This window comes from Amycolatopsis sp., from assembly GCF_035276945.1.
Lineage (GTDB): Bacteria > Actinomycetota > Actinomycetes > Mycobacteriales > Pseudonocardiaceae > Amycolatopsis_E.
This window is the reverse complement of the sequence record NZ_DATELF010000085.1, coordinates 1-54262: the sequence shown is the minus strand read 5'-3', so window position 1 is coordinate 54262 and position 54262 is coordinate 1. Positions and strand designations below refer to the sequence as shown.

Below are 54262 nucleotides of genomic sequence, written 5' to 3'. Positions count from 1 at the left end.
CGAAGCCGATCAACGGCTCTCGATGACCGGGTGCTGCTTGTCGTCCGGCACGACCTCGCTGTCCACCACGATCACCCGGCCCGCCCCGTGCGTCGCCATCCGGCGTTCGGCGCGGCGCAGCCAGGCGCGGCGGACGACCGCGCGCGTCGGGGGCAGCAGGAGGAGCAGCCCGGCAAGGTCGCTCAGGAATCCCGGCACCATGATCAGCAGACCGCCGAAGGCGATCAACATGCCGTCGGTGACCTCGTTGTGCGCCGGTCGCCCTGCCCGCACGGTGGCGAGGAACGCGCTCGCGGCGCGGGAACCCTCCCGCCGCGCGAGCCACGATCCGAGGAACGCCCCGGCCAGCAGGAGCGCCAGCGTGCCGAGCACGCCCACGACCGAGCTCACCGCCCAGACCGCGGCGGCCTCGGCGACCAGGTAGAGCAGAAGCACGACAGCCATACCCGGACAACGCGCGACCTGCTCGGTTTGCTCCCCGGGAAGCTACCGGAGATTTTCCAGAAATGCCTTGACCTCGCGCGGGTTCGACAGCCGCAGTTGCCGGGCGCAACGGCCGTGTTCGGCGACCTTCGCCAGTGCGCGTGGTCGCGAATCGCGGCGCCAACGCCAGATCCAGCGCAGGAATTCCAGATCCACGCGTTCGGGGCACCCCGTTGCCTGCCCGTCCTTGCCCCAGCCCTGGACCGTGCGTTTCGCCACCCGGTACAGGCAGTGCCAGCGGGGGAAGTCGAGCAGGACGATGGTGTCGGCGGCGGGCAGCCGGATGTGCAGGCTGCCGCTGTAGTTCCCGTCGATCACCCAGCGGTCCTTGGCGACCAGCGCCCGCTGGGCGGCGTGGAACTTCTCCTCGGGCGCCGCCACCCAGCCCGGTCGCCAGTAGTGCCGGTCGAGGTGGAAGACCGGCAGATCGAGCAGCTTCCCCAGGTGTCGCGAGAACGTCGTCTTGCCCGCGCCGGCGCATCCGAGCACGACCACGCGTTGCATGCCGAACAGCGTAAAGCCGCCTCGATGCGAAAGCCCGAATCGTCGAGTAGACCTACTCAGGACACCCGCTGTGCTCTCCATCACAGTGAAGGCATGACTGCGGGACGGCCTCCGGGCTTCCGCGTTTTCGGCCGGCACTCGGTGGACGTCGCCGGGTACGTCCCGAAGGTTCATCCTCATGGTGCCACTAAGGTGATCTCTCATTATGGCGCCACTTGAAAGAGTCGCGGTCCAGAAAGTGACATCGGGGAACAACCGGGGCGAAACAGCGTGTTGGATCGGGTTGTGACGGTTGAACGGCAAGCCCGCGTGCGCGCCCCGGAACTGTCGGGAGACGTGTGGCTCAACACTGGCGACAGACAGGTCAAGCTGGCCGAACTCCGCGGCAAGGTCGTGCTGCTGGACTTCTGGACCTCGGGCTGCATCAACTGCCTCCATGTGCTGGACGAGTTGCGCCCGCTGGAGGCCGAGTTCGCCGAGGTGCTGGTGACCGTCGGCGTGCACTCCCCGAAGTTCCTCCACGAGGGCGAGGCGTCGGCGATCGAGGCCGCGGTGCGGCGGCACGGCGTACACCATCCCGTGCTCAACGACCCCGATCTCGCGACCTGGCAGCAGTACGCGGTCAAGGCCTGGCCGACGCTGGTGCTCGTCGACCCCGAGGGTTACGTCGTGCATGTGGCCGCGGGTGAGGGGCACGCCGGGGCGCTGCGCCGGGTGATCGCCGAGCAGGTCGCGGTGCACGAGGCGAAGGGGACGCTGCGTCGCGGTGGTAGCCCGTATGTGCTGCCCATCGAGGATCAGCCGGCCACCCTGCGTTTTCCCAGCAAGGCGGTGCGTACCGTCGAAGGCCGCATTCTCGTGGCGGATACCGGCAACCACTCGATCGCCGAATTCGCCTCCGACGGTGAAACCGTCATCCGGCGGTTCGGCAGTGGTGAGCGCGGCTGGGCCGATGGCGCGTTCGACGTCGCGAGGTTCGCCGAGCCGAGCGGTTTGGCGCTGCTGCCCGCCGAGGTCGCCGAGCGGGCCGGATACCACCTGCTGGTCGCCGACACCGCGAGCCACCTGCTGCGCGGCCTCGACCTGCGCACCGGCGAAGTGTCCACAGTGGCCGGTACCGGACAGCAGTGGCGGGACGGCGGAACCGACGGCCCCGCCCGTGAAGTCGACCTGACCAGCCCCTGGGACGTGGCGTGGTGGGAGCCGATGGGCGGGTTTGTCGTGGCGATGGCCGGGAACCACACCCTCGGCCTTTTCGACCCGGTGCGCGGGACGATCTCCCGGTTCGCCGGTACCACGGTCGAAGGCCTGCGCGATGGCAAAGTCGACGAAGCGTTCTTCGCGCAGACTTCCGGGCTGGCGGTGCAGGGCGACCGGCTGTGGCTGGCCGACGCCGAAACGTCCGCCCTGCGGTGGATCGACGCCGACCAGGCGGTGTACACCGCGATCGGCACGGACCTGTTCTCGTTCGGGCACCGGGACGGCGACGCGGCCGACGCCCTGCTGCAACATCCGCTGGGCGTGGCCGTGCTGACCGACGGCACGATCGCGATCGCCGACACCTACAACGGCGCGATCCGGCGCTACGACCCGGAAAGCGGCAAGGTCACCACGATCGCCGACGGACTCGCGGAGCCGTCCGGGCTTCTGGTGACGGAGGAGGCGCTGTTCGTGGTCGAGTCGGCCGCGCACCGGTTGCGGTCGCTGCCCGGCTCGTCCGAAGCATCCCGGCAAGTCACCGGTGACGCCCACGCCGTGCGACGGCCGCCGAGCGTGTTGTCGCCGGGAACCGTCGAACTGTCCGTGGTCTTCACGCCGGCGCCCGGCGAAAAACTCGACGACCGGTACGGCCCGTCGACGCGGCTGGAGATCAGCGCCGCCCCGCCGGAGCTACTGGTGGAAGGCACCGGCACCGGCACCGAACTGAGCCGCACCATCAAGCTCGCCGGCGGCCATCCGGAAGGCGTGCTGCAGATCGTCGCGCAGGCGGCCAGTTGCGACATCGACGCCGAACATCCGGTGTGCCGGGTCACCCGGCAGGACTGGGGCGTCCCGATCCGCGTTTCCGACGACGGGCAGGCCAGGCTGCAACTCGTTCTCGCGGGGGTGTGAGGCCGCTTTCCAGCACGTCCATCGCCTGGTGCAGCAGCGCGACCAGGTCCGGCCCGCCGTCGGGCCGCCAGCACGTGATGGCAGCCCGATGGGCGGCGAAGGCCGTGGCGGCGACTGTGTGTACGTAGATGTCGCCCGTGGGCAGGCCGGTGGGGCGGCGACCGCGGCCTCCTCCATCGAGCGGTTCGTCCGCGCGAGCCGTGGCACGAGTTCGGGGCGTTCACGCAACAGTGTCCGCTCGCGCCAGGTTTCGCTGTCGATCAAGCGGGTATGCCGCGCCGACGGCACTGCCCGCGCACCCGCACCGGTTCGGCGAGCAGCTGCCCATGCTGACCGGCACCGTCCGCGACCCGGGGGCCGAGGTGTCCAGGGCGCGGCCGTGACGGTAACCGACGGGCGGGGCAGGCAGCTCGTGCGCGCGATCACCGGGGACGACGGCCGGTACGCGGTGGCCGGACCGCCCGAGCAGTTCGTCGACGCGGTCGTCTCCGCTCCCGGCATGGCGTCCACGGTGCGGCGGGTGCGGTGCACGAAGGTGCGGCCAAACGTGCGGATTTCGAGCTCACCAGCGGGCGTTCGACCGCCGGTGTGGGCACGTAGCATTGTTCGGGTGTCGGATGCGATGGAAATTCCGGTTCCCAAACTCGAGATACAGATGCTCCACGACCGGGTGCTGGTCCGGCTGTCTCCGGAGGAAGGCGAACGGCGGAGCAGCGGGGGCATCGTGATTCCCGCGACCGCTCAGGTGGCCCGCCGACTGGCGTGGGGTGACGTACTGGGTGTAGGCAGTAACGTGCGAAACGTGAAGGTCTTGGACCGCGTGCTGTTCAACCCGGAGGACCAGCTCGAGGTCGAGGTTCAGGGCGAGGCCTACCTGGTGATGCGGGAACGGGACATTCACGCGGTCGCCTCCGAGCGTACGGAGCACGGGACGGGGTTGTACTTGTAACGTTTGCGGGAGGGGCGAGTGCGGGACGACCAAGGCTGGCCGGACTCGGATGCGGACGAGCCCACGCAACCGATTCCTCGCGTCGACTTGCCGCCGCCGACGCGGTTTCTGGCGCCGCCGGAAGACGAGCTGGCCGAGGAGATCCTCGCCGTCGGTGACGTCGCGCGGCCGGAGCGGTCTCCCGCGAAACGTTTCCTCGGCCGGGCGCTGATGGTCGCCGGTGGGGTGATCGCGCTCGGTGTGGTGCTCTACACGATCGATCTGATGGCCAGCGCGGGGGACGTGCCGCGCGGAGTCGTGGTGGCGGGTGTCGAAGTCGGCGGGCTGAGCCCCGCCGACGCCGAGGCGAAACTGCGCCGGGAACTCGAGCCACGACTGATCCAGCCGGTTCCGGTACTCGCCGGCGATGTCCAGACCGCGCTCGACCCGGTCACCTCCGGGCTCGGCCTCGACTGGGCGTCGACGCTGGCGCAGGCCGGTCACCAGCCGCTCGACCCGTGGACCAGGATCACGTCCTTCTTCGTCAAGCGTTCGGTCGGCTTGGTCACCATGACCGACGACAAGGCGCTCACGGAAGCCATTTCCCAGCTCGCCACGGAGCGGATCAACCACCCACCGACCGAGGGCAGCGTCGGTTTCCAGCCGGTCGCGGGCACCGACGGTGATGTCACCCCCTACGCCGTCGAGCCTCGCGACGGGCAGACGCTCAACGACGTGAAGGGCGCCGCGAACCTGGTCAAGGCGCGTTGGCTGGAGAAGAGCGGGGTGCGGCTGGCCGTGGACCTGACGCCCGTGCTCGCGACTTCGGCGGGCGTCCACAAGACGCTCGATCAGGTGGTCAGGCCGGCGGTGGCGAACCCGGTCGCGCTGCACGGCGACGGCGTGGACGCCCTGCTGAAACCGGCCGCGATCGCCGCGGCGATGCGCTTCACGCCGCGCCCGACCGGGGCGCTGGACGCGACCCTGGACGCGGCGAAGCTCCGGGAAAACCTGCAACCCCAGCTGGTGAGCACCGAGAAAGCCGGCCAGAACGCGCAGCTCGTCTTCACCGACTCGGGACCTACCGTGCGGCCGTCCCAGGACGCTCGCAAGATCGACTGGATGGCCACCTTCACGCCGATGATGTCCGTGCTGACCAGAGCGGACGGCCGCGAGGTCTCGGTGCGATACCAGTCCTCCCGGCCCGAGGTGACCACCGAGGATCTCACCGGGCTCGGCATCAAAGAGGTCGTCGCGGAGTTCACCACGAGCGGGCTTTCCGGTGCGGCGGCCGCGAACGTGCGGACCATGGCGGCCAAGGTGACCGGCGCGGTCGTTCGTCCCGGCCAGACCTTCAGCCTGAACGACCGTAGCGGACCGTGGTCGCAGGCCCAGGGTTTCGTGCCCGCGCCGGCGAACGAGGACGGCACCGGACCGCAGGTGGCCGGCGGCGGGGTTTCCCAGTTCGCGACCACCCTGTACAACGCGGCGTACTACGCGGGGCTGACCGATGCCGGGCACCGCGAGCACGGCTATTACCTGGACCGGTACTCCCCGGGACGGGACGCGAGGTCCTTCTCCGACGACGGTTCCCCGGTCGATCTGCGGTTCACCAACAGCCTGACCGGCGGGGTGGCGATCCAGGCGGTGAGCACGGGACCGACCGTCACCGTGCGGATCTGGGGCACCAGGCAGTTCCGGGTCGAGAGCACCACCAGCGACTGGAGTGACTTCGCGGCCCCGCCGGTGCAGCAGGGCTCCGGCGGTGGCTGCCAGCAGTCCCTGGGCGGTCCGGGGTTCACTGTCACCGACATCCGCATCCGCTATGACCTGGCCACCGGAGCCGAGGTCGGTCGCGAGACCCGGGTGGTGCACTACGAGCCGAAGCCCGCGGTGTTCTGCACCTGATCTTCCGGACAGGGAACGGGCCGGGAAGCGTTGTCGGGTAAACGCTTCCCGGCCCTGGCTGGGTCAGCGCGTCAGTCGGTTACGGCCGTACATACCTGCCACGAGGGAGACACCGATGGCCGCGAGGACGACCTGGGTGATGAGCTCGAGCCAGTCGAACCCGGGCGTGTTGGCGTAGCCGACGCCACGGGCGATGGCCGTGCCGATGAACGCGGCGACGATGCCGACCAGCATGGTCAGCCAGATGGGGATCGCCTGCTTCCCGGGTACGACCAGGCGTCCCAGCGCGCCGATGATCAAACCGACGATGAGCGCCGTGATGATTCCCGTGATGGTCATCGAAATCTCCTTTGGTTGCTGGAGGTCATTGGAATACCGCTTGTCCGTCCGGCCAAAACGCGAAGCTTCTATATCTGTTGACGGGTATATAAGCGATGCGCGATATTTGCTGCGTGGACGCGTTCGAAGCGGTGGCCGAGCCGCATCGCAGGGCGCTGCTGGATCTGCTCGCCGACGGTGAGCGGCCTGCCGGCGAACTGGTCGCGAGCCTGCCCGGGCTCACCCAGCCCGAAGGCTCCCGGCATCCGCGAATCCTGCGGGAGGCCGGGCTGGTCGAGGTCCGGCCCGACGGGCAGCGCCGGATCTACGCCCTCCGTGCCGACGGCCTGGCCGAGATCGCCGGATGGCTCGGCCGGTACCGCGGGTACTGGGCGGCCTGAGCGCTGAACGCACCAAGGCCACCTCGGGGCGTTCACCCGCGAGGTGGCCTTGATTGGTTGCCCGATCAGAAGGCGGCTTCGGGGACCTCCATGAGGTCGTTGTCCGCGGAGGCAACGATCGCGCGGCGCGCCGTCAGCTCCGGGAGAACCGTCTTCGCGAAGAACGAGGCGACCGCGACCTTGCCCTCGTAGAAGGCCTTGTCCTTCGCCGGGACATCGCCGTCGAGCTTGCTCAGCGCGATCTCCGACTGGCGCAGCAGCTGCCAGCCGACCAGCAGGTCACCCGTTGACATCAGCAGCCGCACGGTGTGCTGGCCGACCTTGTACATGTTCTTCGGGTCATCCTGGGACGCGGTCAGGTAGCCGATCATCGTGCCCAGCATGCCCTGCACGTCCTCCAGGGCCTGCTTGAGCAGCTGACGCTCGTTCTTCAGCGCGCGAGAAGCCTCGGATGCCGTGTCTTCCACGAACTCGGTGATCTCCCCGGCCAGGTAGGCAAGCGCCTGGCCCTTGTCCCGGACGATCTTCCGGAAGAAGAAGTCCATGGACTGGATGGCCGTGGTGCCCTCGTACAGCGAGTCGATCTTCGAGTCGCGGATGTACTGCTCGACCGGGTAGTCCTGCAGGAAGCCGGAGCCGCCGAGGGTCTGCAGTGACTGCACGAGCTGCTCGGTCGCACGCTCGGAGCCGACGCCCTTGACGATCGGCAGCAGCATGTCGTTGACCCGCTCGGCCAGCTTCAGCGACTCCTCGTCGCCGTCCTGCGTCCACACCTGGTCCTGGAAGGACGCCGTGTAGAGGTACACCGCACGCAGCCCCTCGGCGTAGGCCTTCTGCAGCATGAGCGAGCGGCGGACGTCCGGGTGGTGGGTGATGGTGACCCGGGGCGCGGTCTTGTCCAGCATCTGGGTCAGGTCCGCACCCTGCACGCGCTCCTTGGCGTACTCCAGGGCGTTGAGGTAGCCGGTGGACAGCGTGGCGATCGCCTTGGTGCCGACCATCATCCGGGCGTACTCGATGACCTGGAACATCTGCGCGATGCCGTCGTGCACGTCGCCGAGCAGCCAGCCCTTGGCCGGCACGCCGTGCTGGCCGAAGGTCAGCTCGCAGGTGGTCGAGGCCTTCAGGCCCATCTTGTGCTCGACTCCGGTGACGAAGGCGCCGTTGCGCTCGCCGAGTTCACCGGTCTCGGTGTCGAAGTGGAACTTCGGGACCAGGAACAGCGACAGGCCCTTGGTGCCGGCCTTGGCTTCGATGCCGGGGCTCTCGGGGCGGGCCAGTACCAGGTGCATGATGTTCTCGGTCATGTCCTGGTCGCCGGAGGTGATGAAGCGTTTCACGCCCTCCAGGTGCCAGGATCCGTCTTCCTGCCGGACGGCCTTGGTGCGGCCGGCACCCACGTCCGAGCCGGCGTCCGGCTCGGTGAGCACCATGGTGGCGCCCCAGGCCCGCTCGATCATGATGTGTGCCCAGCGCTTCTGCTCCTCGTTGCCGTTGCGGTCGAGGATGCCGGCGAAGCTCGGGCCGGCCATGTACATGAACAGCGCGGGGTTTGCTCCGAGGATCAGCTCGGAGGCCGCCCAGCACACGGTCGGCGGGAGGCCGAAGCCGCCCAGCTCGTTGTTCAGACCGAGCCGCCACCATTCGCCGTCCCGCAGCGCTCGGTAGCTCTTCTTGAAGGACTCCGGCAGGGTCGCGGAGAAGGTCTTGGGGTCGTAGACCGGCGGGTTACGGTCCGCGTCGGCGAAGGACTCGGCGAGCGGTCCCACGGCAAGGGTGTTCAGCTCGGCGAGCACGCCGCGCACGGTCTCCTCGTCGGACTCCGCCAGCACCCCCTTGCCAAGGCGGTTCTGGACGCCGAGGACCTCGAAGAGGTTGAACTCCAGGTCCCGGACGTTGCTCCTGTAGTGGCCCATGTCGTCGCTCCGTTGTCGTCGGGTTTCCGGCTGGGCGCGTGTCGTCCCCCTACTGGCCGGTAACATGAGGATATTACCTGCCGGTAACCTGGGCAAGTGAAATTTGTTCGGCTGTGATGAAGGAGTGCCCGCACGGGCAGCCCGGAAGGGTCAGCGTGTCGGGTATTCGGTCAGTCCCGGTGGGGGTGCGTGTCCCGGCGCGCGCTCCGGGCTGTCGTCGGGCTGGGCGATGAGGATCCCCGCCCGAAACGCGATCGTTACCGCATGCGTGCGATCTCGCGCGGAAAGCTTGCGGAGGATGCTCTTCACGTGGGTACGGACGGTCTCCGTCGACAGGTAGAGGATCTTGGCGATCGCCGCGTTCTCCAGGCCCTCCGCGACCAACTGGAGGACCTGGTACTCCCGGCGCGACAACGGCATCCGCGGCCGTTTCCCGGGCAGGCCCGGCTCTCCCGAGCGCAGCCCGGACCGGCCGGGCGGCACCGCGAGTGGCGCCAGTGACGGGTCGACATACCGCCGGTCCAGATAAGCCCGCCGAATCGCTTCGATCAGCCTGCGCGGCTCGACGGACCGGGGCACGACGGCGTGCGCGCCCAGCGACAGCGCGCCGTTGAGGAAGCCGGGGGTGCGGTGGACCTCCCGGATCAGCACGATGACCAGCAGTGCCGGATCGCCGCTGACCAGCAACTTGGTCAGGTGACCGTGTGGGTCGAGGCCGGTGTCGATCAGTACGACGTCCGGACGAACCTGCTCGGCCAGTTGGAGGGCGGCATGCGGGTTCGCGGCGTACCCGGCCCAGTGCATGCCCGGGGTGCGCTGGACGAGTGCCGACAGGCCGTCGCGGAAGATCGGGACCGGGTCGATGGCCGCGACGCCGAGGCTTCGACCGGTCCCCGCGGCCTGGGGAGCCTTCCCTGGATCATTACTGTGCGTCATCACGGCTCCGTCCCGGCGCGGTCAAACCTGGCTGCGAGGCCAGCCGGGGCGGTTCCCTCCCTGGACGGCCCGCCCGGGCTCCTCCGGCGTCGCCAATCCGATCCTCCCTGCTAGGACCGGCCAGGTGTGACACCAAGTCCATTGTGTGACTAACCCGCGCGGGGTGCGTGACCAGGGTCCTTCAAAGTCGAAAAAAAGACTACTCAGAGTATGTATGCTGACGCAGGGCAGCGAACTCCTCGGCCAGTGTGGCCACGGTCCAGTGCGCGTTGAGGCCGCTGGGGTGTCAGATTGTTCCCATCACATCATACTTAAAGTGACAACGAAATTACACTTCGTAGTGTTGCAGGTCGGGCGCGCGATGCGCAGGAGAGCCCACAGGGAGGTGACATGTTGAACTGGAGAGAGGTGGGGGTCTCAGGAGCCCGAGTCTGACCCCCGCTGGTGGGACAACGTACCAACTGGGCTCGAAGACCCTGAGAAGCCATGGCGCGCATTATTACGGAACGCGTGAGGCAACCTCGGCCACCATCCCGACGAAGGATAAGCAGTTCCATGTGCGGATCGGCTCGAAAGACCGGACTTCGGGTGGTGAGGAAGCAGCCACCGTTACCAACATAGTGGTAAATCCCGGTTGGCACTGGGGAGCGGGAGCACCTAGCGCCGAGGTTGACGACATCGCGCTTCTTGAGCTTGACCACCTGGTGGACGCGCAAACCATTCAGATAGCCAGCACGGCGGCCCGACCTGGTGATGCGGTCAAGCTCTTGGGATGGGGCGACACTGAACCGGACTCGACGAGCGCGAACCTGCCTACCCAGTTACAGCAGATCGATACCAAGATCGTGAGTAAGGCCAAGTGCGCGGACGAGGCCATCTCCGCCAAGGAGATATGCACCGGTAACCCGAGCGGGACCGACGGCCCGTGCTACGGCGATTCGGCGGACCGGCCGTGACGCTCGTTGACGGCGTGGCACAACTCGTCGGCAGCACCAGCGGGGGGGCCAGTACTGCGGTGTCACCCCCGACATCTACACGGGTGAGCCCGACTTTCGGACCTGGATTTACGATACGGCGCGCGGCGCACCGGCCGCGTAAGGCTTAAGAAGAGAGTGGCAAATAGTCGCGTTGTGGGGGTGGTGAAGTTGCTTGACTTTATCACCCCTACAAGGTGTTCATGATCGAGATTTCCGGTGACACGCTCGGTAGAGGTCAACTACCCGAAAAGACCTGGCACGCCGGTCGTTTTTTGACTTACGGTTCATAAAGCCTTGAGGGAAAGGGGCCGTTGTGGGGAGCGAGCGAGGCTTATTCGTTACGTTGGATGGGCCAAGTGGGGTAGGGAAAACGACCGTGGCCGCGCTCCTGCACGAGCTGTTGACGGCCAGGGGCACTCCGGCTCGCCTCACGTCGACGCCGTCCAGCTCGGCGATCGGCAAACTGGCGCGCGGTCACACCTTTGAGCTTCATGGGCATGAGTTGACATGCCTGGTGGCTGCTGACCGCTATCACCACTACCGGACGACCATTCATCCCGCGCTTCACGAGGGTATGACCGTGGTCTGTGACCGGTTCATGCCCTCGTCATTGGTTTTTGATCAGCAAGACGAGGTAGAGCGTAGGTACGTCTGGTCACTCTATGAGTGCCTGCCATCTCCTGACATCGCGTTCATCTTGCAGGGTCCGCCCGAGCAGTGCGCTGAGCGCGCGGCGGCCCGTGGCACCTATAGCCGGTTTCACGACACGAGCGAGGAACACAGTCGGCAGGAGTGCGGAATGTTCCAAGATGCCGCGCATTTCCTGAAGCTTGTTGGCTATCCCGTATATGAGCACGAGATTGGTGCAAATTCTGCCGAAGCCGTAACCAACGATTTACTGAACGTAATTGCTGAACGAAACGAGGGGCGAGCATGAAGGTGGCTTTGTTATATCCCGAGGTTTACGACATGGCCCGATTCAAAGAGCAGCGCAAAGAGTTTCCACCGTTTGGCGTCCTGTATCTCGCGGCCGTAATCGAGCAGGCGGGGCACCTGGTTTCGATTGAGAAAGTCACGCCACGGCAAACCGAGCTGGACCTTCTCGAATACGACGCAGTGGGCTTTAGCCTGGCGTCTTCGGCGACCTACGGGTTCATGCGAGAAGCCCGGCTTCGGGCGGCGATTCGAGACGACGCCTTGGTGATGGTCGGCGGGGTGCATTGCAATTTCTATCCAGTCGAAAGCCTGCGGGACTTCCGGGCTCACGTTGCGACCGATGGCGAGTCCGAAGAGACCATCTTGGAAATTCTCGGCCGTGCTGAGGAGAAGCGCTTTAACGGGGTCAGTGGTGTGCTGTGGCTTCAGGACGGCGAAGTAATGTGTGAGCCAGCGCGCCCACTCATGCGCAATATCGATGACTTACCGCTACCGGCTCGGCATCTCCTTCCGGTCGAAGATTTCGTCATTCCAGATCGGTTGGCCGGTAGAGAAATGCGCATGGCTCACGTCATGTTCAGCCGCGGTTGTCCATTCCCGTGTAGCTTCTGCGCCGCCGGCCAAACTCGCATTCAATACCGGAGCGGTGCCAGTGCGCGGAAGGAGCTGCGTCACCTGGTTGATGCCTATGGCATTGAGGGATTCGCCATCGTTGACGATAACTTTATCGTCAACAAGAACAAGGTTGGCGACATATGCGAGCACATCGAGGACCTGGGGCTGCTGTGGTCGGCACTCTCTCGGGTGGACACCATCGATGAGGCGCTGCTTGGCAAGATGGCGCGCGCAGGCTGCATTGAGATCAAGTACGGCATGGAGTCCGGCAGCGAACCGCTTTTGAAGGCCATGCGCAAGAACACGAAGCAGGAGCAGATTAAGCGAGCTATCTATGCCACCGCTGAGGCAGGCATTGAGGCCAAGGTCTTCATCATCCACGGTTTCCCTGGCGAAAATATGGAGACAACCGAAGCAACCATGAACTTGCTCGGCGAACTCGGCTCGGCGCTGTCGCGCGTGTCGCTCTTCCGATTTGTCCCGCTGCCGGGTACCCAGGTCTATGACCAGCCCGACCTTTACCGCATCCGGGGAACCCACTCGCAGCCAGACTGGGACGGCGATTGGTCTAAATTCCACATTCACCACAATGACCGGCATTGGTGGGGGACGGACGAGCAACGGAAAGAGACCGAGGCCGCATACAAGCGGCTTCGAGATTTTGTCGAGGCCACCTGGAACCGGCAAGGCTAACCACGAGCCAACAGAAACCCATGTTAGCCTAACCGCATGGTTTGTGTACCTGCAGTCTCGGGGGTTTTCGAGCTTGATGATGCGCGGGCGCGTCAGCTGTGGAACTGGGTTCTTGGCCGACAGGGGTTGGCCGACCACCGGAAATTCAGTTCTGTTGCCGACATCGCCCAGGCGTCGCTCGGCCTTCACGCCGCCCGCTTACCCTCGCCATTTGCGACGGTGCTGGCGCGGAGTAAAACGCCGGATGTCGCGCTTAGTATCTTTAGCTCTGATTCGCGCGAACTGGTTACCACGATTCGGTGTATGCGAAAAACTCTGCATACCTTGCCATTACCGTTAGCGGCAGCCGCTCACGCCGCCACACTGCATTTTAGGGAGCGAGACGCACTCAGGGCTATCACAAACGCTGGGATAAGCCCTCGCTTGGTCCTGCGGGCTGTCGATGCCATTAGCGGGATACTCGTAGACGGGCCGCTCTTTCATCGCGAGATTGAGGAGCGGCTGACGGGACCACGGCGCCCTGTGGCGACGGTTAGACTTGCTCTAAAGCTGGCTTGGGAGCGCGGCAGCTTGAGCTACGTCAATGACTCCTTGGGCTGGAACCGTGAGTACCGCATGTTCGGGCTTACCAAGGCCCTGTATCCCGAGCTGGACATGACGGTGGACCGCGCCAAGGCGACGGGCGAGCTGGTGCGCGAGTACTTCGAGCGGTACGGGCCGGCCACCCTCAAAGACGTCATGTGGTGGTCGGCGCTATCGCGTACGGCCGTTGTGACAGCGTTGGCCGAGTCAGGTCGAGACTGGGTTGAGATGCGAACGGAGTGGTGTGACGCTCCGTTATATATGTACCGCGATCGACTGGCGGAGTTCGAGGCGTCCGAGCAGCAAGAGCGCGTGACCGGCCTGAACTTCTTGGCCCATGAAGACGTGGCTCTCAAGGCATACTTCGAGTCGCGGCGGCGCTATCTCGGTGCGTTGCCAGCGCAGCGCGCGTTCAACCAGATAGGTGAGGTCTTGCCGACGATCGTGCAGGACGGCCAAGTGGTCGGCACATGGAGTTGGGACGTTGCCAAGCGAAGGGTCACTACCTCGATCGCGAGGGGCTACGGCTCGGCCGAGTTGTCGCGAGAGGTCCCAAGACACAGGGAGCGCCTTACCGAGGCACTTCGGGCCGGTTGGGTTGAACCGCTCGCCGATGGCCCCTCCGCGATTCAACGATGATCAGCTCACCCTCAGCCTGTAGCCCTCACACGCACTCGGTGTAAGCCCGGGCGTCGCCCAAGGTGACAGAGTCGAGGTTATGCGGGTCAATGCCCGGCTCCTGGTGGGTGTAGTGCTAACGTCCTCGCATCCTGACGGAGTACCGGCCCTTTGCGAGAGGTTGCGACATGCTTCCTTTGAGGCAAGCTTCGGCACTTGAAGACATCCAGCGCTACGTAGCTGAGATGGAAGACGAGCGGGGCTTTAGCTCACGGGACGTACTCCACCAGTCGCTATTGCTCGGTGAAGAGGTTGGCGAGCTGTTCAAGGCCATCCGCAAGCATCAAAACATGCGGACCGGAACAACCTCGATCATCGGCAGTGTTGACGAAGAGCTGGCTGACGTACTGATCTACCTGTGCGCCATCGCCAACCGCCTCGGCATAAGCCTTGAGGACGCTCTGAGGAAGAAAGAAGCGGTCAACGAGACACGCTCCTGGGTCTAGCCGCCGACAGCAGTGCCGGCCCGACCGCCTTTGGCCTAAGCTCCGCCTCGCTCGTGCTTAAGGGCTATTGACCGACGCGATACCATCTGTCTTACCAGCGATAAAGTCAGCCAGCCACGGCTCAAAAACCTTCTCGGACAACCTCAGCCTTAAAGCCGAATTATCGTTGTCGACGTAATCTTCGGTGACTACCCCACCACTACGCTCAATGAACGGATGCACGATCCGAAACTGCCGGTCTATACCGGGCGCTCGTTCTTCGTCTGTATCACTGATGCGGGCATATGGAGATACCCGAGGTGTTTGAAGTTCTTCCCTTCTATAGTTATGGGTTGCTCTGTATAGTTATACTATGCATGCAGTCTTAGGGCACTCGAGGCCGCTCGGATTGGGCAGGACCCACACCTGCGCGCAGCCGATCGGCTCCGCCTGGCGGCCCACCCGAGCCGTGGGGCGCTCGAAAGCCGTGCGGTAGGCGGCGATCCCGACTACGGCGAGCCATCGCGGCCGGTACCGGGCGACCTTCCGTGCCAACGCCACGCCGCCTTCGCGTAGCTCCGCGCGGCTCAGCTCATCGGCCCGCGCGGTCGCCCTCGCCACGAGGTTGGTGATGCCGAGGCCGTAGTCGAGGAGTTGGGCCTGCTCGCTCGGGTGGAGACGCCTGGGCGTGAACCCCGAAGCATGCAACGCCGGCCAGAAGCGGTTTCCCGGCCGGGCGAAGTGGCAGCCAGTGGCGCCGGAGTAGAGGCTGGGGTTGATCCGCAGAACAGCACCCGCAAGCCCGGCGCGAGTACATCGGGGATGGTCGCGTCACGTGCGGCCGCGAGCTTGGAGGCGTCCATGAGTGGCCGGATCCCAGCCATCGCGATCGACTGCCGGGACGCCGATGCGCTGGCTTCGTTCTGGTGCGGCACTGGGGTACCGCCTGGTCAAGCGGTTCACCGACGCCAACGGCGTGGAGTACGTCGAGATCGGGGCAGACGGCGGCGGATTAGTGCTCCTTTTCCAACCTGTCCCGGAAGGCAAGGTAGCGAAGAACCGGCTGCACCTGGACCTGGCTCCGACCGGGGGAAGCCAGGCCGACGAGGTGTGCCGCCTCGTCGGCCTGGGCGCGAGGCAACTGGCGGACGATCCGGAATTCCCGTGGATCGTTCTCGCCGACCCCGAGGGAAACGAATTCTGCGTCCTCCCCGCCCGGTAACCCGGTGATTCGGGTGAAGGTGGCAAATTAACCGGAGAACGCGTACGCTTTGTGATCTGTCACACAAGCACGACGCCAAAGGAGGCGACGTGGAGATCGCGCTCGTCGTCGGGCTCGTCCTGCTGCTCTTCATCGCGGCCGCGGCAACGGTCGCGTGGGAGGATCGGCGAGCCGCACGACGGCAGGCGGCGCGGCGGGCGGCCAGGCTGGCGCGGCTGGGCGAGCAGGACGGTCTTCCGCCGAACCGCTTCCCCCTGGACCGGTGACGTGTAGCGCCAGGAACAAGGCGCCCGCCAGCCAGCCGAGCGTGGCGCCGCCCGTGTTGTTCAGCAGATCGTCCACGTCGAAGATCCGGTACTGAAACGGCGCGGTGCCCCAGTTCGCGGTCAGTTGGGTCGCTTCGACGAGCAGCGAACAGGCAAAGCCGAGCAGTGCCGTGCCCACGAACCCTCGTTTGAACAACACGCGCGCCAAGATTCCCAGCGGCACGAACAACAGCACGTTCAGCGTGGCGCCCTGGAACGCCGGTGTGGCGTAGGCGTGCACCCACGAAAGCCCTTGTGTTCGCAACTCTCTGTGCACGTCGTCGATCCATTGGACCGGCACGAGCTGAATGGTTTGCGTGGGCCGCGGCGTCGTCGGGCCGGGCAGCGGGAGGAACACGGCGGCCGCCACCAGGCAGCCGTACAGCAGTACCGCGCCGCTCGCGACCACCCTCCTGATCTGCGCTTTCGTCATGGTTCACCAAGGTATGGACCAGTGCGCGCCGCCGGATCGGTCGAAGGGCTACCCCATGTCGGCCACTTGGCCGGTCATCCGGCGTTTCCGCACAGGCCGCCTTTCGGACCTGGTGATCGCCTTCCTACGTTGGCAAGATCCTGCGACGTATGCGCCACATCGGAGGAAAAATGAAGTTTTCACCGCGACGCGTAGTAACGGTCGCCACCGTCGCGCTCGCTTCCTGCGCGGTCGCCGTCGGGCCCGCGTCCGCGCACGGGATCGACCCGACCACGGACGTCCGGCTGATCGCCATCAACGACTTCCACGGAAACCTCGAACCCCCGTCGGGCTCCTCGGGGCGGGTCACGCTGCCGGACGGAACCACGGTCGACGCCGGTGGCGCCGCCTACCTCGCGACGCACGTCAAGCAGCTGGAGGCGCAGGCGCGCAACTCACTGGTGGTCTCCGCGGGCGACAACATCGGGGCGTCTCCGCTGACCTCGGCGCTGTTCCACGACGAGCCGACCATCGACTTCCTCAACGATCTCGGCGTGGCGGCCTCCGTCGTCGGCAACCACGAGTTCGACGAGGGGTACCGGGAGCTGCGGCGCATGCAGTTCGGCGGCTGTCACCCGACCGACGGCTGCCAGTTCTCCAGCTCCTTCTCCGGCGCGAAATTCCCGTTCCTCGGCGCCAACGTCACCTTCGACAACGGGCTGCCCGCGCTGTTGCCGTTCACCGTCAAGTTCTCCGGCGGCGTCCCGATCGGCATCATCGGCGCGACGCTGAAGGATCTGCCCACCGTCGTCACCCCGTCGGCCATCGAGGGCCTGAAGTTCGGCGACGAGACCGAGGCGATCAACCGGACCTCGGGCTGGCTGGACCGGCTCGGGGTGCCCACCCAGATCGTGCTGATGCACCAGGGCGACAACACCGAGGGCGGTGGTCCGGACGACTGCCGGCTCAGGCCCGGCCCGGCCGCGGCGATCGCGGCGAAGGTGTCGCCGAGTGTCGACGCGATCTTCACCGGACACAGCCACCAGCAGTACGACTGCGTGATCAACGACCCGGCGGGCAACCCACGCACGGTGATCCAGGGGGCGTCGTTCGGGCGGTTGCTGTCGGTCATCGATCTGAAGATCGACCGGCGGACCCGGGACGTGGTCCGCTCGGCGACCACGGCGCACAACGAGGTCGTCACCCGGGACGTCACCCCTGATCCGGCGGTGGCCAAGCTGGTCGACGAGGCCAGGACGAAGGCCGCGCCGATCGCGAACAAGCAGGTCGGCACGATCACCGCGGACCTCAAGGCGGCGGGTGTGGCGTCCGGCGAGTCGCCACTCGGGGACGTGATCGCCGACGGGCAGTTGGCGGCGACCAAGACGAACGGCGCGCAGATCGCGATCACCAACCCGGGCGGTATCCGGGCCGATCTCACCTACGCGTCTTCACCGAACGGAGAGGGCGACGGTGTGGTGACCTACGGCGAGGCGTTCACCGTGCAGCCCTTCTCCAACATCATGCAGACCATCACGCTGACCGGAGCGAACCTGAAGAACGTGCTCGAGCAGCAGTGGACCGCCACCGGACCCAGGATCCTGCAGATCTCCTCGAGCCTGCACTACACGTATTCGGCCGCTGCTCCGATCGGGTCCAAGGTGCAGACCATTACGGTGAACGGCACACCGGTGGATCCGAATGTCACCTACCGTGTCTCGGTCAACAATTTCCTCGCCGCTGGCGGGGACGGCTTCACCGAGTTCACCAAGGGCACGGGGCTCACCGGCGGACCGGTCGACCTGGACGCCTTCGCCGCCTACCTGGGCGCTCATTCGCCCGTCGCGCCACCTCCCGCCGACCGCATCACCGTGGTCGCCTGAGGCGGACCCGTGGCCGGCTTCCCCGATTTCTTCCAGTTCTTTCGAGGGAAGCCGGCCGCTCAATTCACTGAGACCGGGCTGTGTCCGGACTCGGGTAAAGCTCTTCCGAATACTGGCGAGAGCCGACCGCCGGAACTTTTCGCCGAGCCCGTAGAACTGTCGGAAACGCGTGATCACGTGGCCCTCGACGCAGCGAACGCGACCGTTCTGCCAGGGTCACCACCGGCGATCGGACAAATCGTCCCAGCAGGTTCAGCGTGTTCTGCGACTTCGCGCCGAGGTCGAGGATTTCCGGCCAGTCCAGCCGGCAAGCGGGCGAAATGGGCGCCGAAAGGAAGAATATCCGGCTCGATTTCCTCGTCCTTCCGGGCACACAGAGCGAGCGTCTTGGTCCGGTTGAGCGAAGTTCACGTCATAGCCGTATTGATCGCTCAAGCCGAGCCTCTTATCAGACGACAAGACCTGGTGTGACGGAGGTGAATGGGGTGTCACTACCGTGGGGTGACGCCGGCCTGCTCCGGGTACACGAGTCGATCGCGGAAATGCTCGCGTCACGGGGGGACTGGCGGCGCGCCTACGAGCATCTGCGCATCGCGTTCGACCTGGCTTGTGCCGGGTCCGCCGCGATTCCCGAGCAGTTGCGGCGTGAGGTCGATCGCTTGCGCCGAGAGCAGGAGCAGGTGCGCGAGGAAAGTCTCCGCGACGCGCTCACCGCGGTGTACAACCGCCGGTATCTCGATCGACGGCTGGCGGACCTGCTCTCCGACGCGCGTACCCCGACCGCGGTCGCGCTGGCCGACATCGATCTGTTCAAAGCGGTTAACGACACGTTCGGTCACCTTGTCGGGGACCAGGTCCTGCGCCGGGTCGCCGCGCTGCTGCGGGAAGATCTCCCGGCGAACGGCTTCTGCGCGCGCTATGGTGGCGAGGAATTCATGCTCGTGCTGCCCGGCGTTTCCGCCAGTGCCGCGCTGTGCATCGCCGAGCGGGCTCGGACGCGCGTGGCCGAACATCCCTGGTCAGCGGTGTGCTCTGGCCTCGCGGTGACGATCAGTGTGGGGATCGCACTGGACCAGGGCGAGGGCCCGCGGCAGTTGGGTGAGGCGGATCGGCTGCTCTACGCCGCCAAGCACGGCGGGCGCAATCGGGTCGCCTATCGCGAGCGCGAGGCCGTCAGGCTCATCGAATACCGTCCGTAGTTATCGGCGCGGCCTTCTCCCTATTTGCCTGGTTTCAAGTTCACCCAGTTCGTCGCTTGGGCACCTTTCTCGCACGCTATGTAAAAAATCGTGGGAGGGTGTCGTCAGGAAGGGCAGGTATCCGTACCATAACGGTGCTCGCCACACTGGCGATCAATGTCGAGGCGGCCGATCCCGCCCGAAACGAGTGAGAGGAGACCGGGTGCCAGACGACCGTTCGGCCGGGCCCGGTCCCCGTGGAGACGCCGGACCACCGAGAGCTCGGCGCCGGCGTTCGGCCGACACTCCAGGTGGGATCAGCGTCGCGGACGTCATCGCCCAGCGCACGGGCGTGCGCCCGAAGTTCGATGTCAGGACGCCTTCTGGCAACGCACACGGCGTGGAGGAGTCGGACGCGCCCGAGAACAGGCCGCGTGACCCGCACCCGTCGATGCCGCCGGAGGTCCGCGGGCCGGTGCCGGCTGAGCCTCGCCGTCGTGAGCCCAGACCGCCCGAGCCTCCCGTCCAGCGCCGCCAGGGCACGCCACCGCCCTCGAACCGTTCGCCGCGTCAGGCACCGCCTCCGCAGCCGCCGCAGCGTCGGCCGCTGCCCGAGCCTCCGGCCGAAGGAACACCTCCGCCGGGCCCCTCCAGACGGATGGCGACAGAGCCGGCCACCCCGCCCAGGAAACCCGCGCCACCGGTCCCGCAGGCCCAGGCCACCCGGAGTGCCCCGGCCGGGCGTGACGTTCCGCCCCCGCGGCCCGCCGCTCCGCCCCAGCAGGCCGCTCCGCAGCGGCCGGCCGCCCCACCGCCACCCCGGCGCCGTCCGGTTTCGCTCGAAGACCGGCTCACCATGACCGACGAGCTGGAGCCGATCGACGACAGCACCAAGGTCCGCCGGAAGATCGACAACACGTTGGCCAGGTTCTCCGCGGCGCATGATGAGCTCGAAGCCGAAGAAGCCCGGCGCAAGCAGCGTTTCGAGCGCTTCGCCCGCCCCGCGCAGTTGCTCGAGCAGACCATGACCCGGCTGCAACGGGTCGTCACGCGCAACGGCGAAGTGGAAGAACCCGAGTCGGACGAGGCCGCGCCGCAGACCCGCCTGCAGGAGAAGAAGGCGCGCCGTATCGAGCGGTCGCTGAAGATCGGCCGGATCAGTGCCGTCGTACTCGCCGTGCTGATCTTCCTGGGCATCGGTACCGCCTGGGGTGCGAAGACCTGGTTCAACAGCAAGTTCACGCAGGTGGCCGCGCTCGACGAGAACTCGGCGGACATCCAGGACGCGCCGGCCCAGAACGGCGACGAGAACTTTCTGATCGCCGGGTCCGACACCCGCGCCGGCGCCACCGCCGAGGAGAACGTCGGCAACGCCGCCGAGGTCCAGGGTGCCCGCTCGGACACCGTCATGCTCGCCCACATTCCCGCCGACCGGCAGCGGGCCGTGGTCATCTCGTTCCCGCGCGACCTGGAGATCTCCCGGCCTGCCTGTAACCGCTTCGACTCCGCCAAGAACGACTACACAAGCGAGATCGTGCCTGCCGAGACCAAGGTCAAGCTGAACACCGCGTACGCGCTCGGCGGCCCGCGCTGCCTGACCAAGTGGATGCAGCAACTGACCGGCATGAGGATCAACCATTTCGTGGGGATCGACTTCGGCGGGTTCAAGGACATGGTGGACGCGGTGCAGGGGGTCACCGTGCACGTCGACAAGCCGATGAAGGACACCGTGCTCGGCATGGTGATCGCGCAGACGGGAGACGTGACGATCTCCGGCGACCAGGCGCTGAGCTTCGTCAGGGCTCGGCACGTGGTCGGCGACCTGACCTCCGACTACGGCCGCATCAAGCGACAGCAGGAGTTCATCAAGGCGCTGATGCAGAAGGTCATGTCGCGCGGGGTGATGACCAGTCCCGCCCAGCTGTCGGGTTTCGTGACGGCGTTCGCCAAGGCGACCTTCGGCGACAACATCGGCGTCGACCAGATGCTCACGCTGGCCCAGTCGATGAAGGGCCTCGACCCGAGCAAGGTCAACTTCATGACCGTGCCCACCACGGGAGAGTCGAACAGCCGGGGCAACGAAGTTCTCCTGGACAGCAAGGCGAAGGCGGTCTTCCAGGCGCTCATCGAGAACACCGTGCTGCCGGGAACCACCCAGACGCCGGCGAACTCGCCCAGCTCGCAGGCCGGTTCCAGCGGCAAGAAGACCACTCAGTCCGACCAGTAGATCGTTTGTCCCGGGTTCATATCCGGTTCACCGGCGGATGCGGCGAATGGCTGATCCGGGCCGTAGAGTACGGACATGCGCGAGGCATACCACGTCGAACTCGAAGAACTGGCCGGGAATCTGGCGAGCATGTCCGTCCAGGTGGCCACCGCCATGGAGCGGGCCACGAAGGCGCTCCTGGACGCCGACCTGGGACTGGCCGAACAGGTGATCGGGGACGACGCCAAGGTCGACGACGCGCGGGCCGCGTGTGAGGAGCAGGCGTACGCCCTGCTGGCGCTACAGGCGCCGGTGGCCACGGACCTGCGCACGGTACTCGCGGTGATCCACGCCGCGGAAAGCCTGGAGCGGATGGGTGATCTCGCCCTGCACGTGGCGAAGGCGGCGCGGCGGCGCCACCCGCACCACGTCGTGCCTGAGCCCGTTCGCCCGTTCTTCGCGGAGCTGGGTGAGGTGGACGTCACGCTCGCCCTGCGGGCGCAAGAGGTGATCAAGTCCAGGGACGTCGACGCGGCCCGCTCGATCGAGTCCGACGATGACCGCGTGGACGACATTCACCGCCACCTGTTCAGCGTGATCATGGACAAGGATTGGCGGTACGGGGTTCCGGCCGCGGTGGACGTGACCCTGCTTGGGAGGTTCTACGAGCGCTACGCCGACCACGCCGTCTCGGTGGCGCGGCGGATGGTGTTCGTGGCGACCGGCAAGATGCCGGGTTACGGCTCGGACGAGAACATCTGACCGCCTGCACGACCCGATGCGCTGGTGTAGCGCGTTCATCCCGGCATCCAGATCGGCTGCGGTTTCCGCGGCCGACCGCAGTTCGGCGGCGAAATCCTCCGGGGCGCCGCCGTATCTTGTAGAACAGCTTGTGCTCCATGGCGGCCCAGAAGTCCATCGCGATCGTGCGCATCTGGATCTCCACCTTGACCCGCTCCACCCGGTCGGACAGGAAGACCGGGATCCGCACGGTCAGGTGCAGGCTGCGGTAGCCGTCCAGTTCTGCACACGAACGGGGGTGTTTGTTGCTCCCGACCCACGTCGAACACAGCCCCCGGCGTTCGCCGCCGGGGTCCGCGTTCATGCAGTTGATGGGTTCCCCTCTGCGGCACCCCCCACCGGCCGGCTTGCCTTCCGCATCGTTCGTGGGCGGCGACGACCGATCGGAGAGACGTGATCCTGTCACTCACCAAAGCCCGAAGGCCGTGCGCTACCGCAGGACATCGAGCGGACGTGGACCGAACTCGGGCGGATACGCCCTGAACTGGGTCGATGACCTGTGCGGGCTCACAGCTGCTCGTACTCCACCACAACGTCGTAGATGGCCGGGTTTGGTGCGACCACACCCGGCACCGGCTGGTGATGTGCTCGATGGGATCGTGCTGGTGCGCGAAGTCGAACTCCTCGGAGGAGGATCTTGAGTTTCGTCATCAGCTCGTCGATCGCGAACTTGTGCACCATCAGGCCACGGGCGAGCACGAGCGTATCGACAGGGCTTGCCCCAGGAACCGTCACGCGCTCCAGCCCTACCCAGCGTTCTTGCTGGTCGAGCGGGTAGCTCCGACGACAGCGGCGCCACCGCGAGACCGGCCGGGAGCGGCTACGGCGAAAGTCGGCCGGTGCCGGTCCGCACGACCCAGGCATGGCGACCCGTCTGGGGGCAAGCTTCCAGACGGTGGTGGGCAGCCTTCCACCGGTGCCCTCCACGTGAACCGAAACCACGGCGCTGACGCCACGGGGAGGCCCTCCGGACCAGTGTCCCAGGTTCCAAAGGCTCAGCCGAAGCGACCGGAAATGTAGTCCTCGGTGGCCTTCTCGTTGGGGTTGGAGAAGATCTTTTCGGTCTCGTCGAGCTCGACGAGCCTGCCCGGCTGGCCGACGCCGGCGAGGTTGAAGAAGGCCGTCTGATCGGAGACCCGCGCTGCCTGCTGCATGTTGTGGGTCACGATGACGATGGTGTAGTCCTTCTTCAGCTCGCCGATCAAATCCTCGATGGCGAGCGTGGAGATCGGGTCCAGTGCCGAGCATGGCTCGTCCATCAGCAGCACGTCCGGTCGCACGGCGATCGCCCGCGCGATGCACAGCCGCTGCTGCTGACCACCGGACAGCCCGCCGCCCGGCTTGTTCAGCCGGTCCTTGACCTCGTTCCACAGGTTCGCGCCGCGCAGGGCCCGCTCGGCGATTTCGTCGAGCTGTTTCCGGTTCTTGCTGCCCGCCAGCCGCAGCCCGGCCACCACGTTGTCCCGGATGGACATCGTGGGGAACGGGTTGGGTCGCTGGAACACCATGCCGATGGTCCGCCGCACCTGCACCGGGTCGACGCCGGGCGAATAGATGTTCTCCCCGTCGAGCAGCACCTCGCCGTCGACCCTCGCCCCGGGGATGACCTCGTGCATCCGGTTCAGGGTGCGCAGCACGGTCGACTTGCCGCAGCCGGACGGACCGATGAACGCGGTCACGTTCCGTGGCGGCACCGACAGGGTCACGCTGTCCACCGCATGGAACTTGCCGTAGTAGATGTCGAGGTCCTTGACGTCGATTCGCTTAGCCATCGATCTCACTTCTTCTTCGGGGCGACGAGGCGGGACAGCCCTGTGGCGATGAGGTTGAGCAGGGCGATGATGATGACCAGGGTCAGCGCGGCGCCCCAGATCCGATAGAACCCGATGGTGCCGGGGTCCATCGTGTTGGTGGCTCGTTCGTTGTTCATCAGCAGCGGCAGTGCGGCCTGCTCGTGGTTGAACATGTTCCAGTTGACGTAGGCCGAGTAGCCGACGAGCACCAGCAGGGGCGCGGTCTCGCCCATCACGCGGGCGAGCGCCATCATGACGCCGGTGATGATGCCGGACAGCGCGGTGGGCAGGACGACCTTCATGATCGTCTTCCACTTCGGCACACCCAGCGCGTAGGACGCTTCGCGCAGGTCGTCCGGGACGATCCGCAGCATCTCCTCGGCCGAGCGGACGACCACCGGGATCATCAGCAGCACCAGGGCCAGTGATACCGCGAATCCGCTGCGCGGCAGGCCGAGCGTGGTGATCCACAGCGCGTAGATGAACAGCGCGGCCACGATGGAGGGCACCCCGGAAAGGATGTCCACCATGAACGTGGTGATCTTCGCCAGCCGCGTGCCCTGGCCGTATTCGACCAGGTAGATCGCCACCAGCAGGCCGAGCGGCACGGCGATGATCGCACACACCAGCCCCTGTTCGAGGGTGCCGACGATGGCGTGCAGCACGCCGCCGCCGACCTCGTCGGACAGCACCGAACCGAAGTCCTGAGTCCACCAGTTCGAGTACGGGAGCTTCTTGATGCCGTTGGCGATGACCGTGTACAGCACCCATACCAGCGGCACGACGGCGATGAGGAAGGACAGCCACACCAGCGCGGTGGCGATCGCGTTCTTGGCCTTCCGGCCGAAGCTGAGCTGCTGGAAGGCCGGTGCGGTGGCGGGACGTTCGAGCGTGCTCGTCATGCGCTCTGCCTTTCCCCGATGATGGCCCTGGCCGCGAAGTTCACGGCGAAGGTCAGTACGAACAGCACCAGGCCCGCGGCGATGTAGGCACCGGCCGAAGTCGGGTTGTTGAACTCGGCGGCGTTCGAGGCGATCTTCGAGGCGAAGGTGGCGCCACCGTCGAACACGCTCCAGTCGAAGTGACCGGCCTGCGGGATGAACAGGATCACGGCGAGCGCGATCGTCTCACCGAGCGCGCGGCCGAGACCGAGCATCGACGCCCCGATGTAGCCGGCCTTGCCGAACGGCAGCACGGTGGTACGGATGACTTCCCACCGGGTCGCGCCGAGCGCGAGCGCGCCTTCGACGTGCGGCGTGGGGGTGCGCTCGAAGACCTCGCGGCTCAGCGAGGTGATGATCGGCAACACCATCACGGCGAGCACCACACCGGCGGTGAAGATGGTGCCGGCGAAGTTCGGGAAGATGTTGCCCTTGCCGAAGATCGGGATGAAACCCAGCACGTCGTTGATCCACTGCGCGACGGGCGAGAGCACGGGCGCCAGCACGAGGATGCCCCACAGGCCGAAGATGATCGACGGCACGGCGGCCAGCAGATCGACGACGTAGGCGAAGGGGCGGGCAAGCTGCCGGGGCGCGTACTGGGTGAGGAACAGCGCGATACCCAGCGAGATCGGCATGGCGATGATCAGCGCGACCAGCGACGTGTAGATGGTGACCAGCGCGAGGTCGAGGATGCCGAACCGAAGGTTGGTCGGGTCGTTGGTCACCCAGGTCCGCGAGGTCAGGAAGTTGACCCCGTCCGCCTTCAGCGCGGGGATGGCCTGCACCACAAGGAAGATGCCGATCAGGCCGATCAGCGCGACGACGAGGACACCGGCGCCGGTGGTCAGATTCTGGAAGATGCGGTCGCCGGCCCGCACCTTGGTCTTATTGGCCGAAATGGGAGGCCTCCGGGAGGGGTAGAGACGACGACGGACGCCCACCGGGGTGACCGGTGGGCGTCCGCGTCGAGGTTGGCTCACTCATGGGGGATTCTCAGTCCAACCCAGGTTCGTTCCCTAGGAGATCGCGTTGACCGCGGTCAGCACCTTGTCCTGCAGGCTCTGCGGCAGCGGGACGAAGCCCTTGTTCGCGATGGGCTGCTGGGCGGTGGTGGCGGACACGGTCAGGAACGCCTTGACGGCCTTGGCCGTGTCGGCGTCGTAGCCCTTCGAGCAGACGAGCTCGTAGGTGGTCAGCAGCAGCGGGTACGCGCCGGGGGTGTTGCTGGCGTAGATCTTGTCCAGGTCCATCGCCAGGTCGTTGGTGCCCGGGGCCTTGAACGAGGCCGCGTCGAGCGCCTTGGCCACGTTCTGCGGGGTCAGCTCGACGGCGCCGGAGCCGCTGTCGAGCTTCGCGGCGGTCAGGCCGTTGGTGACGTACGAGGACTCCATGTAGCCGATCGCGCCGTCGGCCGCGCGGACCGCGGAGGCGACACCGTTGGAGCCCTGCGCGCCGTTGCCGACGCCACCCTTGAACGCCTTGCCGGTGCCCTGGGTCCACGCGCCCTTGCCGGCGGCGGCCAGGTAGTGCTGGAAGTTGTCGGTGGTGCCGGACTCGTCCGACCTCGAGAACACCTGGATCGGGGTGCTCGGCAGCGAGACGCCCGGGTTGATCGCGACCAGCGCGGGGTCGTTCCAGGTCTTGATCTGGCCGTTGAAGATCTTGGCGGCGACCTCGGGGGTCAGCGTGAGCGAAGTGACGCCGTTGATCTTGTAGGCGATCGAGATCGGCCCGACCACCAGAGGCAGGTTCCAGGCCGGGTTGCCACCGCAGCGGGTCTTCGCGGCGTCGACGTCCGCGCCGGACAGCGGCGAGTCCGAACCACCGAAGTCGACCTGCTTGGCGTTGAACTGCTTGACGCCGGCGCCGGAGCCGGTGGCGTTGTAGTTGACGGTCTGGCCAGGGCAGGCCTTGGCGTACTCCTGGCTGAAGATGTCCACCGCGGTCTTCTGGGCAGTGGAGCCTTCGCCGGACAGCGGGGTCTTGCCGCCGCAGGCCACGCTCGCGGTCGCCGTTGCCGCGGAGGCTGCGCCCGAGGTCGGCGTGTTCCCGCTCGAGCTCTCCTGACTACAGGCGGCGAGCACGAGCGCGGCACTGGCCACGATGCCGACTGCACCCATCGGCCGCATGATCTTCACTGCATGTCCTCCCACAACTGGATTTGTCGAAACCGGACACTAGGGAAACAGGGTGGACGGACTCCCGTGAACGGGTGAACGGAAGGTGAACAACACTGCCGTTGGGAGTGGCAAATTTCACCCGAACGGGCGTTGTGTCCTCGCTGTGACCAGCAAGTTCGGTATTCGTGATCGACAAAACGTAACGGTTAACGAAATGCGTACTGAACATCGCTCTCTAGCTGGGCAAAACCGAGGCGGCGGTATACCGCGACAGCCGGCGCATTGTCGCCTTCGACGTACAGGATTACCTGCTTGAGGCCCTTTTCGCGCAGATATCGAAGCCCGGCGGTGGTCAGGACTTTACCGAGTCCGCCGCCCTGCGCTGCTGGATCGACGCCCACCACGTAGACCTCGCCGACCGGCTCGCCACCGAACCGCCGCGGGTTGGGCTGATGCACCTTGGTCCAGTGGAACCCGGCCACGCGTCTGTCCTCGCGGACGGCGAGGAAGAAGCCCGCCGGGTCGAACCAATTCTCGGTCTCCGTCGCGCGCAGCTCGTCGACGGTCAGGCTGCCTTGTTCGGGATGCCAGTCGAAGGCGCGGGCGTTGACCTCGATCACCGCCCGCTCGTCCTGGCCCGGCACGAACGTGCGCAGCGAAATTCCGGGCGGCGGCGCGGGTTCCGGCCAGTCGTCGCGCACCGGCGTGTGCATGATCAGCAGTTCCCTGGCGCGGGAGAACCCCAGTCGTTCGGCGATCCGCGCGGCCGCCGGATGGTCGCCGTGCGCCCAGACCCGCAGCTTCGCCGGAACCTGTTCGATCAGGGCTCGTGCCAGGCGCGTCCCGATCCCCCGGCGACGGTGGTCCGGGTGCACGATCAGCTCGGAGACCTGGTGGCCGAACGCGTCCCCCGAAGTGTCGAGATGCGCGTACCCGGCCAGCACGCCCGAGTCGTGGACCAGTAGGTGGCGGCCGCCGCGTGCGGGATCGGTCTCCTCGGGGCGGCCATCGGCCGCTCGCGCGGCGGTCAGCAGCTCGCCGACGGCATGCTCGGCGTCCTCGTCCAGCTCGTCGACCCAGCGCATGCGTCCAACCTATCCCGCACTCGGCGTGCCGAACACGAGCGTGGAGCCCGAACCTTCGGCCGAGCTCCACATTCGGCGGACTTGATCAGTGGGTGGACAGTTCGCTGGGCAGGTCGCTGTGCTCGAACGGCAGCGAGGGCAGGCCGGGTTTGGCCGGACCCTTGGCCGGGCGCTCGAACTTGTAGCCGACGTTGCGCACGGTGCCGATCATCTGCTCGTGCTCGGGGCCGAGCTTGGCGCGCAGCCGCCGGACGTGCACGTCGACCGTGCGGGTGCCACCGAAGAAGTCGTAGCCCCAGACCTCCTGCAGCAGCTGGGCACGGGTGAACACCCGGCCGGCGTGCTGGGCGAGGTACTTCAGCAGCTCGAACTCCTTGTAGGTGAGTTCGAGGGTGCGGCGGCGCAGGCGGGCGGTGTAGGTGGCCTCGTCGATGACCAGCTCGCCCACCCGCAGTTCGGCGTCGACCTGGGTCGAGCCGCCCTCCTTGGTGGTGACCAGGCGCAGCCGGGCGTCCACTTCGGCCGGGCCGGCGGTGGGGAGCAGGATGTCGTCGGTCCGCCACTCGGCACTCACCGCGACCAGACCGCCCTCGCCGACCACGGCGATGATCGGGGTGCTGGCCTCGTCCTCGCCGGTGCCCTTGAGTAACCGGCACAGGCTCTTGGCCGAGGCGAGGTCGGTACGCGCGTCCAGCAGGATCACGTCACGGTGCCCCGCGTCGAGAAGCGCTGTGACTTCCGGTGCGCGCACGCGTACCGTGTGTGGCAACAGGTCCAGTGCCGGCAGAACAGAGGTAGCCTCGGCCTCGGGAGTAAGTACGAGTAGGTCCAGGCTCATCGCCACACCGCCTTCTTTCTCGTGGCCTTGCATGCCCCCGGTCGGCGTTTACGTAAGACTAGCGGGTGAACACGGGAAACACCTCCCCCCTGCCATGCTCGTCACACTGACGTCACATGGAGGAGGTGGCCGCGAAACGCGCGAAGACGGGCGTGGCGGCCAACACGGACCGAAGGATCGGACAGTCAAGGTGAGCAGACCAGCTACTCAGGACCGCCAACTCCCGCCCGACGCCGCCAAGCGCCGCGGCAGGCGCCTGCGCCGGATCCTGATCAGCCTCGTGGTGCTGATCGCGCTGCTGGTCGGCGCGGACTTCGGGCTGGCCGCCTTCGCCGAGCACACGGTTTCGCAGAAGGCCCGGCAGCAGCTCAGCCTGACCGACGACCCGTCGGTGACCATCCACGGCTTCCCGTTCATCACCCAGGCCCTGTCCGGGCACTACGGCCACATCTCGCTGTCGGCCAACGGGGTGCCGATCAAGGACCTGAAGGACGTGGGCGTCAACGCCGAACTGACCGACGTCACGGCACCGCTGTCGGACCTGGCCAACGGCATTACCAGCGCCATCAGCGTCGGCAAGCTGGAGGCGCAGGTCACCATCAAGGCCAGCGACATCGCCAAGATCGACCCGCTGACCAAGGTCGAGGACCTCCGCATCGAGCCGTCGAGCATCGAATACGTGCAGACCGGGCAGGACGCCAGCGACTCCGGCACGACGAAGTCGTCGGAGGAGGACCAGGACAAGTCGAAGGCCGGCATCCGCGTCTCCGGTTACCTCCAGATCGCCGGCCAGAAGATCGAGATCTTCTGCTTCGCGATGATCGAGCTGCACGGCACGACGATCGACATCATCCCCAAGCGTCTGCAGTACGGGAATGACAAGGAGACCACCGTTGTTCCCCAGGCGGTGCAGCAGGCGCTGCTGCCCAACTTCAAGGCGAGCATCGACACCGGGAACCTGCCCTTCGAGGTGACGCCGACGGCGGTGCGGGTGAGCAGCGGTTCCGTGACGTTGAAGGGCGAGGCGCAGAACGTGACGTTCGGCGGGAGGTAGACCTTGGGCTTGTGGGTCGCGCTCGGCGTGGTGGTGATCGGCGTGGTCACGGGCCTTGTGCTGCGTGCCCGTGCGGGCCGGATCCGGGCGGCGAGACAGGACCGGGCATTACCGGGACCCGTGGCGGAAGCGCTCGACAAGGACAGTGCCGTCACGCTGGTTCAGATCTCGACGACGTTCTGCGCGCCTTGTCGCCACGCCAGAGCAGTGCTTTCCACGCTCGCCGAGAAGACAGAAGGTTTGCGGCACGTCGAATTCGATGTGACCAACATGCCGGAGGTGGCGCGGGCGCTGGGCGTGCTCCGCACGCCGACGACGATCGCCTTCACCCCGTCCGGGCGAGAGCTGCTCCGGGTGAGCGGGGTTCCCAAGGCGTCCGGCGTGCTCGATTCGCTGGGCGAACATCTCACGCGTTCCATCACCTGAGCAATGTTCCCAACCAAAGAGATCGTGAGTACCCTTGGGCAGGTGCACAGGCCGCCCTTCCCCCTGCTGACGCAACGCCGCGCGGTGGATCTCTGCCGCGTGCGTAGCAGCCTGTGTCTGGTTTGAGCCGGTTTCCGGCTCCACCACCAACCCCCTGTCCGCCTTTGTGCTGGGAGTTGCCATGTCAGCAGGCCCCGCAGTCGATCCCCGAGGACCCCGTTTCGCCGCCGTCGTGACCACGGTCGTGCTGGTGGTGGTGCTGATCACCGGATGGTGGCCGTTGCTTGCGGCACAGGCCGTCGTGTTCGCCATCGGCGCGTTCGCCGGGCTCAGGGTGGCGCCGTACTCGCTGCTCTACCGTTACCTCGTGGCGCCGCGGCTGGCACCGGCAAGCGAACGCGAGGACGCCGCGCGGGTACGGTTCGCCCAGGGCGTCGGGTTCGTGTTCGCGCTGGCCGGCACGCTCGGCTACGCCACCGGACTCACCGCGCTCGGTATCGTGGCGACCGCGTTCGCGCTGTTCGCCGCGTTCCTCAACGCGGCGTTCGACTTCTGCCTCGGCTGTGAGGCCTACCTGCTGGTTCGGCGTCTGACCCCGAACGCCGGTGAAGTGTCCTAGCTGTCCACCACGAGAAGAGAGAAAGAGAGTGCAGCTCAAATGAGCCGTGAAGACGTCCTGGTCACAACGCAGTGGGCCGAGGAGAACCTGAACACCCCCGGCGTGGTGTTCGCCGAGGTGGACGAGGACACCACCGCATACGACGGAGGCCACATCCGTGGCGCGGTCAAGATCGACTGGAAAACCGAGCTGCAGGACCCGGTCCGCCGCGACTTCGTGGACAAGGCGGGCTTCGAGGCGCTCCTGGCGGAGAAGGGCATCGCGGCCGACGACCTCGTGATCCTCTACGGCGGCAACAACAACTGGTTCGCCGCCTACGCGTACTGGTACTTCAAGCTCTACGGCCACGACAAGGTCAAGCTGCTCGACGGCGGCCGCAAGAAGTGGGAGCTGGACGGTCGCGAGCTGTCCACCGACGAGGTCAAGCGCGAGCGGGCCAGCTACACCGCGAAGGAGCCGGACACCTCCATCCGCGCCTTCCGCGACGAGGTGGTCGCCGCGATCGGCAACAAGAACCTCGTCGACGTGCGCTCGCCCGACGAGTTCTCCGGCAAGCTGCTGGCCCCGGCGCACCTGCCGCAGGAGTCCGCGCAGCGTGCCGGCCACATCCCGACGGCGCTGAACGTGCCGTGGGCCAAGACCGCCAACGAGGACGGCACCTTCAAGTCCACGGAGGAACTCAAGGAGCTCTACGCGGAGGAGGGCCTGGACACGTCCAAGCCGACCATCGCCTACTGCCGGATCGGCGAGCGGTCCAGCCACACCTGGTTCGCGCTGCACGAGCTGATCGGGCTGCCGGATGTCAAGAACTACGACGGATCGTGGACGGAATACGGCTCGCTGGTCGGCGTGCCCATCGAGACAGGAGCGAAGAAATGAGCAATGACGGTTGCGGCGCGCCGGCGCAGTCGGCCACCCCGGCGGACCTGGACACTCAGGGCCAGGTCGTGGTCGCCGGGAAGGTGACCGGGGGCGACGGCCCGGTGGGCGGGGCCTACGTGCGCCTGCTCAACGGTGACGGCGAGTTCGCGGGCGAGGTCCAGGCCTCCGCCGAGGGCGACTTTCGCTTCTACGCCGCGCCCGGTTCCTGGACCGTCCGCGCCCTTCACAAGTCCGGCAACGGCGAAGCCTCGGTGACCGCCGAAGGCCCTGGCCTCCACCAGGTCGCCATCTCCGTAGCCTGATTTCTCCTGGCAAGGCCACCTCGCCCGGCGTGGCGAGGTGGCCTTCGTCATGTGTGGCGACGTCGCCGCGTGCGGGCGGCTGACCGGCGACTATCCTGCTCCATGTGGAGATCCTGTTTACGACACTGCTGGTGATCGCCGCCGTCGCCATCCTGTGGTTCTCGTGCTACGTCGTCTACCGCCTGTACGCCGACCAGCGTTGACGCCATGAGCAGTGGCGATGACGCCATCCAGGCGGCGGAGCAGCGTGCCGAGCACACGCGGGGCCGCAACCTGCCTCCGTACGGCACTCTTCCCGATCTGCCGATTCCGGCCGACACGGCGAACCTGCGCGAGGGCGCGGAGCTCAACCCCGCCTGCCTCGCCCTGCTTCCGCTGGTCGGGGTGTGGCGGGGTGAAGGTGAGGTCAACTACCCGACCATCGACGGGCCGCGCAAGTTCGCGCAGCAGTTGACCATCGCGCACGACGGCAGGCCGTTCCTGTACCACGAAGCTCGGTCCTGGCTGATCGACGACGACGGCAAGGTGATTCGCCAGGCGGCCCGTGAGGTCGGCTGGTGGCGGCCGCAGCCCGACGACACGATCGAGCTGCTGCTCGCCCACGCCACCGGCATCGTCGAGGTCTTCTACGGCAAGCCGCGAAACCAGACGTCCTGGGAACTGGGCACCGACGCGGTGATCCGCACGTCGACGGCCAAGGAGGTCACCGGCGCGCAGCGACTTTACGGCGTCGTCAACAACGGGGACCTCGGGTACGTCGAGGAGCGGGCGATGGTGGGCGAGCCGATGCAGCCCCACGTCTCCGCCTACCTCCGTCGCGTCGTCGGCTGAGCGGTGTGACCCCGGTGCGATGGTTGCCCTACGGGGCGGACGCGGCACTGATCGAATGCGACTCCCTCGCCGAGACGGGTGCCGTCCGGGCGACGGTCGCGTCGGCCGGCATCCCGGACGTCGTCGAGGTCGTTCCCGCCGCCCGCACGGTGCTGGTCTCGGTGCGACCGGATTCGAAGGCGCTGGCCGAGATCCGTGCCCTGGTCGAAGCCGCGGATCTGGCGCATCCGCCTGCCGGGGAGTCGCGCGAGCACGTGCTGGACGTGCGGTACGACGGCGAGGACCTCGAGCTGGTCGCGAGGACCGCGGGGATCACCGTCGAGGACGTGATCGCCTTGCACACCAGTGCCTTCTACGCCGTCGCGTTCACCGGCTTCGCTCCTGGTTTCGGCTATCTGACCGGGCTGCCGGAGCCGCTTCGACAGTCCAGACTGGACAGCGCGCGGACCCGGGTGCCCGCCGGTTCGGTGGCCATCGCGGGCGAGTTCGCCGGGGTCTACCCACGGGCCTCTCCCGGCGGTTGGCGGCTTCTCGGGCATACCGACACGGTGCTGTTCGACCCACGCGCCGAACGGCCTGCCCTGCTCGCGCCGGGCGACGGGGTCCGCTTCCGGAGGGCTCCGTGAAGCGGACCCTTCAGGTCTTCTCGACCGGGCCGCTCGCGCTCGTGCAGGATCTCGGCCGCCCCGGCCACGCTCACGTCGGCGTGCCACCCTCGGGCGCGCTCGACGTCCCGGCGTTGCGGCTGGCGAACCGGCTGGTCGGCAACGCCGAGCACCTGGCCGGCATCGAGTCGCTGCTGGGCGGGCTCGCCGTGCGGGCGCACAGTTCCTGCACCGTGGCGGTGACCGGGCCCGTGGTGCCGGTCCAGGTCGACGGACGGCCGGTCGGATCGCATGTGCCGGTGCACCTCGCGGGGGGGCGGACGCTGACCATCGGCACGCCGACGGCCGGTCTGCGTTGTTATCTCGCGGTCTCCGGGGGCATCGACGTCGAGCCGGAGCTGGGTAGCCGGTCGCGGGACACCCTGTCCGAGATCGGCCCCGCGCCGCTGGCCGTGGGCGACCTGCTGCCACTCGGCGAGGGCGATGGCATTCCCACCGGCCAGGACGAGCTGGCCCCGCCGTGCCCGCCCGCCGAACTCCTGGTGCCCGTTTCGCTCGGACCCCGCGACGACTGGTTCGAGGATCCGGCCGGTCGACTGGCTGGGTACTGGACCGTCACCCCCGAATCGAACAGGGTCGGTCTGCGGTTGAACGGCGAGCCGCTTCGGCGGAGGGCCGACCGGACCGGTGCCGAACTGCCCAGCGAAGGCGTACTCACCGGCGCGATCCAGGTCCCGCCCAGCGGCCTGCCGGTGGTGTTCCTCGCCGACCATCCGACCACCGGCGGCTATCCCGTCGCCGGTGTGGTGGCCGGCTCGGCACTGCCCGCCCTTGCCCAGGCCAGGCCGGGGACCAGGCTGCGCTTCCGGCCACGGCCCGTCGGCTGACTGCCCGCGGGGAACGGCGGAACGCCCGGATGTCGCCGGTGAACAGGTCAGGGACCTGCGTCGTGGCGAAATGGCGGTTCCGGTCGTACTCCGGCCGATGCTCGATGCGGCCGAGCGGATCCATCAGGCTCCGGATCGATCAGGCGTACACGGCCTCGTAGGCCTTGGCCAGTTCCTGGTGGATTTCGGTGGCGTCCTTCAAAGGTTCACCGTCGAGGGTGTGTACTCGGGTGAGCTTGCGGACGGACGACGCGAGGAACACGCCGTCCGCCGTGCGCAGGTCCTCGACGCGCAGCGGTTCGATCTTGGTCGACCACCCGACCCGCTCGGCGCCGCGGAACACCGCCGCCTGCGTGGTGCCAGGCAGGATGCCGATGCCGGCCGGGGGCGTGTAAAGCGTCCTGCCCCGGGCCACGATCACGTTCGAGGTCGGCCCCTCCAGCACCGAGCCATCGGTCGCGGTGAACACGACGTCGTCCGCGTCCCGCCGGGCGGCTTCGCGCACCGCCGCCATGTTGATGGCGTACGACAACGACTTCGCCCCGAGCAGCAGCCACGGCGCGCGCTCGGCGAGCCCCGGGTCGATGCCCCGGTCGAGGGTGATCACCGACACCCCTTCCTTCCGCGCCCGGACGACCTTCTCCGAGATCTCCAGACCCAGCGCGAACGCGGTCGGCGCGGCGTGGTCGCCCTCGACGCCGCGGCTGTAGATGAGCTTCAGCGCGAACTCCGGGCCGGACCAGTTGTCGATCACCAGCTGGGTCGTGCGTTGCCAGGCCTCGTCGTCGGGCTCGGGCAGGTCGAGCATGGCCGCGGAGCGGGCCAGCCGGTCCAGATGGGGCCGCAGCTCGCGAGGCCGGCCACCCGCCACGAGGACCGTCTCGAAGACGCCGTCGCCGCGCATCAATCCAAGGTCTTCCACGCGAACGTGCGGGAGGTCGGGGTCGCCGAGGGTGCCGTCGAGGAAAGCGAGAACGCGCATACGGCCAACCGTACCCACTCTGTCACGCGAGCCGCCCTCGCTCATGTTCTGTCGCATACGATCGGTGTTATGCCCTACCAGTCGCCGCTACTCGATGTGCACGGCTCGATCGCACCACCTGAAACGAATCCGGAACAGGGCGTGCCATGGCACTGGGGTGATCCGTTCGCCGAGCAGCGCACCGCCACCCGTGGCGTCGCGGTGGTGGACCGGTCGCACCGGGAGGTTCTGCGGGTGACCGGGCCGGAGCGGTTGTCCTGGCTGCATCTGGTCATTTCCCAGCACGTCACCGAGCTGTCCGGGGGCACGGAGGCGCTCGTCCTGGACAGTCAGGGGCACGTCGATACCCATATGGTGCTGGCCCATGCCGGCGAAACCGTGTACCTGGACACCGATCCGGGTGCGCGGGCGACCAGCGCGCTGCCGAAGGGCGGGCCGCAGACGTTGCGCGAGTATCTCGAGGCCATGAAGTTCTGGTCCAAGGTGGAGATCGCCGACGCCACCGGCGAGCTGGCGGTGCTCAGCCTGCTCGGTCCGGCCGCCGGCCGCATACTGTCCTTTTTGGACATAAGTCTGGCGGCGGAGCCGTATTCGGTTACCCGGTTGGCCGGGAACGCCGGTTTCGCCCGCCGGATGCCGTGGCCGGGGCGATCCAGCGTCGACCTTGTCGTCCCCCGGAACGAGTTGACCGGCTGGTGGCAGCGGATCACCGACGCGGGCGCGCGCCCGGCGGGCAGCTGGGCGTTCCACGCGCTGCGCGTGGAGTCGCTCCGGCCCCGGCTCGGCGTGGACACCGACGAGCGCACGATTCCGCACGAGGTGAACTGGATCGGCAGCGCGGCGCACGTGGCCAAGGGCTGTTATCGCGGTCAGGAGACGGTCTCGAAGGTGTTCAACGTGGGCCGGCCGCCCCGGCGGATGCTGCTGCTGCACCTGGACGGCTCGCCCGAGATCTACCCCGAGACCGGCGACCCGGTGCGGCTCGGGGAAAGAGTCGTCGGCCGGGTGGGCAGCGTGGCGCAGCACCACGAACTCGGCCCGGTGGCGCTCGCGTTGATCAAGAGGTCCACCCCGATCGACGCGGAACTGCTTGCCGGAGCCGAGGATCGGGTGGTGCAGGCGGCCATCGACCCGGACTCCGTGCCGGCCGAGGGCGCCGCCCCCGGCAGGGAGGCGGCCGCGCGCCTGCGTGGGTAGCAGGTAAACTTAGTAAACCCACCCTGGTGCGGGGGGGACGAGATGGAGCAGGATGACGCAGTGATCGAAGTCCGGCCGGGTGGACGCCGCCGCATCGACCGCGTCCTGGCCCCTGACTACGTGCGCGGTCTCGAAGAGCTGTCCCTCGACCAGTTGCGCGCGCGCCGTGACGACGCTGCGCAGGAGGAGACGGATTTGTCCTACCTGCGAAGACTCCTGCACGCCCGGATCGACATCGTGCGCGCCGAGCAGGAACGCCGCAGTACCGGCGGCCTGCGCATCCTGGACCAGCTGGCCGCGATCCTGTCCGACAACGCCCTGCCCCCGGCTCGCGGTTCCGGACGCCACCAGCCGCTCGAGCCGTCCCGAGCCGGTGAACATCGGCGGCAGGCCGAGGCGCTCGTCGGCAATACGAACCTCTCCGACGTCGGCTCGCTGACCGACGAAAAGCTGGCCGACACCCTGGAGGATTACCTCGAGGAGGAGACCTCGGTGTCGACTCGCCGGCGGGAGGTGCAGCAGGTGGTCGACAGCTTCAACGCGGAGATCGCCAGCCGCTACGCCCGCGGCGTCGCTTCGGTGGACGAGCTGCTGGCGGCCGAACGGGCTCGCGAAGACTAGCCTGCCGACCGTCGCTCTTCTAGTTCAGCTCTAGTTCAGGTGTTCCCGGGCGGCGAGGTCGCTCCAGTACTCGCGCAGGTCGTTGAACAGTTCGGCCAGTTGCTCGACGTTGCCGGACCGCAACGCGTCGAGGATGCTGTGCATCTCTTCGGCCGAGGTGTCCGACTCCAGGGTCGGATCGGGGATCAGCTGCACGAGCCCGCCGTAGTCGAGTTCCACGGCCGAGGCCGGATGGAAGTTCGCCAGCCAGCGGGCGGTCTCCGCGAGGATCCTGGTCGGTCCGGAGTCGCCCAGCGTTTCCTCCACGAGTTCATGGGCCTCGGTGACCCGGCGGATCGCGTCGCCGATCGCCACCCGCCACGACACCTCGCGCCGGGGGTCGGTCTGGCTGTCGCCGAGTTCGAGCCGCCGCTCGGCGGGATCGACGAGCGCGAACCACGGCAACGGCACCGTCCAGGTCGTGGAGAGCACATGCACGGCCGCCTTCTCGAGTTCGGCGAGCGCGGCGCTGGCCCGGGACCGCGCACCCTCCGCCGTGACCCCGCCTGCGTCGAGCACACTCGCCCGCAACGCGGGGTCCGCGTCGCCGAGGAAGCTGACCAGCGCGGCCGCCGAGCGCGCCCGCAGTTCGAGCGGGCAGACGAGTGGGCCGGTGCCGGTCTCGCCCGGCACCTCGTCCGGATCGAGCACGAGCACGTCGGTGGTCGTGCTGGGTGCGGAGCGGCCGTCGGCCAGCTCGGCGGGCAGTAGCCGCACCGGGGCCGCGACTTGTGATTTGAGCCACATCTGCTGCTCGCGTTCCCCCGCCGCGGTCCTGGTCATACGCGTTGTTTCCACCGCGCTGACCAGTTGATCGGACGGTGGGTCGCCGAATGCCGAGAGGGGCTCGTACACCCGCAGGTACGCCACGAACGGTCGGAGCACTGTTGCATCGTGGCACGTTCGTGCCAAGTGCGACGCACCGAGGGGAGACTCTCGCCACGACAGGAGAAGCCGCGTCGCATTCACCCCCCGAGACAGGGTACGGTATGGACAGGAAATAGTTGTCGAGACGATGCGGGGCCGCCGTTTCCCCCGGCCGCCCCGTCCCTGTGCGAGGGGGTCGAGCCATGGGGCGCGGCCGGGCCAAGGCCAAGCAGACGAAGGTGGCGCGAGAGCTCAAGTACAGCACTCACAACACCGACTTCGCCGCTTTGCAGCGCGAGCTGTCAGGTAAATCCGCTCAGAACTCCCACGACGAGGACGACAAGTACGAGGACCCGTACGCCGACGAAGAAGACGACGACTACCGTCGTTGACGGCTGAAGAAGACGAGGGTGGGCCCGGTGCCTGCCCTCGTTACTCGTGATGTGCGGACTCTGATGTGGAGGGCTGCTAATGGCGGACATTGAGAAGGTCGGCGTTGTCGGAGCCGGCCTGATGGGCTCGGGGATCGCCGAGGTACACGCGCGTGCGGGTGCCGACGTGATCGTCACGGAGGTGAACCAACCCGCGCTGGACTCCGGCCGGGCGCGGGTCGAGAAGTCGCTGCAGCGCGGTGTGCGCAGCGGCAAGATCACCGCGGAGGAGGCCGGCGCGGCGCTCGGCCGGATCACCTTCACCACCGAGCTGGCCGCGTTCGCCGATCGCGACCTCGTCGTCGAGGCCGTCCTCGAGGAGGAACAGGCCAAGGTCGAGGTGTTCCGCTCGCTGGACAAGATCGTCGAGCGGGCCGACGCGATCTTCGCGTCGAACACCTCCTCCATCCCGATCATGAAGCTGGGTATGGCCACCGGCAGGCCCGAGCAGGTGGTCGGCGTCCACTTCTTCAATCCGGTCCCCGTGCTGCCGCTGGTCGAGCTGGTGCCGTCGCTGCTGACCAGCGAGGAGACCGTCGGGCGGGCCAACGAGCACGCCTCCGGCAAGCTCGGCAAGACGGTGATCCGTTCCCAGGACCGCGCCGGGTTCATCGTGAACTCGCTGCTGGTGCCGTACCTGCTCTCGGCCATCCGGATGATCGAGTCCGGGTTCGCCTCCGCCGAGGACATCGACCGCGGTATGGAGCTCGGCACCGCACACCCCATGGGACCGTTGCGGCTGTCCGACCTGATCGGTCTCGACACCATCAAGGCCATCGCCGAGTCCATGTACGAGGAGTTCAAGGAGCCCCTGTACTCGCCGCCGCCGCTGCTGCTGCGAATGGTCGACGCCGGTCTGCACGGCAAGAAGAGCGGTCGTGGCTTCTACTCCTACACCTGATGCCGTCCGCTGATGCCGTCCGCGCGAAGCGCTGAGCCGATCCGCGTCGGGCTCGTCGGCGCCGGGCCGTGGGCGAAATCGGTGCACGCACCCGGGCTGGCCGATCACCCTGGCACCACCCTGACCGCGGTTTGGTCGCGGCGGAAGGAAGCCGCCGAGGAGCTCGGGCACGCCCACGGTGCCCAGGCCTGCGCGGACTTCGACGAACTGCTCGGCCAGGTAGAGGCGGTCGCGTTCGCCGTGCCACCCGTGGTGCAGGCCGAACTCGCCGTGGTGGCGGCCAAGGCGGGCAAGCACGTGATCCTGGAGAAGCCGCTCGCCCCGGACGTGCCCGCCGCCGAACGGCTGGCCGACGTGATTTCCGGCGCGGGGGTGGCCAGCCTGATGATGCTGACTTTGCGCTACGCGATCGAGACTCGCGACTGGCTGGCCGCCCTGGCGGCGACCGGCGGCTGGACCGGCGGCGGCGCGCGCTGGCTGTCCGGTGCCCTGCTGGGCGGTCAGTACAGCGGCTCCCCGTGGCGGCACGAAACCGGCGCGCTCGCCGACATCGGGCCGCATGCGCTGGATCTTCTCGACGCCGCGCTGGGCCCGATCGTCGGGGTCGTGGCCGCGAGCCGGACACCCGCGGACCTCTGGCACCTGATCCTGGCGCACGAGGGTGGTGCAACCAGCTCGGCCACCCTGTCGGTGAAGGTGCCGGTTACTCCGTCGGTGGTCGACATCGCCGTCTACGGGCAGCACGGCTACCGCGCGCTGGGGCGGAAACCCGGCGGCGGCCCCGAGTCCTACATCGCGCTGCTCGACGACTTCGCCGCCATGATCGCCACCGGTACCACGGCCCACCCCTGCGATGTTCAGCGTGGCCTGCACCTGCAGCGCCTCTTGGGCCAAGCGTTACTGTGCCTGTAGATACCAATTCGACCGAACGCTCGGAGCCACGCCGGGTCACCGCGAAGTGCACTCGATTGGCTCTGCCAATTTTCCGGGGCGCTGCCGATGATGATCTTCTATGGGCATCCTGCGGGCGAGCTTCGGGATTCTGCTCCCGGCGACGATCATCGCGCTGACCTTCGCGCTGTTCGCGTGGCGTCTGCTCGCCAACTGGCGCGGCCGGACCAAGCCCACCTGGGTCGCGGCCACCACGGCCGGGCTGGACGTGGCGATCGTGCTCGTCGCGGGTGAGGTGTTCGCGGTGACCATGATGCCGATCGTCAGCGGCCACACCAGCTCACTGCACCTGATGCCGGGATCGGACATCCTGACCGAGTTCCACGGTGACGGTTCGCTCTGGCAGATCGCCGGCAACCTGGTGCTGCTCGCGCCGCTGGGTGTGCTGGTGCCGCTCCGGGTCCCGCCGCTGCGCTCGGTGCGGCGGATGATGGTCACCGCCTTCGTTGTTTCGATCGCGATCGAAACAACGCAGTACCTGTTGCACGTCGGCCGTGTCACGTCCACCGACGACATCCTGCTCAACACGCTCGGCGTGGCCGCCGCGGCGACCTTGAGCTGCGGCTGGGCGCGCCGCCCCGTCCCGCTCGCGATTCCCGCCCAGGCACAGGCCGAGGGTGAGCTACGCGAACCAGCCGATTATCTGTCGTCGTAACGCGTCCGACGGCTCCGTTTGGGGTCGCCGCGCCCGCTTCCTGCCGCGAGGTCAGAACCTGGGGTGGTCACCGGACAGGACGGCGCGCGGACCGTCGGGATCGGTGGCGGGACGAACCTCGCCGATCATCCAGGCCGGCACATGCCGCGCGGTGAGCACGGCCAGCGCCCGGTCGGCGTCCTCCGCGCCGACCACGGCCACCATGCCGACGCCCAGGTTGAACGTCTTCTCCATTTCGGCGGCCTCGACCTTGCCGCGGTGTGCGATCAACGCGAACACCGGCGCGGGTGTCCAGGTGCCCCGATCCAGCTCCGCCCGCAGCCCTCTCGGCATCACGCGCGCCAGGTTCGCCGCCAGCCCGCCACCCGTGACGTGCGCGAACGTGCGCACCTCGGCCTCGGCGGCGAGCGCGAGGCAGTCCTTGGCGTAGATCCGGGTCGGCTCGAGCAGCTCCTCGCCGAGCGTGCGGCCGAACTCCTCGACATGCCCTTCCAACGGCATCCGGGCGATGTCCAGCAGCACGTGCCGGGCCAGCGAGTAGCCATTGGAGTGCAGCCCGGACGAGCCCATGGCGATCACCACGTCCCCGGGGCGGACCCGGTCGGGCCCGAGCACGCCCGACGCCTCGACCACGCCGACCCCGGTGGCCGACAGGTCGTAGTCGTTCTCGCCCATCAGGCCGGGGTGCTCGGCGGTCTCGCCGCCCAGCAGCGCGCAGCCGGCCCGCACGCACCCCTCGGCGACCCCGCCGACCAGCGCTTCGATCTTCTTCGGGTGGACCTTGCCGACCGCGATGTAGTCCTGCAGGAACAGCGGCTCGGCGCCGGTGACCACCAGGTCGTCGACCACCATCGCGACCAGGTCGATACCCACGGTGTCGTGCTTGTCCATGGCCTGCGCGATCGCGATCTTCGTGCCGACCCCGTCCGTCGAGGACGCGAGCACCGGCTCCTTCCACCGGTCCAGCTTCAGCGCGAACAACCCGGCGAACCCGCCGACCCCGCCGAGCACCTCGGGCCTGCTCGTCCGTTCGGCATGGGGCCTGAGCAGCTCGACGGCTTGCTCTCCGGCGTCGATGTCGACGCCGGCGGCGGCATACGTTGCGCGCGTGGGTTCGCTCACGGCGGGCGGACTCCAGTTCCGATCGGATCAAGGACGCCGGACGGCATCCCCAGCACCGTACCCGGCTTGGGCGACCGGACGGGCCGGCCCGTCGGTCCCCTCCAGGCTTTCCAGCAGATGCTTGCCGATCAGCGCCTCTTCGGGGAGCGGGATCGGGTAGGTGCCGTCGAAGCACGCCATGCACAGCCGGCTCTTCGGCTGCTCCGACGCCGAGACCAGCCCTTCCAGGGAGACATAGCCCAGCGAGTCGGCGCCGATGAGCCTCCTGATGCCCTCCAGGTCGGCGCCGTTCGCCACCAGTTCGGCACGAGAGGCGAAGTCGATGCCGTAGAAGCACGGCCAGCGCACGGGCGGCGACGCGATGCGCACGTGCACCTCCAGTGCCCCGGCCTCGCGCAACATGCGGACCAGCGCGCGCTGGGTGTTGCCGCGCACGATCGAATCGTCCACCACGACCAGGCGCTTGCCACGGATCACGTCCCGCAGCGGGTTCAACTTGAGCCGGATGCCGAGCTGCCGGATGGTCTGCGACGGCTGGATGAAGGTCCGGCCGACATAGCCGTTCTTGACCAGGCCCTGGCCGTAGGGGATGCCGGACTCCTGCGCGTAACCGATGGCCGCGGGCGTGCCCGACTCGGGCACCGGGATGACCAGATCGGCTTCGACCGGGTTCTCCCGCGCGAGCCGCTTGCCGATGTCGACGCGGGTGGCGTGCACGCTACGGCCGGCGATGGAGGTGTCCGGCCGGGCGAGGTAGACGTACTCGAAGACGCAGCCCTTGGGCTCCGGATTGGCGAACCTCGAGGACCGCAGCCCATCGGTGTCGATCGCGATCAGCTCACCGGGCTCGACCTCCCGGACGAACGAGGCGCCGATGATGTCCAGCGCGGCGGTCTCGCTGGCGACCACCCAGCCGCGCTCGAGCCTGCCGAGCACGAGCGGGTGCACGCCGTGCGGGTCGCGCGCCGCGTAGAGCGTGCCTTCGTCGGAGAACACCAGGCTGAAGGCGCCACGCAGGGTGGGCAGCAGCTCCAGCGCGGCGGCCTCGATGCCCTTGTCCGCGGCTTCCGCGCCGAGCAGGCCGCAGACCAGGTCGGAGTCGCTGGAGGAACCGGTCAGCCCGGCGTGCGGCTTGAGCCCGGCCACCTTCGTGCGATCCCGCAACTCGGCGGTGTTGACCAGGTTTCCGTTGTGCGCCAGCGACAGTCCGCTGCCGGTGGCGGTGGTGCGGAAGGTCGGCTGGGCGTTTTCCCAGGTCGAGGACCCCGTTGTGGAGTAGCGGCAGTGGCCGACCGCGATGTGCCCCTGCAGGGAGGACAGCACCTGCTCGTCGAACACCTGGCTGACCAGGCCGAGGTCCTTGAAGACCACGATCTGGCTGCCGTCGGAGACCGAGATGCCGGCGGCCTCCTGACCTCGGTGCTGCAGCGCGTACAGCCCGTAGTACGCCATCTTCGCGACCTCTTCGCCCGGTGCCCAGACACCGAAGACGCCGCATTCTTCCCGAGGTTCGGATTCGGGTTGGTCAATGGAGGTGTGGTCGGAAACCACTGCGAATGCTCCCTGAAGACGAGGGCAGGCCACTAACAGTGTAGGTCGCTCCCGACCGGAGTACGGCCCGACGTGACGGTCAGCTCGTTGACACGGTCGCCTGCCACGCCGGGCCCGCTTCGGCTCTCACCCCGTCGCGGCCATCCACTTGGCCATGCCGCCCTCACCGGGCACCCAGCAGCCGTGGATCGTCTTGCCGGCTGCCGAGTCTTCCTGGTCGGGCAGCGCGAGCAACTCGTCGAGCACCTGCTCGGCCCGCCCCGCCCGGCGCCACAGCACCTTGGCCGGGTCGAGCACGTCCATCTCGTCGCCGGGCATCCGGCTGGCCACCACGTCGTCCTCGGCGTTGATCCGTACGACGTCGACCACCGAGTGATGCGGCCGGATGCCGACCACGGCGATCACGCGGCCTTCGCCGTCGCGGGGATGGATGAACCGGTAGCCCCGGTCGATCAGGTCCTGGAGCCGGCTCTCCACCGGGCACCTGCCTCTACTGGGCGATAACATCGTCGAATTCGCCGTCCTTCGCACCCGCCAGAAAAGCGGCCATTTCCGCCTTTGTGTAAACGAGCACTGGCCCGTCCGGGAAACGAGAGTTTCGCACGGCGACCTCGCCGGAGTCGAGTGGTGCCACCTCGACGCAGTTCCCCAGTGCGCCGCTGCGCTTGCTCTTGCGCCAAGACGCCCTGCTCAGCAGGTCCGCGGACGTGCCGTTCACGAATCGCTCTGCCATGAAGCCACCTCTTAGGATCGACTCGGTTGGCGAGTGCAGATGCACGTGCATATGCCTTGTGTTGAGAAAGCTACCAGCAGTGACTGCAGGAGGTAAATGCACGTGCAGATCCACCAAAGTTCAGGTGTTACCGTCCGGATCGATTTCGGCGTGACGCCGGTACGAAAGAGTGAAGGGTGCCGACGGCACCCTCGGCAAACGTTTACCCAAAGTGACGATCAAGCGGATCAGATCTCGTTGCGGAGCTTGCTCAGCAGCTGACGGCTCCGTTCGGGCGTTTCCGCGTCGACGGTGAGCCGATCGAAGGCCCGTCCATAGACTTCGAGCTCGTCCGGTTTCTCCAGGTAGATCGCGCCGTAGCCGTGCTCGACGTAGGCGATGTTCGGCAGTTCCGGTTCGGCGAACTGGAGCAGGGTGAACGCGCCCTCGGCGGCGAACCCGCTCAGGTCGAACGGAACGATCTGCAGCGAAACGTGCGGCAGCGTGGTCATCTCCAGCAGGTGGTCGATCTGCCGCCGGAGCACCGCGGCGCCGCCGACCGGCCGGTGCAGCACCGACTCGTCGAGGACGGCCCACAGCCGCGGCGATTTCGGCGCGGTCAGCACCTTCTGCCTGCGCATCCGCATCGCCACGCGGCGCTCGAGGTTCTCGTCCCCGGAATCCGGGTTGCCCCGGCCCGCCACCGTCCGCGCGTACGGTTCGATCTGGAGCAGGCCCGGGACGAACATCAGCTCGTAGGTGCGGATCCTGCTGGCCGCCTCCTCCAGGCCGATGTAGTTGTCGAACCAGTCGGGTACCAGGTCATTGAACTTGTGCCACCAGCCGGGCTCCTTGGCCCGCTTGACCATTTGGACGGCCCACGCGCGCTCGGTCTCGTCGTAGACGCCGTACATGGTGAGCAGGTCGACGACGTCGCGCTCCTTGCAGCTGACCCGCCCGAGTTCCATCCGGCTGATCTTCGACTCCGAAGCGCGGATCTCGTAGGCCGCCTGCGCTCGAGTCAGCCCCGCGCGCTCGCGGAGCTTGCGCAACTGGGTGCCCAGGATCATCCGCCGCGCGGTGGGGCCGGTGCCCTGATCCGCACCAGGGTCGATCGAGGCCATGCGCCAGCCCTTCCTGGATCAAGGGAAGTTGGAATGAAATCGCCCGACTACCCAAGGTACACCGCGGCCGACCGCGGTCAAGGTCTGCACGTGCATTTACGTGACCGGCCGGTACCTTTACGCTGCGGGGTTGTGTTCTAGCCCACATCACTGGATTCGCCGGAGAACTCCTCATGTCCCGCAGCACCGTCAGCTACCCCAACGAGATTCCGGTCGGCGTCGACCCCACCAGGGCGAGCATCGCCCGCGTCTATGACGCCGCACTCAACGGCAAGGACAACTACAAGATCGACCGGGAGGTGCTGGCCCAGGTCAGGACGGTCGCGCCGCAGGTGAACGACCTCGCCTGGGCCAACCGGGACTTCCTGATCAGGGCCTGCCGCTTCCTGGTCACGCAGACGGGCGTCGACCAGTTCCTCGACCTCGGTTCCGGACTGCCCACGGCGGAGAACACGCACCAGGTGGTGCAGCGGGTCATTCCCGAGGCCAAGGTCATGTACGTGGACAACGACCCGGTGGTGCTGGCGCACGGGCGCGCCCTGCTGGAGGAGAACGAGTACACGCAACTCGTGTCCGCCGACATCTTCCGGCCGCGCGAGATCCTCGAGCACCCCGAGATCCGCGACTTCCTCGACTTCGAGCGTCCGCTCGCGCTGTTCCAGGTGGGCACCCTGCACCACTACCTCCCCGACGATGCCGGCGAGCTGATGAAGAGCTACCTCGACGCGCTGCCGTCCGGCTCGTTCGTGGCGATCGCGCACTTCTTCGACCCGGAAACCGAGCCACACGGCCAGTTGGCGCGGAAGATGGAGGAAAAGTTCCTGCACAGCCCGATGGGCAGCGGGCGGTTCCGCACCAGGGCGCAGATCCTGGCCATGTTCGCCGGGCTGGAACTGGTCGAGCCCGGCCTGGTGCTGTGCGACGACTGGTGGCCGGACGGCCCGCGGTACACGGAACTGAACCTGGTCCGCCAGTGCATCGTGGGCGCGGTCGGCCGGAAACCCTGAGGCCGGCCACTCGCTCACCACCCTCGGTGGAGGCGTTTCGCGCCGCTGCCTTCAAACGATGGGCAGCCAGTGGGACAGATCGGCGCGGGTGCCGGAAGCGGTGATCCGGCCCTCCGCCACCGCTTCTGTCCACTGTAGACGGCCGGTGGCCAGTTCGAGCCAGGTGCGCGGGTCGGTCTCCACGACGTTCGGCGGGGTGCCGCGGGTGTGGCGCGGGCCCGGGACGCACTGCACGGCGGCGAACGGCGGAACCCGCACTTCGACGCTTCGGCCGGGCGCGTCGGCGGCCAGCGTGCGCAGGCTCAACCGGACCGCGGTGGCCAGTTCGGGCCTTTCCGGCACCGGGGCTTCCCCGTCCAGCCAGGCAGATACCGCCCGCAAGGCGGCATGTAACTCACCGGGGTCGACCGTACGCGAAGAAGACACGAGGAAACAGTAGAGTGAACGCTGGCAGCTAGGCACGGGAGACGTGGGGTTGAACATGGCGCAGCGGGACGAAGCAGACCGGCTTCTACCCAATCCCCAAGCCACCGAAAGGCTTACCAAGCCGAAGATCACCGCGGAGATGCGCGCCAACGCGAGGGCCAACCCGAACAGCTGGCTCTATGTGATCGACGAGGCATTCGACCCGAACGGCCCGGTGCCGTCCTGGGCGGTCGTCGGCGCGTACCCGGTGAACGCCGCGGGCCAGATCGTCGAAGAATTCCATCCCAACGACCGCTACCGTCCTTCGCCGAAGGCGCTCGGTTTCCCCGACCCGCGCAACGAGCTGGAACGGCTGTTGCAGTTGGTGCGGATCAACCACCGGCCTGCCGAGGACCTGCCGCCCGTCATCCTGAACGCCACCCTGTTCGTCTACGCGCTTTCCCCGGTGCAGCGCACGGTGATCGGCTTCCACAACACGGACGGCCGCGTGCTCGTGCCGGCCTACACCTCGAAGGCACTGGTGCCACGGGAATGGCCGCACGCCCGTGCGGTGCTCGGCCGCGACGTGGTGCCGCTGCTGGCCGGGCAGCCGCTGGCGATCAACCCGCACGATGTGGTGACCGCGGTGGTGCCCGCCGAGCATCTGGTCCACGCGCTCGGCCGGGAAAACCGCCGATAAGGCGACTTTCCGGCTGGGCCCACGCTTTCGAGTGAGCACCGACTCGCGACGCGTGGGGGGCGCGGGCATCGTGGCCCCATCTGGAGGCGGATGGGAGTCGTCGTGCGTTGTTGGACCGCAGGGGCCGCCTTGGCCTTGGCCTTGGTCGTGTCGAATGTGTTGTTTCTCACCCCGTCGGCGGCGGGGGACGGAGCGGACTACAGCCTGGCCGCCGAAACGTTCGCCGGTTCTCAGATAGCCCGGCACGAAGGCGGCGCGGGCACGGCCAGGCTCGAACCGCGCGGTGGCGACACTCTCGGTCACGACGTCAGCGGTCATCAGGGAGACGTCGACTGGCCGGGTGCGAGGGCCGCCGGGGCCCGGTTCGTCTATGTCAAGGCGACCGAGGGAACCGGCTTCCGCAATCCTCGTTTTGCTCAGCAGTACAACGGTTCCTACCGGGCCGGCGTGATCCGTGGTGCCTACCATTTCGCCAGGCCTGATGTGTCCAGCGGCGCGGCTCAGGCGAACTACTTCGTGGATCACGGCGGCGGCTGGTCGCCCGACGGGCAAACGCTTCCCGGCGCGCTGGACGCCGAATACAACCCCTACGGCGAAACCTGCTACGGCCTCGGTCCGGTCGCGATGAGCTGGTGGCTGCGCGACTTCTCGGACACCTACCGCGCCCGCACCGGCCGGTTTCCCACGATCTACACGTCGACCAGCTGGTGGAACCGGTGCACCGGCGGAAATGCCGGGTTCGGGCCCAACAACCCGCTCTGGATCGCACGCTACAACACCGAGATCGGCGCGCTGCCGGCTGGCTGGAACCACCATACGATCTGGCAGTACGCCAACCGTGGCGCACTGCCCGGAGACCAGGATCGGTTCGCCGGGACGGCCGAGGCCGTCCACGCCTTCGCCCATACGCGCTAATGGTCTGATCCAGATTTCTCACAACCAAAGTCGGTCTCTCTCGTGAATCACTCACTTGGCACCAGATATTCAAGGAATTTGGTGACATTTCGGCGTGGACTCAATGAGAATCACGCGCGGACGGATCGCTGCAACGAGCCGTCCTCAGCGAGGGCAACGGGAAAGGGATCGACCATGTCCACACCAACCCCACGAAGAAGATCGCGTCGGTTCGTTGCGGCCGGCATGAGCGCCGCGGCCGGTGTGCTCCTCCTCGGCGCGCTGTCCCCGGCGAGCGCCGATGACACTCCGAACACCATCAACGGCATGCCCATCAACGAATACGTGGCCAAATACGACCACCCGATGGGCTCGCAGATCCGGCGGGTGGAGGGCACGCGGGAGATGCCGAAGGCCGCGCCGGCCGGGGACATCTCCGCGCAGGCCACGGTGCCCGGCATGGACGTCAGCGGCTACCAGGGCAACGTCGACTGGTCGAGCTACTGGAGTCAGGGGTACAAGTTCGCCTACGTCAAGGCGAGTGAGGGGACGTACTACACGAATCCCTATTTCGCTCAACAGTACAACGGTTCCTACAACGTGGGGATGATCCGCGGCGCTTACCACTTCGCGGTGCCGAGCGACAGCAGCGGCGCCACCCAGGCGAACTATTTCCTCGCGAACGGCGGAGGCTGGTCCGCCGACGGCAAGACGCTCCCCGGGGCACTCGACATGGAGTACAACCCGTACGACGGCGGGACCTGCTACGGGTTGTCGCAGAGCGCCATGACCGCGTGGATCAAGGACTTCAGCGACACCTACCACGGCAGAACCGGCAAATGGCCGACGATCTACACCAGCACGAGCTGGTGGAGCCAGTGCGTGAGCGGCGACTTCAGCTCGACCAACCCGCTGTGGGTGGCAAGGTACGCCTCCAGCGTCGGAACCCTGCCGTACGACTGGGGGGGCTACACCTTCTGGCAGTACAGCTCGAGCCCGATCGACCAGGACACCTTCAACGGCGCCTACGACCGGCTGGTGGTCTTCGCCACGAATCACGATTAGCGCAAAGGGCTTGCACCGCCGGGGAGCTTTGGTACGAATCGTTCGTACCGAAGCTCCCCGGGAACCAGGTCCGGCGCTGGTACGTCCGAGCGGCGTAGTGATTCACCGAAAGGCGACGTCGATGACCCATCCACCGCAGCCGGGGCAGCCCGATTACGGTCAGCAGCCCAGCCCATATGGTCAACAGCCTGGCGGGTACGGCCAGCAGCCGGGTGACCACCCGCAAACCGGTGGTTATCCGCAAACCGGCGGCTTCCCGCAGTCCGGTGGGTTCCCGCAGCCGGGACAGCAGCCTTACGGGCAGCCGGGGTACGGCCAGCAGCCCTATCCCGGATACGACGCGGGTGGCGGTGGTGGGTACCCGCCCACCGCCCAGTACGGGCAATACGGTGGGTACGGCGCGCCTCCGCCCGGCGGTGGTGGCGGCAAGAAGGGACTGTGGATCGGGCTGGGCGTCGGGCTCGTGGTGATCCTCGCCGCGCTCGGCGTCACCGGGTTCTGGGTCCCGGGTTTCTTCCTCAGCAAGGACAGCAAGGCCGGCTCCGGCGGCGCGCAGGCCGTGGCGCAGCAGATCGTCGATGGTTTCAACCAGCACGACAAGGCCGAGTTGACCGCGCTGAAGTGTGCCAACGCCAACCAGGACGTCGGGGAGGCGATCGCCGACGCCAGCTCGGTCAGCAACATGAAGCTCTCCGGGGTGCAGACCAACGGTAACCAGGCCACGGCCAACGTCACCCTGACCGTCGACGGTGACGCCACCACGGCAACGGCGAAGCTGTCGAACGAGAACGGCAAGTGGTGCTGGCAGGACGTGGGCACCTCGGCTTCCAGCGGTTCGAGCAGGTCGTCCTCCGTGCCGACGTCGCGGTCGTCCTCGTCGCGCACGAGCACCGGCTCGGGTTCCGGTTCGAGTGGGGAGGCCTACCAGGCCACCGTGCAGTCGTTCCTGGACAAGATCAATGGCGGGGACAGCTCGGGCGCGATGTCGATGGTCTGCGAAAAGTCGGTGTCCGAGCTGCAGTCAGATGTCGGCAAGGCCGCGGTGTCCGGCACGGATCTGGAGGTCGAGCACCTGTCCGGGTACGGCAACTTCAGCTTCGGCACGATGAAGGGCAAGGTCGCGGGCGAGGACATCACGACCGGCCTGGTCGGCTCGGACGACGCGCCCAGCGGCGGCGCCTGCATCGACACGTTCAGCGTCTACTGATAAAACTAGCTGGTCACACCCCCTTTGCGGAGGGCTGGGGCCGTACTGGGGCCGCACCAGGCCGCGTCGATCGCGGACTTGGTGCGGTCCTCGCTGGAGGGCATCATGTGGCCGTAGATCTCCAGCGTGGTCACCGTGCTCACGTGGCCCAGGAACTCGCTCACGGCCTTGATGTTCTCCCCAGCGTCCAGGAGCACGCTCGCGTAGTAGTGGCGCATGGCGTGCATCCCGTTCTCGCGGGTCTGCGGGACGCCGGCCTTCGCACGCGTCTTCCGCCACACCTCCCGGTTGAAGGTGGTCCGGTGGCAGGCCGAGCCGTCCTCGCTCGGCACCACCAGGTCGACCGTCACCGGCTTGCCGCCCGGTTCCCGCCAGGGCAGCGTCACCGCGACGGCCGGATACTCGGCCAGGTGCGCGGCCAGCTCGTCGCGCACGCTGCCCGGCAACGGGACATCTCGGGACTTCCGGCCCTTCGGCAGTGCGAACACCAACTGGCCGTCGACCACCTTCACCTGACGTTGCACGGTGACCTTCCCGCGGAGGAAGTCGACGTCCTTGACCGCCAGGCCGAAGATCTCGCCCTGGCGTAGGCCGACGCCCGACCCCAGCGGCACCGCCACCCGGTACCGGTCGGGCATCTGGGCATGCATCGCGACGACCCACTCACGCGGCCACGCGACCACCTTCCGGTCGTCCGGCTTGGGCTTGCGCACAGTCGGCGAGTTGCACGGGTTCTTGCCGATCAGCTCATCGGCCACGGCCGCGTTCAGGATCGCGGACACGTTCGACCACACGACGAGCTTCGTCGACTCGGCGATACCGGCGCCACCGCGGCCGGCGCCGTCGAGCGCCCGTACCCACGCCTGGATCGTGCCCGGCTTGACCTTGCCGAGCTGGGTCCGCCACAGCGTGAACGGCTCCACGTAGCGACGTAGCCGCGCCGCGGTTTCCGCCCGCGTCACGGGGTCGGTGGTCTGGTCGGCAAGCCACCGCGTCGCGAAGTCGCCGAACAGCTCCTTCCCGGCCCGCGCGTCGATGTACTGCCCGCGCAGCATGTCCGCCTCGACGGTCGCCTTGTGCGCGTCGGCATCCACCTTCTTCGCGAACGACTGGCGCCGCTCGCGGCCGTCCGGCTCATACCAGCGGACACACCACCGCAAGCCCTTTCCATGCCGGTCGGTCTGTTCCAGCACCGACTTACCGCGCTCGTCGAGTACCGGCTTCCGGGTCTTCGGGTCGCGCTTCGGGCGGAACCAGCGATCCTCAATGCTCGCCATCGCTGGCTCCTAGTAGCGCTTCGACCTCGGCAATCAGGCGGTTGAGATGTAGCCGCAAGGTCTTCCTGATGTCCGGATCGACCACGCCATCTACCGCGCCGCCGACGTTCTCGACCGCAAGGAGGTGCCAGATCTTTTGAGTGACCGCGCGCGCGGCCTGCATGGCTGTGTGTTGATCGCGAATTCGGTCCTCGACCGGCCTTGCATGCCGAAGGAAGTCGTCCAGCAGCTCGGCTTGGGGAGGCTCGTCCTCGCGGTCGTCTGGGCCCATCCGCCACGGCTGTAGAAGTCCTGCACGGCCGTCAGCCCAACCCCATGCCCTCCGCTGATCTACCTCGAACTCGGGGGTCAGCGCCACGGGTGAGCCGTCGACTGGCAGGAGAAGCCTGTTCGGATTGACGCCGAGCGCCAAGGCGAGCGCGACCAGATCGGCCACGCTCACGCGCCTGGTCTGGTTCTCGATCTTGGTGATTCCCGATGGAAGGATCGAGTGCCCCAACTTGCGGAGCAGGGCGGCCAAAAACCGCACGGTGAATCCTCGCTGCTCTCGGAGCGCGGCCACGTTCCGAGCTACCAAGGTGTCCGGTGTTTCCATAAGGCGAACAGTAGAGGCCAGTTGACAAACGTGCAACCTCTCGCGCAAACTCGCATCCGTTGAGTCTGAATTACAACCATGTGATTCTAGAAAGGAAACGTGATGTCCGAGAGTAGGCCACTGGCCACGCGCGCCGAAGTCGCCGACTTCCTCGGGCTGCCTGTGGGGACGCTCACCCAATGGGCCCACAAGGGGAAGGGCCCCGAGTACATCCGCATTGGCCGCCATGCTCGCTACGACTGGGCCAAGGTCGAGCTATGGCTCAATGAACAGGCCAAGGGCGGCGGAGGCCGCGCGGCGTGAGCAAGTCTGGCCCACGGCCGGAGTCCGAGCGGGAGGAATGGCCCCGTGATCGTTGGATGGATGCCATTTGGGAGAACCAGACGTTGAAGCCCGCCCCGCGCGCTGCGGCGTACGCCTTCTTTCGGTATGCCAAGGACAGTCCCATTTCCTGGTGCGCCTGGTCCGAGCTGAAGCGCCGTACTGGCCTCAAGTCCAACGATGCTGTTCAAGCAGCCGTAGCCGCGCTCGTCGATGGCGGATGGCTCACTGAGGTGGAGAAGGCACACCAGCACTACGCGCCCCGGTACCGACTCACCATCCCCGCTCAGACCTCGGAAGACCGGAGGTCTGAAAAAGCTCCCCAGACCTCCAGAAATCGGAGCGCTGAGAGTTCCAGACCTCCGGTTTCCGCGCGCCAGACCTCCGGTTTCCCGCGCGCCAGACCTCCGGATTCCGGAGAGGACTATTCAGAGAGACCAGTCAGAAAGACCTCTCCGCGCGCGCGTGCCGAACGCATCGTGGCCGAGGAGTGCCCAGACGCCAGCGAGGATGAGATTCGATCGATCGTGGACGCACTCGCGGACGAGGCGACGACGTCGCTTCCTGGTTACGCGCGGGCGCTGGCCGAGAACGGCGACCTTGGCCAGCGCATCCGGGGCATCCGCGCCGAACGAGAGCGCGCCACCGAGGCGGCCGAGCTAGAGACCGCGCGCGCGGATCCGCGGATGCGCTGCGAGCACGGCACGGACGGCGGCCGCTGGCTCCGTGCTGACGGTACGAGCGCCACGTGCGCGTTCTGCCGTCGTGCTCAGGGTCCCCCGGTTGGAGGTGGTGATTTCGGATGCGTCATGACCGAACCGGCGAGCTGATCG

Annotated in this window: 59 protein-coding genes and 3 pseudogenes; 36 read left to right on the top strand and 26 right to left on the bottom strand. The window is 67.3% G+C overall.

Annotated elements, in window-relative coordinates; all coding sequences use genetic code 11:
• Window positions 1-9: 9 nt before the first annotated feature.
• Both VJT49_RS14430 and VJT49_RS14425 read right to left on the bottom strand, forming a co-directional pair.
• Window positions 10-444: an FxsA family protein gene (locus VJT49_RS14430; RefSeq protein ID WP_324165299.1), complete on the bottom strand. Its 435-nt coding sequence runs from the start codon at window positions 442-444 to the stop codon at window positions 10-12.
• A gap of 42 nt (window positions 445-486) precedes the next feature.
• Entirely contained in the window at window positions 487-987 is a 501-nt protein-coding gene (locus VJT49_RS14425; RefSeq protein WP_324165298.1) for a DNA topology modulation protein FlaR, read from the bottom strand.
• A gap of 309 nt (window positions 988-1296) precedes the next feature.
• Here VJT49_RS14425 and VJT49_RS14420 point away from each other — a divergent pair, with 309 nt between their 5' ends.
• Entirely contained in the window at window positions 1297-3099 is a 1803-nt protein-coding gene (locus VJT49_RS14420) for an NHL domain-containing thioredoxin family protein (RefSeq protein ID WP_324165341.1), read from the top strand.
• Here VJT49_RS14420 and VJT49_RS14415 read toward each other — a convergent pair.
• Entirely contained in the window at window positions 3017-3244 is a 228-nt protein-coding gene (locus VJT49_RS14415; protein ID WP_414635959.1) for a hypothetical protein, read from the bottom strand. The genes VJT49_RS14420 and VJT49_RS14415 overlap by 83 nt on opposite strands.
• A 477-nt stretch (window positions 3245-3721) precedes the next feature.
• Here VJT49_RS14415 and VJT49_RS14410 point away from each other — a divergent pair, with 477 nt between their 5' ends.
• Together VJT49_RS14410 and VJT49_RS14405 are read left to right on the top strand one after the other, a co-directional pair.
• Entirely contained in the window at window positions 3722-4048 is a 327-nt protein-coding gene (locus tag VJT49_RS14410) for a co-chaperone GroES (protein WP_324165339.1), read from the top strand.
• An 18-nt stretch (window positions 4049-4066) separates the two neighbouring features.
• Window positions 4067-5935 carry a VanW family protein gene (locus VJT49_RS14405; RefSeq protein WP_324165297.1) on the top strand — a complete coding sequence of 623 codons (1869 nt, stop codon included), beginning with the start codon at window positions 4067-4069 and terminating at the stop codon, window positions 5933-5935.
• Between the two features lie 63 nt (window positions 5936-5998).
• On the opposite strand, the gene VJT49_RS14400 is transcribed toward VJT49_RS14405, so the two are convergent.
• Window positions 5999-6274: a GlsB/YeaQ/YmgE family stress response membrane protein gene (locus VJT49_RS14400; RefSeq protein WP_324165296.1), complete on the bottom strand. Its 276-nt coding sequence runs from the start codon at window positions 6272-6274 to the stop codon at window positions 5999-6001.
• Between the two features lie 113 nt (window positions 6275-6387).
• Here VJT49_RS14400 and VJT49_RS14395 point away from each other — a divergent pair, with 113 nt between their 5' ends.
• On the top strand, window positions 6388-6654 hold the full coding sequence (locus VJT49_RS14395) for a metalloregulator ArsR/SmtB family transcription factor (RefSeq protein ID WP_324165295.1): 267 nt from the start codon (window positions 6388-6390) through the stop codon (window positions 6652-6654).
• Window positions 6655-6719: 65 nt separating this feature from the next.
• Here VJT49_RS14395 and VJT49_RS14390 read toward each other — a convergent pair whose 3' ends face one another.
• Window positions 6720-8570, bottom strand: coding sequence for an acyl-CoA dehydrogenase (locus tag VJT49_RS14390; protein WP_324165294.1), 1851 nt, complete (start codon window positions 8568-8570; stop codon window positions 6720-6722).
• 150 nt (window positions 8571-8720) lie between these two features.
• Window positions 8721-9506, bottom strand: a complete 786-nt coding sequence (locus VJT49_RS14385) for a response regulator transcription factor (protein WP_324165293.1) — start codon at window positions 9504-9506, stop codon at window positions 8721-8723.
• Between the two features lie 398 nt (window positions 9507-9904).
• Here VJT49_RS14385 and VJT49_RS14380 point away from each other — a divergent pair, with 398 nt between their 5' ends.
• The 5 genes from VJT49_RS14380 (at window position 9905) to VJT49_RS14360 (ending at window position 14433) form a co-directional block, all read left to right on the top strand.
• Window positions 9905-10462 carry a S1 family peptidase gene (locus VJT49_RS14380; RefSeq protein ID WP_414635958.1) on the top strand — a complete coding sequence of 186 codons (558 nt, stop codon included), beginning with the start codon at window positions 9905-9907 and terminating at the stop codon, window positions 10460-10462.
• Between the two features lie 334 nt (window positions 10463-10796).
• Window positions 10797-11420 carry a dTMP kinase gene (gene tmk / locus VJT49_RS14375; protein WP_324165291.1) on the top strand — a complete coding sequence of 208 codons (624 nt, stop codon included), beginning with the start codon at window positions 10797-10799 and terminating at the stop codon, window positions 11418-11420.
• Window positions 11417-12727 (top strand): B12-binding domain-containing radical SAM protein, encoded by a 1311-nt coding sequence (locus VJT49_RS14370; RefSeq protein ID WP_324165290.1) that lies wholly within the window; start codon window positions 11417-11419, stop codon window positions 12725-12727. Before tmk ends, VJT49_RS14370 begins: the two co-directional genes overlap by 4 nt.
• A 36-nt stretch (window positions 12728-12763) precedes the next feature.
• Entirely contained in the window at window positions 12764-13948 is a 1185-nt protein-coding gene (locus VJT49_RS14365) for a DNA glycosylase AlkZ-like family protein (protein WP_324165289.1), read from the top strand.
• Between the two features lie 167 nt (window positions 13949-14115).
• Window positions 14116-14433, top strand: a complete 318-nt coding sequence (locus VJT49_RS14360) for a MazG nucleotide pyrophosphohydrolase domain-containing protein (RefSeq protein WP_324165288.1) — start codon at window positions 14116-14118, stop codon at window positions 14431-14433.
• Window positions 14434-14778: 345 nt separating this feature from the next.
• Here the strand turns inward: VJT49_RS14360 and mug are convergent.
• Window positions 14779-15275, bottom strand: a pseudogene (gene mug / locus VJT49_RS14355) (G/U mismatch-specific DNA glycosylase).
• A 44-nt stretch (window positions 15276-15319) separates the two neighbouring features.
• Here mug and VJT49_RS14350 point away from each other — a divergent pair.
• The gene (locus tag VJT49_RS14350) at window positions 15320-15634 is read left to right on the top strand and encodes a VOC family protein (protein WP_324165287.1); all 315 of its coding nucleotides are present in this window, start codon (window positions 15320-15322) and stop codon (window positions 15632-15634) included.
• Window positions 15635-15763: 129 nt separating this feature from the next.
• Here VJT49_RS14350 and VJT49_RS14345 read toward each other — a convergent pair whose 3' ends face one another.
• Window positions 15764-16372: a VanZ family protein gene (locus VJT49_RS14345; protein WP_324165286.1), complete on the bottom strand. Its 609-nt coding sequence runs from the start codon at window positions 16370-16372 to the stop codon at window positions 15764-15766.
• 170 nt (window positions 16373-16542) lie between these two features.
• On the opposite strand from VJT49_RS14345, the gene VJT49_RS14340 reads away from it, so the two are divergent.
• The 4 genes from VJT49_RS14340 (at window position 16543) to phoU (ending at window position 22380) form a co-directional block, all read left to right on the top strand.
• Entirely contained in the window at window positions 16543-18234 is a 1692-nt protein-coding gene (locus VJT49_RS14340; RefSeq protein WP_324165285.1) for a bifunctional metallophosphatase/5'-nucleotidase, read from the top strand.
• A gap of 467 nt (window positions 18235-18701) precedes the next feature.
• Window positions 18702-19433, top strand: a complete 732-nt coding sequence (locus tag VJT49_RS14335) for a GGDEF domain-containing protein (RefSeq protein WP_324165284.1) — start codon at window positions 18702-18704, stop codon at window positions 19431-19433.
• Window positions 19434-20268: 835 nt separating this feature from the next.
• Complete coding sequence (locus tag VJT49_RS14330; protein WP_324165338.1) at window positions 20269-21639, top strand: LCP family protein; 1371 nt, start codon at window positions 20269-20271, stop codon at window positions 21637-21639.
• A gap of 75 nt (window positions 21640-21714) precedes the next feature.
• Window positions 21715-22380, top strand: coding sequence for a phosphate signaling complex protein PhoU (gene phoU / locus VJT49_RS14325; protein WP_324165283.1), 666 nt, complete (start codon window positions 21715-21717; stop codon window positions 22378-22380).
• Between the two features lie 15 nt (window positions 22381-22395).
• On the opposite strand, the pseudogene VJT49_RS14320 reads toward phoU, so the two are convergent.
• The 8 genes and pseudogenes from VJT49_RS14320 to VJT49_RS14285 form a co-directional block, all read right to left on the bottom strand.
• Window positions 22396-22636 (bottom strand): annotated as a pseudogene (locus VJT49_RS14320) (GTP pyrophosphokinase); the annotation flags it as partial.
• A 351-nt stretch (window positions 22637-22987) separates the two neighbouring features.
• A pseudogene (locus tag VJT49_RS35240) lies at window positions 22988-23118 on the bottom strand (GTP pyrophosphokinase family protein); the annotation flags it as partial.
• A 296-nt stretch (window positions 23119-23414) separates the two neighbouring features.
• Window positions 23415-24191 carry a phosphate ABC transporter ATP-binding protein PstB gene (pstB, locus tag VJT49_RS14310; RefSeq protein ID WP_324165282.1) on the bottom strand — a complete coding sequence of 259 codons (777 nt, stop codon included), beginning with the start codon at window positions 24189-24191 and terminating at the stop codon, window positions 23415-23417.
• Window positions 24192-24196: 5 nt separating this feature from the next.
• A complete protein-coding gene (gene pstA, locus VJT49_RS14305) occupies window positions 24197-25114 on the bottom strand; it encodes a phosphate ABC transporter permease PstA (RefSeq protein WP_324165281.1) in 918 nt (305 codons plus the stop codon).
• Window positions 25111-26034 (bottom strand): phosphate ABC transporter permease subunit PstC, encoded by a 924-nt coding sequence (pstC, locus tag VJT49_RS14300; RefSeq protein WP_324165280.1) that lies wholly within the window; start codon window positions 26032-26034, stop codon window positions 25111-25113. The genes pstA and pstC overlap by 4 nt, the downstream gene beginning before the upstream one ends.
• 138 nt (window positions 26035-26172) lie before the next feature.
• Window positions 26173-27294, bottom strand: coding sequence for a phosphate ABC transporter substrate-binding protein PstS (gene pstS / locus VJT49_RS14295; RefSeq protein WP_324165279.1), 1122 nt, complete (start codon window positions 27292-27294; stop codon window positions 26173-26175).
• Window positions 27295-27482: 188 nt separating this feature from the next.
• Complete coding sequence (mshD, locus tag VJT49_RS14290; RefSeq protein WP_324165278.1) at window positions 27483-28361, bottom strand: mycothiol synthase; 879 nt, start codon at window positions 28359-28361, stop codon at window positions 27483-27485.
• 85 nt (window positions 28362-28446) lie between these two features.
• The gene (locus tag VJT49_RS14285; RefSeq protein WP_324165277.1) at window positions 28447-29199 is read right to left on the bottom strand and encodes a response regulator transcription factor; all 753 of its coding nucleotides are present in this window, start codon (window positions 29197-29199) and stop codon (window positions 28447-28449) included.
• Between the two features lie 256 nt (window positions 29200-29455).
• Here VJT49_RS14285 and VJT49_RS14280 point away from each other — a divergent pair, with 256 nt between their 5' ends.
• From VJT49_RS14280 to VJT49_RS14245, 9 genes are all read left to right on the top strand, one after another.
• Window positions 29456-30253 (top strand): DUF2993 domain-containing protein, encoded by a 798-nt coding sequence (locus tag VJT49_RS14280; protein ID WP_324165337.1) that lies wholly within the window; start codon window positions 29456-29458, stop codon window positions 30251-30253.
• 3 nt (window positions 30254-30256) lie between these two features.
• Window positions 30257-30679: a thioredoxin family protein gene (locus VJT49_RS14275; protein ID WP_414635954.1), complete on the top strand. Its 423-nt coding sequence runs from the start codon at window positions 30257-30259 to the stop codon at window positions 30677-30679.
• Between the two features lie 3 nt (window positions 30680-30682).
• On the top strand, window positions 30683-30805 hold the full coding sequence (locus tag VJT49_RS35235; RefSeq protein ID WP_414635953.1) for a putative leader peptide: 123 nt from the start codon (window positions 30683-30685) through the stop codon (window positions 30803-30805).
• A 55-nt stretch (window positions 30806-30860) separates the two neighbouring features.
• Window positions 30861-31298 carry a DUF4395 domain-containing protein gene (locus tag VJT49_RS14270; protein ID WP_324165276.1) on the top strand — a complete coding sequence of 146 codons (438 nt, stop codon included), beginning with the start codon at window positions 30861-30863 and terminating at the stop codon, window positions 31296-31298.
• Window positions 31299-31337: 39 nt separating this feature from the next.
• On the top strand, window positions 31338-32177 hold the full coding sequence (locus VJT49_RS14265; protein WP_324165275.1) for a sulfurtransferase: 840 nt from the start codon (window positions 31338-31340) through the stop codon (window positions 32175-32177).
• Window positions 32174-32482 carry a DUF1416 domain-containing protein gene (locus VJT49_RS14260; protein WP_324165274.1) on the top strand — a complete coding sequence of 103 codons (309 nt, stop codon included), beginning with the start codon at window positions 32174-32176 and terminating at the stop codon, window positions 32480-32482. Before VJT49_RS14265 ends, VJT49_RS14260 begins: the two co-directional genes overlap by 4 nt.
• A 207-nt stretch (window positions 32483-32689) precedes the next feature.
• The gene (locus tag VJT49_RS14255; RefSeq protein ID WP_324165273.1) at window positions 32690-33313 is read left to right on the top strand and encodes an FABP family protein; all 624 of its coding nucleotides are present in this window, start codon (window positions 32690-32692) and stop codon (window positions 33311-33313) included.
• Between the two features lie 14 nt (window positions 33314-33327).
• Window positions 33328-33939 (top strand): allophanate hydrolase subunit 1, encoded by a 612-nt coding sequence (locus tag VJT49_RS14250; protein ID WP_324165335.1) that lies wholly within the window; start codon window positions 33328-33330, stop codon window positions 33937-33939.
• Window positions 33936-34805, top strand: coding sequence for a biotin-dependent carboxyltransferase family protein (locus VJT49_RS14245; RefSeq protein ID WP_324165272.1), 870 nt, complete (start codon window positions 33936-33938; stop codon window positions 34803-34805). Before VJT49_RS14250 ends, VJT49_RS14245 begins: the two co-directional genes overlap by 4 nt.
• 139 nt (window positions 34806-34944) lie before the next feature.
• On the opposite strand, the gene VJT49_RS14240 is transcribed toward VJT49_RS14245, so the two are convergent.
• The gene (locus VJT49_RS14240; protein WP_324165271.1) at window positions 34945-35787 is read right to left on the bottom strand and encodes an aminodeoxychorismate lyase; all 843 of its coding nucleotides are present in this window, start codon (window positions 35785-35787) and stop codon (window positions 34945-34947) included.
• Between the two features lie 69 nt (window positions 35788-35856).
• On the opposite strand from VJT49_RS14240, the gene VJT49_RS14235 reads away from it, so the two are divergent.
• Window positions 35857-36984 (top strand): folate-binding protein, encoded by a 1128-nt coding sequence (locus VJT49_RS14235; protein ID WP_324165270.1) that lies wholly within the window; start codon window positions 35857-35859, stop codon window positions 36982-36984.
• A gap of 60 nt (window positions 36985-37044) precedes the next feature.
• Window positions 37045-37605, top strand: coding sequence for an aerial mycelium formation protein (locus VJT49_RS14230; protein ID WP_324165269.1), 561 nt, complete (start codon window positions 37045-37047; stop codon window positions 37603-37605).
• 30 nt (window positions 37606-37635) lie between these two features.
• Here the strand turns inward: VJT49_RS14230 and VJT49_RS14225 are convergent, their stop codons facing one another.
• A complete protein-coding gene (locus tag VJT49_RS14225) occupies window positions 37636-38529 on the bottom strand; it encodes a hypothetical protein (RefSeq protein ID WP_324165268.1) in 894 nt (297 codons plus the stop codon).
• Between the two features lie 185 nt (window positions 38530-38714).
• Between VJT49_RS14225 and VJT49_RS14220 the strand changes: the two genes are divergently transcribed.
• The 4 genes from VJT49_RS14220 to VJT49_RS14205 all read left to right on the top strand — a co-directional run bounded on the left by VJT49_RS14220 (window position 38715) and on the right by VJT49_RS14205 (window position 41449).
• Entirely contained in the window at window positions 38715-38903 is a 189-nt protein-coding gene (locus VJT49_RS14220; protein WP_324165267.1) for a DUF3073 domain-containing protein, read from the top strand.
• A gap of 79 nt (window positions 38904-38982) precedes the next feature.
• Window positions 38983-39843 (top strand): 3-hydroxybutyryl-CoA dehydrogenase, encoded by an 861-nt coding sequence (locus tag VJT49_RS14215; RefSeq protein ID WP_324165266.1) that lies wholly within the window; start codon window positions 38983-38985, stop codon window positions 39841-39843.
• 12 nt (window positions 39844-39855) lie between these two features.
• Complete coding sequence (locus tag VJT49_RS14210; protein ID WP_324165265.1) at window positions 39856-40755, top strand: Gfo/Idh/MocA family oxidoreductase; 900 nt, start codon at window positions 39856-39858, stop codon at window positions 40753-40755.
• A 100-nt stretch (window positions 40756-40855) separates the two neighbouring features.
• Window positions 40856-41449 carry a VanZ family protein gene (locus VJT49_RS14205; protein WP_324165264.1) on the top strand — a complete coding sequence of 198 codons (594 nt, stop codon included), beginning with the start codon at window positions 40856-40858 and terminating at the stop codon, window positions 41447-41449.
• Window positions 41450-41500: 51 nt separating this feature from the next.
• Here the strand turns inward: VJT49_RS14205 and purM are convergent, their stop codons facing one another.
• From purM to VJT49_RS14180, 5 genes are all read right to left on the bottom strand, one after another.
• Window positions 41501-42571: a phosphoribosylformylglycinamidine cyclo-ligase gene (gene purM, locus VJT49_RS14200; protein ID WP_324165263.1), complete on the bottom strand. Its 1071-nt coding sequence runs from the start codon at window positions 42569-42571 to the stop codon at window positions 41501-41503.
• Between the two features lie 27 nt (window positions 42572-42598).
• Window positions 42599-44122: an amidophosphoribosyltransferase gene (gene purF, locus VJT49_RS14195; RefSeq protein WP_324165262.1), complete on the bottom strand. Its 1524-nt coding sequence runs from the start codon at window positions 44120-44122 to the stop codon at window positions 42599-42601.
• A gap of 126 nt (window positions 44123-44248) precedes the next feature.
• Complete coding sequence (locus VJT49_RS14190; protein WP_324165261.1) at window positions 44249-44599, bottom strand: hypothetical protein; 351 nt, start codon at window positions 44597-44599, stop codon at window positions 44249-44251.
• 13 nt (window positions 44600-44612) lie between these two features.
• On the bottom strand, window positions 44613-44855 hold the full coding sequence (locus VJT49_RS14185) for a DUF397 domain-containing protein (protein WP_324165260.1): 243 nt from the start codon (window positions 44853-44855) through the stop codon (window positions 44613-44615).
• A gap of 227 nt (window positions 44856-45082) precedes the next feature.
• Window positions 45083-45958 carry a helix-turn-helix transcriptional regulator gene (locus VJT49_RS14180; RefSeq protein WP_324165259.1) on the bottom strand — a complete coding sequence of 292 codons (876 nt, stop codon included), beginning with the start codon at window positions 45956-45958 and terminating at the stop codon, window positions 45083-45085.
• A 173-nt stretch (window positions 45959-46131) separates the two neighbouring features.
• On the opposite strand from VJT49_RS14180, the gene VJT49_RS14175 reads away from it, so the two are divergent.
• Complete coding sequence (locus VJT49_RS14175; RefSeq protein ID WP_324165258.1) at window positions 46132-46965, top strand: SAM-dependent methyltransferase; 834 nt, start codon at window positions 46132-46134, stop codon at window positions 46963-46965.
• Between the two features lie 51 nt (window positions 46966-47016).
• On the opposite strand, the gene VJT49_RS14170 is transcribed toward VJT49_RS14175, so the two are convergent.
• Window positions 47017-47391 (bottom strand): sterol carrier family protein, encoded by a 375-nt coding sequence (locus VJT49_RS14170; protein ID WP_324165257.1) that lies wholly within the window; start codon window positions 47389-47391, stop codon window positions 47017-47019.
• A 55-nt stretch (window positions 47392-47446) separates the two neighbouring features.
• On the opposite strand from VJT49_RS14170, the gene VJT49_RS14165 reads away from it, so the two are divergent.
• The 4 genes from VJT49_RS14165 (at window position 47447) to VJT49_RS14150 (ending at window position 51236) form a co-directional block, all read left to right on the top strand.
• Window positions 47447-48070 carry a type VII secretion system-associated protein gene (locus tag VJT49_RS14165; protein WP_324165256.1) on the top strand — a complete coding sequence of 208 codons (624 nt, stop codon included), beginning with the start codon at window positions 47447-47449 and terminating at the stop codon, window positions 48068-48070.
• A gap of 90 nt (window positions 48071-48160) precedes the next feature.
• Window positions 48161-48985, top strand: a complete 825-nt coding sequence (locus tag VJT49_RS14160) for a lysozyme (RefSeq protein WP_324165255.1) — start codon at window positions 48161-48163, stop codon at window positions 48983-48985.
• Between the two features lie 225 nt (window positions 48986-49210).
• A complete protein-coding gene (locus VJT49_RS14155) occupies window positions 49211-50029 on the top strand; it encodes a lysozyme (RefSeq protein ID WP_414635951.1) in 819 nt (272 codons plus the stop codon).
• A gap of 121 nt (window positions 50030-50150) precedes the next feature.
• The gene (locus VJT49_RS14150; protein ID WP_324165253.1) at window positions 50151-51236 is read left to right on the top strand and encodes a hypothetical protein; all 1086 of its coding nucleotides are present in this window, start codon (window positions 50151-50153) and stop codon (window positions 51234-51236) included.
• A 5-nt stretch (window positions 51237-51241) separates the two neighbouring features.
• On the opposite strand, the gene VJT49_RS14145 is transcribed toward VJT49_RS14150, so the two are convergent.
• Window positions 51242-52513 (bottom strand): site-specific integrase, encoded by a 1272-nt coding sequence (locus tag VJT49_RS14145; protein WP_324165252.1) that lies wholly within the window; start codon window positions 52511-52513, stop codon window positions 51242-51244.
• Window positions 52500-53108 carry a helix-turn-helix domain-containing protein gene (locus VJT49_RS14140; protein WP_324165251.1) on the bottom strand — a complete coding sequence of 203 codons (609 nt, stop codon included), beginning with the start codon at window positions 53106-53108 and terminating at the stop codon, window positions 52500-52502. Before VJT49_RS14140 ends, VJT49_RS14145 begins: the two co-directional genes overlap by 14 nt.
• Before the next feature lie 102 nt (window positions 53109-53210).
• Here VJT49_RS14140 and VJT49_RS14135 point away from each other — a divergent pair, with 102 nt between their 5' ends.
• The gene (locus VJT49_RS14135) at window positions 53211-53411 is read left to right on the top strand and encodes a helix-turn-helix domain-containing protein (RefSeq protein WP_324165250.1); all 201 of its coding nucleotides are present in this window, start codon (window positions 53211-53213) and stop codon (window positions 53409-53411) included.
• Window positions 53412-53467: 56 nt separating this feature from the next.
• Window positions 53468-54259 carry a hypothetical protein gene (locus tag VJT49_RS14130; RefSeq protein WP_324165249.1) on the top strand — a complete coding sequence of 264 codons (792 nt, stop codon included), beginning with the start codon at window positions 53468-53470 and terminating at the stop codon, window positions 54257-54259.
• Window positions 54260-54262 lie beyond the last annotated feature (3 nt).

What these genes read in the sequence shown, in the direction of transcription:
- VJT49_RS14430 (WP_324165299.1), bottom strand. Translation starts at nt 444, where the DNA reads ATGGCTGTCGTGCTTCTGCTCTACCTGGTCGCCGAGGCCGCCGCGGTC.
- VJT49_RS14425 (WP_324165298.1), bottom strand. Translation starts at nt 987, where the DNA reads ATGCAACGCGTGGTCGTGCTCGGATGCGCCGGCGCGGGCAAGACGACG.
- VJT49_RS14410 (WP_324165339.1), top strand. Translation starts at nt 3,722, where the DNA reads ATGGAAATTCCGGTTCCCAAACTCGAGATACAGATGCTCCACGACCGG.
- VJT49_RS14400 (WP_324165296.1), bottom strand. Translation starts at nt 6,274, where the DNA reads ATGACCATCACGGGAATCATCACGGCGCTCATCGTCGGTTTGATCATC.
- VJT49_RS14390 (WP_324165294.1), bottom strand. Translation starts at nt 8,570, where the DNA reads ATGGGCCACTACAGGAGCAACGTCCGGGACCTGGAGTTCAACCTCTTC.
- VJT49_RS14385 (WP_324165293.1), bottom strand. Translation starts at nt 9,506, where the DNA reads ATGACGCACAGTAATGATCCAGGGAAGGCTCCCCAGGCCGCGGGGACC.
- VJT49_RS14370 (WP_324165290.1), top strand. Translation starts at nt 11,417, where the DNA reads ATGAAGGTGGCTTTGTTATATCCCGAGGTTTACGACATGGCCCGATTC.
- VJT49_RS14365 (WP_324165289.1), top strand. Translation starts at nt 12,764, where the DNA reads ATGGTTTGTGTACCTGCAGTCTCGGGGGTTTTCGAGCTTGATGATGCG.
- VJT49_RS14360 (WP_324165288.1), top strand. Translation starts at nt 14,116, where the DNA reads ATGCTTCCTTTGAGGCAAGCTTCGGCACTTGAAGACATCCAGCGCTAC.
- VJT49_RS14350 (WP_324165287.1), top strand. Translation starts at nt 15,320, where the DNA reads ATGCGCTGGCTTCGTTCTGGTGCGGCACTGGGGTACCGCCTGGTCAAG.
- VJT49_RS14345 (WP_324165286.1), bottom strand. Translation starts at nt 16,372, where the DNA reads ATGACGAAAGCGCAGATCAGGAGGGTGGTCGCGAGCGGCGCGGTACTG.
- VJT49_RS14340 (WP_324165285.1), top strand. Translation starts at nt 16,543, where the DNA reads ATGAAGTTTTCACCGCGACGCGTAGTAACGGTCGCCACCGTCGCGCTC.
- VJT49_RS14330 (WP_324165338.1), top strand. Translation starts at nt 20,269, where the DNA reads ATGACCGACGAGCTGGAGCCGATCGACGACAGCACCAAGGTCCGCCGG.
- phoU (WP_324165283.1), top strand. Translation starts at nt 21,715, where the DNA reads ATGCGCGAGGCATACCACGTCGAACTCGAAGAACTGGCCGGGAATCTG.
- pstB (WP_324165282.1), bottom strand. Translation starts at nt 24,191, where the DNA reads ATGGCTAAGCGAATCGACGTCAAGGACCTCGACATCTACTACGGCAAG.
- pstA (WP_324165281.1), bottom strand. Translation starts at nt 25,114, where the DNA reads ATGACGAGCACGCTCGAACGTCCCGCCACCGCACCGGCCTTCCAGCAG.
- mshD (WP_324165278.1), bottom strand. Translation starts at nt 28,361, where the DNA reads ATGCGCTGGGTCGACGAGCTGGACGAGGACGCCGAGCATGCCGTCGGC.
- VJT49_RS14285 (WP_324165277.1), bottom strand. Translation starts at nt 29,199, where the DNA reads ATGAGCCTGGACCTACTCGTACTTACTCCCGAGGCCGAGGCTACCTCT.
- VJT49_RS35235 (WP_414635953.1), top strand. Translation starts at nt 30,683, where the DNA reads ATGTTCCCAACCAAAGAGATCGTGAGTACCCTTGGGCAGGTGCACAGG.
- VJT49_RS14270 (WP_324165276.1), top strand. Translation starts at nt 30,861, where the DNA reads ATGTCAGCAGGCCCCGCAGTCGATCCCCGAGGACCCCGTTTCGCCGCC.
- VJT49_RS14265 (WP_324165275.1), top strand. Translation starts at nt 31,338, where the DNA reads ATGAGCCGTGAAGACGTCCTGGTCACAACGCAGTGGGCCGAGGAGAAC.
- VJT49_RS14260 (WP_324165274.1), top strand. Translation starts at nt 32,174, where the DNA reads ATGAGCAATGACGGTTGCGGCGCGCCGGCGCAGTCGGCCACCCCGGCG.
- VJT49_RS14255 (WP_324165273.1), top strand. Translation starts at nt 32,690, where the DNA reads ATGAGCAGTGGCGATGACGCCATCCAGGCGGCGGAGCAGCGTGCCGAG.
- VJT49_RS14240 (WP_324165271.1), bottom strand. Translation starts at nt 35,787, where the DNA reads ATGCGCGTTCTCGCTTTCCTCGACGGCACCCTCGGCGACCCCGACCTC.
- VJT49_RS14235 (WP_324165270.1), top strand. Translation starts at nt 35,857, where the DNA reads ATGCCCTACCAGTCGCCGCTACTCGATGTGCACGGCTCGATCGCACCA.
- VJT49_RS14220 (WP_324165267.1), top strand. Translation starts at nt 38,715, where the DNA reads ATGGGGCGCGGCCGGGCCAAGGCCAAGCAGACGAAGGTGGCGCGAGAG.
- VJT49_RS14215 (WP_324165266.1), top strand. Translation starts at nt 38,983, where the DNA reads ATGGCGGACATTGAGAAGGTCGGCGTTGTCGGAGCCGGCCTGATGGGC.
- VJT49_RS14210 (WP_324165265.1), top strand. Translation starts at nt 39,856, where the DNA reads ATGCCGTCCGCGCGAAGCGCTGAGCCGATCCGCGTCGGGCTCGTCGGC.
- VJT49_RS14205 (WP_324165264.1), top strand. Translation starts at nt 40,856, where the DNA reads ATGGGCATCCTGCGGGCGAGCTTCGGGATTCTGCTCCCGGCGACGATC.
- VJT49_RS14185 (WP_324165260.1), bottom strand. Translation starts at nt 44,855, where the DNA reads ATGGCAGAGCGATTCGTGAACGGCACGTCCGCGGACCTGCTGAGCAGG.
- VJT49_RS14180 (WP_324165259.1), bottom strand. Translation starts at nt 45,958, where the DNA reads ATGGCCTCGATCGACCCTGGTGCGGATCAGGGCACCGGCCCCACCGCG.
- VJT49_RS14175 (WP_324165258.1), top strand. Translation starts at nt 46,132, where the DNA reads ATGTCCCGCAGCACCGTCAGCTACCCCAACGAGATTCCGGTCGGCGTC.
- VJT49_RS14165 (WP_324165256.1), top strand. Translation starts at nt 47,447, where the DNA reads ATGGCGCAGCGGGACGAAGCAGACCGGCTTCTACCCAATCCCCAAGCC.
- VJT49_RS14160 (WP_324165255.1), top strand. Translation starts at nt 48,161, where the DNA reads ATGGGAGTCGTCGTGCGTTGTTGGACCGCAGGGGCCGCCTTGGCCTTG.
- VJT49_RS14155 (WP_414635951.1), top strand. Translation starts at nt 49,211, where the DNA reads ATGAGCGCCGCGGCCGGTGTGCTCCTCCTCGGCGCGCTGTCCCCGGCG.
- VJT49_RS14150 (WP_324165253.1), top strand. Translation starts at nt 50,151, where the DNA reads ATGACCCATCCACCGCAGCCGGGGCAGCCCGATTACGGTCAGCAGCCC.
- VJT49_RS14145 (WP_324165252.1), bottom strand. Translation starts at nt 52,513, where the DNA reads ATGGCGAGCATTGAGGATCGCTGGTTCCGCCCGAAGCGCGACCCGAAG.
- VJT49_RS14140 (WP_324165251.1), bottom strand. Translation starts at nt 53,108, where the DNA reads ATGGAAACACCGGACACCTTGGTAGCTCGGAACGTGGCCGCGCTCCGA.
- VJT49_RS14135 (WP_324165250.1), top strand. Translation starts at nt 53,211, where the DNA reads ATGTCCGAGAGTAGGCCACTGGCCACGCGCGCCGAAGTCGCCGACTTC.
- VJT49_RS14130 (WP_324165249.1), top strand. Translation starts at nt 53,468, where the DNA reads ATGGATGCCATTTGGGAGAACCAGACGTTGAAGCCCGCCCCGCGCGCT.